Source organism: Williamsia limnetica (genome assembly GCF_003217475.1).
Lineage (GTDB): Bacteria > Actinomycetota > Actinomycetes > Mycobacteriales > Mycobacteriaceae > Williamsia > Williamsia limnetica.
The window spans coordinates 56,303-113,838 of record NZ_QJSP01000011.1 but is presented as its reverse complement, the minus strand read 5'-3'; the positions used below and the strand labels follow the sequence as shown (position 1 = coordinate 113,838).

Genomic DNA, 57,536 nt, shown 5'->3' with positions numbered 1-57,536 from the left:
GCGCGGACGCCGAGGCGATTGCTGCCGCGGGTGATCAACGCCGGGCGCTCGCCGAGACGGGTTACCTGACGCCGCACTGGCCTGCGCCGTTCGGTCTCGGTGCCGACGCCGTCCGGCAGGTGCTGATCGACGAGGAACTCGAGCGTGCAGGGGTGCGCAGACCTGACCTGGTCATCGCGGGCTGGGCCATACCGACGATCATCGAGCACGGCACCGACCGGCAGCGCGAACGATTCGTGAAGCCGACGCTCGACGGCGAGGTCATGTGGTGTCAGCTGTTCTCCGAGCCCGGGGCGGGCTCGGATCTGGCAGCGCTCCGAACCAAGGCGACACGGGTCGAAGGTGGCTGGAGCCTGCAGGGTCAGAAGGTGTGGACCTCGCACGCGCACGATGCCGATTGGGCGATCTGCCTGGCGCGGACCGACCCGGACGCGCCCAAACACAAGGGCATCACGTACTTCCTCGTCGACATGACGTCGTCGGGGATCGAGACGCGGCCGTTGCGGGAGATCACCGGCCGGGCGATGTTCAACGAGGTGTTCCTCGACGATGTGTTCGTCCCGGACGACTGCGTGGTGGGGGAGATCAACAATGGCTGGCGATTGGCTCGGACGACCCTGGCCAACGAGCGGGTCGCCATGGGTGGTTCGGCGTTGGGCAAGGAGATGGAAGCGCTGCTGGCGCAGATCGACGGTGGTGAAACGGGGACGGAGCGCGGGGAGCTCACCGGGACGCAATGCGAGAAGCTCGGTGAGTTGATCGCTCAGGCGCAACTGGGGCAGGTGCTCGATCTGCGTTCGGTACTCGGATCGATCAACGGCACCGACCCCGGTGCGGCGTCGAGTGTGCGCAAGCTTATCGGCGTGCGGCATCGACAGGCGGTGCCTGAGTTCGCACAGCAACTCCACGGCGTCGCCGGGCTGGCGCAGTCGACGGCCTCACAGGATTTCCTCTTGAACAGGTGCCTGTCGATCGCCGGTGGAACCACCCAGATCCTCGCCACCGCCGCCGCCGAACGGCTACTGGGATTGCCTCGCTGAGACCGCCCGATCTCTGATACAACTAGAACAGGTTCTAATTCGCTGAAGAGGTGTAAATAGTGGACTTCACGCGCGACTCCACAGCTGAAACTGTGAGTGATGTCATCGACTCCGTCCTACAACGGCACGAGTCGATCTGGGATGCGGGCCTCACCGACGTCGGTGGCTTCGAGACCTCGCTGTGGGCAGCGCTGGCCGAATCAGGGTTGTTGGCCCTGCCGCTGCCAGAGGCCTCGGGCGGCGACGACGTCGCGGTGGGCGGGCTGGTTCCGATCCCCACGGCACTCGGTCGTGCCGCCGCAGTCACGCCCGCGATAGGGACGCTGATCGCAGGATTGGCGCCGCTCGCACATCGCGCGCCTGACGTGGCCGCGACCCTGGGAGCCCGGGTTCAGGCCGGTGGCTGGCTGGCGACGGCGATCAGCGAGCCGGGGGCGGCCCTGACCGATACGCCGCATACAACGATCTCGAACGGCAAACTCTCCGGGACCAAGACCGGCGTTCTGCACGCCGAGGGCGCGTCCGCGATCCTCGTCTCCACCGATGCCGGGGTCGCCGTGGTCCCCGCCGACGCCCCTGGCGTCCGGATGACCAGGACCACCTCGTCATCGGGATGGGGCGAGTACACGGTTGTGCTCACCGACGTCGCAGCGGACTCCGTCATCGACGGTGATCCGGGTTGGCTGCAGCAGCATCACAGCCTTGGGATCGCCGCCTACGCTGACGGGCTCGTGGCAGGGGCCATGAAGCTGACGGCCACCCATGTCTCCGAACGCGTCCAGTTCGACAAGCCGATCGGCACGTTCCAAGCCGTTCAGCAGCAGCTCGCCGACATCTACGTCGTCGCCCGGTCGATGACGTTGGCCACCACCTCGGCAGGCTGGAGGCTCACCGAAGGACTCGATGCCGGAACAGATCTGGCGTTGTCCGGATACTGGCTGGCGCAGGAGATCCCGGCCACCATGCGGACCATGATCCACCTCCATGGAGGCGTCGGAGTGGATCTCACCTACCCGCTGCACCGTTACTTTTCCATCGCCAAGGACCTGGCCAGGCTGGTCGGGGGGCCCACCGGTCGGCTGGACGCCTTGGCGCAACAGGTTGAGGCAGGAGTGTAGAAATGTTCATCGATCTGACCGACGAGCAGCGATCCCTGAAAATGGAGCTGCGCGAGTACTTTTCGAACCTGGTATCGCCCGAAGACGCGACCACGATGCTGACCGAGCGGCACGGTCCGACCTACCGCAAGGTCATCCGTCAGATGGGCAGCGATGGCTGGCTCGGGGTCGGGTGGCCAAAGGAGTACGGCGGCCGAGGTTTCGGCCAGATCGAGCAGCAGATCTTCGTCAACGAGGCTGCCCGTGCCGACATCCCGCTTCCTGCGGTCACCTTGCAGACGGTGGGGCCGACGCTGCAGGCCTACGGCACCGACGAGCAGAAGCAGCGGTTCCTGCCTGACATCCTGGCCGGTGAGGTCCACTTCGCGATCGGCTACACCGAACCCGACGCGGGCACCGACCTCGCGTCGCTGAAGACCAGTGCGGTACTCCAGGGCGACGAGTACATCGTCAACGGCCAGAAGATCTTCACCACCGGCGGTCACGACGCCGACTACGTATGGCTGGCGGTCCGCACCGACAAGGATGTGGCCAAGCACAAGGGCATCTCGATGCTCATCGTCGACACGAAAGACCCCGGGTACAGCTGGACCCCGATCATCACCGCAGACCGCGCGCACCATGTCAACGCGACGTATTACTCGGACGTCCGCGTGCCGGCGGGCATGGTCGTCGGCGAGGTGAACGGCGGCTGGCGTCTGATCACCACGCAGCTCAACCACGAACGCGTGATGTTGGGGCCCGCCGGCCGGCTCGACGGCCTGCTCGCGCGCATCACGGACTGGGCGAATCGGCCGGGTCCGGACGGTACGGTCCCGGGCAAGCACACGGATGTGCGCCGGGCACTGGCCGAACTGCACGCCTACTACCGGATCAACGAACTGCTGAACTGGCAGGTCGCCTCCGGTGGGGACTCGATCTCGATGGCCGATGCGGCAGCGACCAAAGTATTTGCCACCGAACGACTTCAGCACGTTCACCGGTTGATCGACGAAATCCTGGGCCGTCATGGGGACTTCTCGGACCCGGCAACGGCGGAGTTGGCCGACTGGTTCGACGTCCAGGCCAAACGCAACGTCGTCATCACGTTCGGCGGCGGGGTGAACGAGGTCATGCGCGAGATGATCGCCACTGCGGGTCTCGGTCTGCCCCGGGGTAAACGATGAGCGACACCACGACCGCGATCCTGGCGGCCACCGATGAGGTCCGCGATGCGGGTACGAGTGCGCCGCTGGCGGGCCGTGACCCGGTCAACACCCCGATGATCAACAACTGGGTCGAGGCGATCGGCGACACCAATCCCATCTACGTCGACCCGGGCGCCGCTCGCGCCGCCGGGTATGACGACGTCGTCGCCCCACCGGCGATGGCGCAGGTGTGGACCATGCGTGGTCTCAACGGAGTTCGCGCCGAGGATGACCCGCTGGGCCAGGTGACCGAGATACTCGACGCGGCCGGCTACTCGTCGGTGGTCGCGACCAACTGCGACTCGACGTACCACCGGTACACCGTGCCCGGTGAGCACGTGACCATCGAGTCCGCACTCACCGATGTCGTCGGACCGAAACAGACCGCACTCGGCGAGGGCTGGTTCTTCACGACCAAGAACATCTGGAAGGTCGGTGACGAAGTCGTCGCCGAGATGGACTTTCGCATCCTCAAGTTCCGGCCTGCGGAGAAAGCGGCGATCACCGAACCCGCTGGTGGCGAGGTCATCTCGTCGCTCGGCGCAGCAACGGCTGATGTCGACCCGGCCAAGATGATGCGTCCGACCCCATCGCTGGACACCCTGTTCTTCTGGAACGGCGTGCGTGAACACGAGCTGCGGATCCAGAAAGTCGACGACGGAACCCTGCGTCATCCGCCGATCCCGGCGCTGTGGAAACCGAGAGGCGAGGACACCGACTATGTGGTGTCGTCGGGTCGCGGCACCGTCTACAGCTATGTGGTGCACCATGCTCCCAAGGTTCCGGGACGGACACTACCGTTCGTCGTCGCGCTCGTGGAACTCGACGAAGGCGTGCGGCTGCTCGGCGAACTCCGCGGGATCGAGCCGGCGCAGGTGACTGTCGGGCTACCCGTTCAGGTCGAGTTCCTCGACTTCCCCGCCGACAGTGCTGCACAGACCGAAGCGTGGACGCTGTACGCGTGGCAACCGGCAGGAGAGCTTTCATGACCGTCCCCGCAACACCGCCACAGGCAGCGGTCGGGACCGAGCTTCCGCAGCTCACCGTCACCGCGACACCGACTTTCGTGGTGTCTACTGCGCTGGCCACCAGGGACTTCCAGGATGTCCACCACGACCGCGACCTTGCCCACAGCAAGGGGTCGAAGGACATCTTCGTCAACATCCTGACCGATACCGGTCTGGTGCAGCGGTACATCACCGACTGGGCTGGGCAGCGAGCCCAGATCCGGTCGATAAAACTCCGACTCGGGGTGCCCTGGTACGCCTACGACACGTTGACCCTGTCGGGCACCGTGTCGTCGGTCGAGGGTGACCTCGTGACCGTTGACGTTATCGGCAAGGACGGTCTCGGAAATCACGTCACGTCGGTGGTGACGTTGGTGATGGATCACACCACCGCCGCGGTCTCCGGTTCCACGAGTGAAGCGGGAGTGGCACAGTGAGCGGATTGTCCGGCAAGGCGGCCATCGCCGGGATCGGCGCCACCGACTTCTCGAAGAACTCGGGGCGCAGCGAACTCCGGCTCGCGGCCGAGGCGGTCACCGCCGCCATCGCCGATGCCGGCCTCACACCTGCCGACGTCGACGGGCTGGTGTCGTTCACGATGGACACCAACACCGAGATCGCGGTCGCCAGGGCGTCGGGTATCGGTGAGCTGACCTACTTCTCGCGTATCCACTACGGGGGCGGCGCAGCGTGTTCCACCGTGCAGCAGGCTGCCATGGCAGTGGCCACAGGGGTGGCCGACGTCGTGGTCGCCTATCGCGCGTTCAACGAGCGTTCGGGGATGCGGTTCGGTCAGGTCAACACCTCTCTGGTGGCCCAGGACAACTCGTCCGGGACCGACAACGCGTTCAGCTATCCGCACGGGTTGAGCACGCCCGCCGCCTTCGTGGCCATGGTCGCCCAGCGGTACATGCACGAATACGGCGCCACCAGCGAAGACTTCGGACGCATCTCGGTCGTCGACCGCAAGCATGCGGCCGTGAACCCGGAGGCCTTCTTCTACGGCAAACCGATCACCCTCGAAGATCATCAGAACTCTCGGTACATCGCAGAGCCGCTGCATCTTCTCGACTGCTGCCAGGAGTCCGATGGCGGCGTTGCATTCGTGATCGTGTCGGCCGAGCGGGCCAAAGACCTTCCGCACACCCCCGCGATCATCGCCGGTGCCGCGTCCGGCAGCGGTGACGATCAATACATCATGACCAGCTACTACCGGGACGATCTTGCGGGGTTGCCCGAGATGGGACTCGTCGGCAGGCAACTGTGGGAGCAGTCGGATCTCGGTCCGGAAGATGTCGACCTGGCGATACTGTACGACCACTTCACGCCGTACACGCTGATGCAACTCGAGGAACTCGGATTCTGCGGCCGCGGTGAAGCGAAAGACTTCGTCCGGGAACCGGGAGCTCTCGAGGTGGGCGGACGACTGCCGCTCAACACCCATGGAGGCCAACTCGGTGAGGCGTACATCCATGGCATGAACGGCATCGCCGAGGCGGTCCGACAACTTCGCGGAAAATCGGTCAATCAGGTACCGGGGGCACGTAAGGTCGTGGTCACCGCCGGAACCGGAGTCCCCACAAGCGGTTTGGTTCTCACGGCTTAGGAGCTGCACACATGGCGTTCAATCTTGCCGACGTATTCGAAACTGTCGCGGATTCTGTTCCCGACACCATCGCCCTGACCTACGAAGGCGTCGACCACAGCTATCGGCAGCTCGAGGTCGAAGCGAATCAGGTCGCGCACATGTTGACTGCGGCCGAGGTGGCCGCGGGCGAGCATGTCGCGCTCTTCCTGAAGAACTCGGTCGAGCACGTCACCACCATCCTGGGCGTCATCAAGATCCGTGCCGTGCCGATCAACATCAACTATCGGTACACCCCGGCAGAGCTGCTGTACATCTTCGAGAACTCGGACTCGGTCGCCATCGTCGTCGAGGAGGCCGAGCACCAGGACAACCTCGCGCAGATCGTCGGTGAGATCCCCACCTTGCGCACCATTTTCGTCATCGGGGACATCACCGAAGGGCTGTCCGCGGCCGCGGCGGACGCGGGTGTGCGGGTGCGGCCGTTCGATGCGTCCGACCAGTCCGAGGCGCGCAACTTCGAGCCGCGGACCGGAGACGAGCTCTGGGTGCTGTACACCGGTGGCACCACCGGCTATCCCAAAGGCGTGATGTGGCGGCACGACGACTTCTTCCACAAGCCGCTTTCCGGGGGCAATCCGTACGACGAGAATCCGCGCAAAGATCTCGCCGAGGTCGGGGCCGCGGCAAAGGAGTTCCCGGGTCTGTCCTTCCTCATCGCTGCGCCCCTGATGCACGGTGCTGCGCTCTACTCCCTCTTCACGTTCCTCACCCTCGGCGCGCGACTCGTGCTGATGCGGGCGTTCGATCCGGAGAAGGTGGTGCGCTCGATCGAGACCGACAAGGTCAATGTGGTGCTCATCGTCGGTGACGGCATGGGGTCGCCGCTCGCCGACGCGATGGAGAAGCTGAAGGACGAGGTCGATCTCTCGACCCTCTTCTCGATCACCTCGGGCGGCGCGGTCTGGTCGGTGGGGGTGCGCGAACGAATGCTCGCGGTGAAGCCGGACCTGGTCCTGCGCGACAACTTCGGTGCGTCGGAGACCGGCAACGACGGTGCGTTCGAGGTGCGTGACGACGGCACCCTCGCGATGCCGCCGACAGCAAAGATGACCGTGCTCGACGAGAAGCTGAACGTGATCCCCGCGGGCTCGGGTGACGTCGGGATGATCGCTCGGATAGGCCGGGTACCGCTGGGCTACTACCGCGACGAGGAGAAGTCCGCGCGCACCTTCCCTCAGCTGCCGGACGGAACCAGGGTCGCAGTACTCGGCGACATGGGTCTGGTCGAAGCCGATGGGACCATCGTCTTCCTCGGCCGCGGATCGCAGTGCATCAACACCGGTGGCGAGAAGGTGTACGCCGAAGAGGTGGAGGCGTGCCTACACGCGCACCCCGCAGTGGCCGATGCGCTCGTGGTGCCATCGCCCGACGAACGGATGGGTCAGAAGGTGTCGGCGGTCGTGGCGATTCGCCCCGGCATCGCCGAACCCTCACTGGACGAGATCCAATCCCATTGCCGAACGATGCTGGCGGGCTACAAGATTCCTCGACTGCTCGTGATCGTCGACGAGATCAAGCGGACACCTGCCGGGAAGGCCGATTACAAGTGGGCCAAGCAGGCCGCACTCGACCTTGCGGGTACCACGGTCTAGCCCCGTCTCACCGGTCGCTCAGCTTCTCCGGCTCCACGTCGGAGTCCATGCGGTTCGGCGTGAAGATTGCGAGTATGACGCCGGCCGCGATACTGAGTGCACCGAGCGTGATGGACGCCGCGTTCATGGGCCCGATGAAGGCGTCTTTGGCGCCTTCTGCGATACGGGTGGCCAACTCCGGTTGCTCAGGCGCCAGACGTTCGGCCACCTGAAGCGCCTCGGCCAGCGTGTTGGTGATGTGTTCCTTGATGCCGTCTGCCGCGGCTGCGACCTCCTGCGCCCGACCGACCTGCCCTGCGGATTCGAGCTGAGAGGCGGTCTGGCGCAACTGGGCTTGGGCAGCATCCGCGGTGGCGTTGACGTCGCGGGTGTATCCGGAGGCCAGCAGGCTTCCCGCGATGGCGATCCCGATGGCTGACCCGAGTTCGCGGGACGTGTCGTTGATGGCGGATCCGACACCCTGATTGTCGGCGGGAGTGTTCACCATGATCGCAGTGGTGGATGGGGCGGTCGCGATTCCGAGACCGAGGGCGAACACCACGAGGCAGACCGCGACAGTCCAATATTCTGAGTGGGCGATGACACCGAGGAGTATCACTCCGACGCCCATCACCAACATCCCCGCCGAGAGAATGATCCGGAGATTGACCTTCACCGCGATCCAGTTGCCGATGAGCGAACACACCATGACGACGATGACCATCGGGAACAGTGCAATCGCGGATTTCAGCGGTGAATATCCGAATACCAACTGTAGGTATTGCAGCAAGACCAGGAACAGGCCGAATGCAACCATGAACTGGATCATCACGCTGAAAGACCCCGCAGCGAAAGCACTGTTGCCGAACAGTTTGACGTCGAGCAGTGGTTCGGCACGACGTGATTGCGAATACCAGAAGACCGCGGCCAGTCCGATGCCCACGACGAACGCGGTCACCGTGAGCGGGTCGAACCAGCCGCGATGCGGTGACTCGATGAACGCGAAAACCACCAGGGCAACCGCCAATGCGGAGGTCACCGAGCCCCAGACATCGAACTTGGGTGACGTCGAGTCGCGCGAGGTCGGGATCGTGCAGGAAAGGACCGCGGTGACGGCCGCTGCGATCGCGAATGTCAGGAAAATGGAGTGCCACGAAAAGAACTCCAGCAGCACGCCGGTGACGAAGAAGCCCGCGATGCCGCCGGCGCCGGCGACACCGGCCCAGATGCTGACGGCCAGGGGACGTTTCGACGCCGGAACCCCCGACGTGATCAAAGATAGTGTCGCCGGCATGACGAATGCCGCGCCGACCCCGGTGAGGCAACGGGCCGCTATGAATTGGGTGGGATCGGAAACCCAGATCGGCAGAAGTGAACCGATCGCGAAAACGATCAGGCCAGCGATGAGAACCTCTCGCCGGCCGAAGCGGTCTCCGATCGCGCCCGCCGGGAGCAGCAATGCGGCAAGCGTCAATGTGTACCCGTCGATCAGCCATGTGACCTGATTCGAATTGGCCTGCACTGCAGGCGCGATATCAGGTATCGCGGTGTTCAGCGATGCCATGGCCGCGATGACCATGCTGACCGCGACACAGGCCACGAAAATGAGCCAGACGGTCCGGAGACCAATTCTCTCGTCTGGTGACGCCCCCACCGTTGATTTCATTGATCCAACCTAGTCAGAACACCCGGCACGTATCGGAAGTTCACGTTGTGTAATCGTTATCACGTCGTACGGTGTGGCTTCGACATAACTTGTGTCTCTTGTGTCACATTGGTCACACTGGTAACTGAAATCGCCGCGTTGCTGGTAAGGCTGACCATCCGGATCAGCCGCACTCGGACGAGAGGGAATCCGATGGCCACATCTCAGGTCAACGACGTCTCTGCAGTCAAACTCCGCCTATGGCGGGTTCTCACGATGCTTGCCTCGCTGGTGGCTGTCATCGTCGGGCTCGTCGCCATATTCATGAGCGCCGCCTGAGGCCTCGCTCATCGCTAGCGCTTGGTGAGCACCACGTTGCCGAGGGCGGGGGAGTCGTCCCGCTCCACCACTGACGCGGTGATCAACAGTCGGGAGTCGTCGTCCCACACCTTGATCCGTAGGGTTTCTCCGGGAAAGACGACTCCGGCGAACTTCGCGCCGAAGCTCGCGACCCGATCGACGTCGCCGCCGAGCAGTTCATCAACCACTGTGCGCAGCACGATTCCGTAGGTGCCCAGCCCGTGCAGGATCGGCCGCGGGAATCCTGCCTTCTCCGCAAATGCGGGGTCGGAGTGCAACGGATTGCGGTCTCCGCACAAGCGGTACAGCAGGGCCTGCTGCGGAAGGGTCTTCTCTTCGATGACGTGGTCGGGTTCCCGGTCCGGGTAGTTGACCTTGTCCGACGTGCCACGTTCGCCGCCGAAACCTCCAGCGCCTTTGCAGAAGATGGATGATCGGGCGGTCCACAGTGGCTCGCCCCCATCGTCGACCGTGACGGACTCTTCGATGATGACCGCGGCGGAACCCTTGTCCTGCAACTCGACAACGGTGGTCGTGGTGGTGGCGGTGCCCATGGCTGGAATCGGTTTGTGTACCTGCACCTCCTGCGCCCCGTGCACCACCGAGCCCAGGTCTATCTCGATTCCGGGCTTGGATACCTTCGGAGGCTCGGTCTCGTGAAAGTGCGCCGCGACCGTGGCGAAGCTCGAAAGGACCTTCGGCCGTCGGTCATCGAGATACTCGAGAGCAGTGGCGTTCAGCGGGTCCGAGCCGGCGCCCACGGCAAGGTTGTAGAGCGCGACGTCGGAGGCACTCCAGCTGAACGTCTCCTTGGCCACCACGGCGCCGAGGGCGACGTCGGGATCTATCGGCATCAGCCCGCCTTCTCTTCGGTGGCCCGGCTGCTCTGCGCATTGGTCGCGATGTCCAGCGCGGCAAGGTATCCGAACACCATCGCGGGACCGATGGTGGCTCCGGGACCGGCGTACGTATGTCCCATCACGGGCGAGCTGGTGTTGCCCGCCGCATACAGCCCCTCGATCACGGAGCCGTCCGCCCGCAGCGCGCGCCCGGCGGCGTCGGTGTTGATGCCGCCCTTGGTGCCCAGATCGCCCGGCACCATCTTGACCGCATAGAACGGTCCCTTCTTCAGGGGACCCAGACTCGGGTTGGGCTTGTTGGTGATGTCGCCGTAGTAGTGGTCGTACCGGCTGACGCCGCGGCCGAAATCTTCGTCCTTGCCTGCGGCCGCGAAGGCGTTGAAGCGTTCCGCGGTCTGCGTCAGCCCTTCGGCAGGTACGCCGATCTTCTCCGCGAGGCCGGACAGGGTCTCGGACTTCGTGATCACGCCCGACTTGAACCACTTACCCGGCAACGGTTGGCGGCCGGATACCGAGGCGAACATGTACCGGTTGCGGTAGGTCTGGTCGAAGACGAGCCAGCAGGGCAGGTTCTCGCCCGGGCCCTCGCCCTGACCGAACTCCCCGCCGTACATCTGATGGACGGCTTCGACGTAGGGGAGGGATTCGTTCATGAATCTCTGGCCGCGGTCATTGATCATGAAACTGCCGGGCAAGGCCCGCTCGGACAACGCGAACCACGGACCACGTGGCAGTGGAATCGTCGGACCCCACCAGGCGTCCTCCATGTAGCTCACGCCCGCACCGATCTTCAGGCCGGCGTTGATGCCGTCCCCGGTGTTCGACTCGGCGCCCGTGGTCCACTGGGAACCGATGGGCTCCCGCTGATACTTGTGGCGCATCTCGTCGTTGTGCTCGAATCCGCCGCAGGCCAGGACCACACCTTGGCGGGCGCGCAACGTCTTGGTCTTGCCGTCGGATTCGACGACGATCCCGACAACCCGTCCACCTTCGGTGACGAGGTCGACCAGTGGGGTGTTCAATCGCAGCGGGACACCCGCCTGCCGTACGCCCAAGAGGAGTTCGGACATCAGTGCGGCGCCCATGGCGATGAGCTTCTTGCGGGTCAGCTTCGCCCAGATGAAGCGCGAGCCGACCTTCGCTGCCCGCAACGGCCCTTTCCAGTGCCGGAGCCCGGTGCTGAGCCAGCGGTAGTCGGACTGCATCACCACGACGTTCAGGGGCGCCTTGCTGTACGGGGGATGCAAGGTCTTGATGTCGTCACCGAGTTTGCGGGAATCGAACGGCTTGGGCTCACACGAGCGGCCGCCCACGCGACCGCCGGGGGCCTCCGGGTAGTAGTCGGAGTAGTTCTTCACCCACTCGAGTTCGAGAGGTGAGTTCTCGGAGAGAAACGCGAGAGCTTCGGGACCGCGGTCGATGTACGCATCGATGCGTTCGGGCGCCACGCCGTCGCCGACGATCGATCGGACATAGGTGCGCGCGGCCTCTGGGTCGTCCTTGACCCCGTCGCGCTGCAGCACCTTGTTGTTGGGAATCCATACGCCGCCGCCAGAGCGGGAGGTGGAGCCGCCCCAGTACGCCGACTTCTCGACGATGACGGTGTCGAGGCCGTGTGCGGCGGCGGTGATCGCCGTACTCATCCCTGCGCCTCCGGCACCGACCACGATCACATCGAAGGTCTCATCCACAGAGGTCGGTCCTGACCCTGTCTGGTCCGAACTGGTCATCTTTCTCGCCCCTTCACGCCGAAACTGCCCGTCAAGCCGCCCGACTTCCATCGGCAACCTAGAACACGTTATAAACTGACTCACTAGGCAGGCTATACCAGCCTGGAAGCCATTGGCGAGTGCCCGATGCATAGCAAAACAGAAACACGTTCCAGTTCCCCTGGGCCGGTAGGAGAGCGAGGCAGAACATGACGATCACCGACCAGCAACGTCACCAGATCGCCGACGAACTGGCCAGGGCGGAGGCGTCCGCGGTCGCGATCGATCCGCCGGTGGTCGCCTATCCGGACATCGATGTGACCGACGCCTACGAGATCCAGTTGATCAACATCCGTCGGCGTCTCGACGCAGGTGCCAGGGTCGCCGGCCACAAGGTCGGCCTCGCCTCGGAGGCGATGCAGAAGATGATGGGGGTGGACGAGCCCGACTACGGCCACCTGCTCGACGTGATGCAGTACCACGAGCACACCCCGATCGACGCCACGAAGTTCTGTTTCCCCAGGGTCGAGGTGGAGGTCGGTTTCATCTTGGGTGCGGACCTGCCCGGCGCGGGATGCACCAACGAGGACGTGATCGCGGCGGTCGAGTGGGTGGTGCCCTCGATCGAGTTGATCGACAGTCGGATCCGGGATTGGAAGATCTCGCTGCCGGACACCATCGCCGACAACGCATCATCGTGTGGCTGGGTCCTGGGGGAGCAGCGGGTGAAGATCTCCGACATCGACACCGGTGACATCGATGCCACACTGCACCGCAATGGTGAATTGATCGCCGAAGGCAATTCCAGTGCCGTGCTGGGGCATCCGCTTACCGCGGTGTCGTGGCTGGCGCGCAAGGTCGAGAGTTTCGGGGTGCGGTTGCGCAAGGGCGACGTGATCTTGCCCGGCACCGCCACCCGCGCCATCGACATTCGTTCGGGCGATCATTTCGTCGCCGATTTCGTCGGTCTGGGCAGCGTCACCCTGGATTTCACCTGACCCTTTCTCAGTCCGAAAAACACACGTCCGCAGAGTCTTTACGTTAGGAGCACCAGTGGCAGGCAAGGTCACCGCCGCGATCATCGGATCGGGCAACATCGGGACAGATCTGATGTACAAGTTGGCACGGTCGGAGGTCATCGAGCCGCGTTGGATGGTCGGCATCGACGCCGATTCGGAGGGCATGAAGCGAGCCGCGGACCGCGGCCTGATCACGATGTCGGGTGGGGCGGACGAGCTGCTGGCCTCGGAAGAGAAACCTGACCTCATCTTCGAGGCCACGTCGGCGTATGTGCATCGCGAGTACGCGCCGAAGTACGAGGCTGCAGGGATCACGGCGATCGATCTGACCCCGGCGGCCGTAGGCCCGGCTGTGGTGCCGCCGGCGAATCTGCGCGAGCACCTGGATGCGCCGAACACGAACATGATCACGTGTGGTGGTCAGGCGACCATCCCCATGGTGCATGCGGTGTCGTCGGTGGTGCCGGTGGCGTACGCCGAGATCGTGGCGTCGGTGTCGTCGAAGTCGGCGGGGCCGGGTACGCGTGCGAACATCGACGAGTTCACCAAGACCACCTCTCGCGGGGTCGAGACGATCGGTGGTGCCGACCGCGGCAAGGCGATCATCATCCTGAACCCAGCCGATCCGCCGATGATCATGCGCGACACCATTTTCTGTGCCATTCCAGAGGACGCCGACATCGATGCGATCGCGGAGGCGATCCACCGGCGGGAGAAGGAAATCCAACAGTACGTACCGGGCTACCGGTTGTTGCAGGATCCGCAGTTCGACCCGCCGAGCGTCGGCAATGGCGGCATGGCACGGGTGTCGATCTTCGTCGAGGTCGAGGGCGCAGGAGATTTCCTCCCGCCGTATGCCGGAAATCTGGACATCATGACCGCGGCGGCGACCAAGGTCGGCGAAGAGATCGCCAAGCAGAAGCTCGCAGCAAAGGTAGGTGTCTGACATGTTCGCCAATTCCACAGACTTGATGGCCGGTGCACGAAAGTACAGCGATGCGCTCCACATCCGGATCACCGACTCCTCGTTGCGGGACGGGAGTCATCACAAGCGGCATCAGTTCACCGAGCAGGAGGTCCGCGACATCGTTGGCGCTCTCGATGGCGCGGGGGTGCCGGTGATCGAGGTGACCCATGGCGATGGTTTGGGTGGTTCGTCGTTCAACTACGGTTTCTCGAAAACGCCGGAGCAGCAACTGATCAAGGCAGCGGTGGAGACCGCGACGACTGCGAAGATCGCTTTCCTCATGCTGCCGGGTCTGGGTGTCAAGGATGACATCCGGGCGGCGCAGGATGGCGGCGCGCAGATCTGCCGGATCGCGACGCACTGCACCGAAGCCGACGTCTCGATCCAGCATTTCGGCCTGGCCCGGGAACTCGGTCTGGAGACTGTCGGATTTCTGATGATGTCGCACAGTCAGCCGCCGGAAGTCCTGGCGAGGCAGGCCCGCATCATGGCCGACGCCGGTTGCCAGTGCGTGTACGTCGTGGATTCGGCCGGGGCCCTTGTCCTCGAACAGGTGTCGGATCGTGTTGCGGCGCTCAAAGACGAACTCGGTGACGATGCGCAGATCGGATTCCACGGCCACGAGAACCTTGATATCGCCGTGGCGAACTCGATTGCGGCGGTGCGAGCCGGGGCACAGCAGATCGATGGATCGGTGCGCCGATTCGGCGCAGGTGCAGGCAATACGCCGGTGGAGGCGTTCGTGGGGGTCTGCGACAAGCTCGGTATCAGTACGGGGGTCGATTTCATGAAGATCGCCGACGCCGCCCAGGACGTGGTGCGGCCGGTGATGCCCTCTGAGTGTCTGGTGGATCGTCCGGCGATGATGATGGGCTACGCGGGCTGCTACAGCTCCTTCCTCAAGCACGCCGAAGGTCACGCCGAGAAATACGGGGTTTCGGCTGCAGAAATCCTTCTCGAGGCCGGTGCCCGCAAACTGGTCGGTGGACAGGAAGACCAACTCATCGACATCGCTCTCGAGCTGAAGAAAAAGCAGGACGCCAACGCCGGAGTGTGACGCCGAAGCGGGTGACTCGGGTTACCATTTGTCCGAATTGACGACTCGGGTGCGGGTCGGACTCCGCGCGAGGTGATCGGTGAGGGCACATGACGTACGACCGGTCACGCGTGGATCCCGGAGATTGGCAGTCTGCGGGGGCGCCCTCCGGGCGTCGCCCACGCACCGTGCCTGCCGCCGAGAATGCCGGTCGTCGCTCGACGTCTGGCGGTGGTCTGTTCGCGGCGTCGTCAGGTGATTCGCGTTTACGCTTCGCGGGCCTGGTGCTCGCCGCGGCGGGAGTGCTCATCGTCGTCTGCAGTTTCCTCACCTGGGCGTCGGCCTCCGACGATGAGCTGAGCCTGTCGGTGACCGGGATGGGTTCGGTGTCGTTCGAGGCGTCGGAGGCGCGCGCCCAGGCGCTGGGTGGATCGGCCGACGTGGCAGCCGAACTCGACGAACGGGGCAAAGCGCCGGGAGTCTTCACAGCGTTGTTCGGTGCACTGCTGGCCGGTGCGGCGATCCTGATGGTGATCAATCGCTATCCCGGACTCGGGGCGGCAGCAGGTGCTGTGCTCGCGCTGATCGCGGTCTTCATGTCCCTGGAGTACCTGTTCGCTCCGGGTGATGCCGTACTCGACGGAACCGGCAGTACCGGAATCGGTTACGCAGGTGTCGGACTGTGGCTCGTCACCCTCGGTGCGTTTGTTGCGTTGGCCGCGTCCGGATTCGGCACGATCACCGCACTACGTGGGCGGCGCCGGCCGCTGACCGAATCTGCTGCCCCCAGGCGTAGGGCGGAGTCCGGAGCTCGACCATCGACACAGCGCAGGAGTGCTGGTGAGACCGCCCGCGATCGATCGGCAGAGCCTGTCCGTGGCGGACCCGGTCAACGCGAATTCGAGCCGCGCTATCGCGACCGGCCGGCCCCGACCGTACCGCCGTCCCCACCTCGCCCGGATTTCCGGCCGCAGCCGGGCTATCGCGCCCGCCAAGGTGGCGGAGATGGGTCGATGGGACGACGTCCACCACCCGCTACGCCCGGATATCGGCCCACCCCACCTCCGAGACCGCTGCCGAACTCGTACCCGACCGTGAATCAGCCGGTGGGAGACAGAGATCGACCTCCGCGAGCGGTACCGCCGGGTCCGGTGTCGCCCGGTCGCCGCCAGACCGGTCCGATTCCGCCCGGCGGCGACGGGCCGCCCGGACAGCAGCGTCCACCATCTCGACGTGCTCCGGCGCCGCGGCACACAGTGCAGGACGAGGACGGCCGATAACCCGATAGGACCCCCGCGTTACGATCGATTTCGATCATCGACGCCCGCTGGACGGGTGAACCACTCACAGCAGGGGGACATATGACGTACGGCCCACCACCCGGCAACTTCCCTCCGCCCGGCGGTCAGCCGGGTGGTTATCCGTCCGGCGCTCACGGTCAGCCCGCCGGCGGCCATCCGGGAGGTGGCTACCAGCCGGGTGGATATCAGCAGCCCCCACAGTCGGGATTCGGTGCAGCACCGGGTGGCAGGCGATCCCCCGCGGGCGGTTTGCTCGCACCGACGTCGTCGAACTCACTTCTGAAGTTCACCGGTATCGCGGTCGCGGTCGGCGGCTTGCTGATGATGCTGTTCAGCTTCTTCAGCTGGGCCGCCGATGACAACGAGCTCGCCAGTGTCTCGATTTCAGGAATGGGTTCGGTGTCCGTCGATGGTTCAGGTAGCGACGAGATCGCGCAGTTGCTGGAGGACAGCGGTAAATCACCGGGAATCTTCACCGTCATCTTGGGCGTGTTGATCATCGCGGCTGCAGTGCCACTGATCATCAACAAGTTCCCGGGTATCGGCGCCATTGCCGCTACGGTTCTCGGATTCATCGCGATCATCCTGGCGTTGGTCTATCTTTTCGGTCCGGCCGGTGCAGTCCTCGAGGATGCGGGCGATTCAGACATCTCCGATGCCGGTTTCGGGCTCTGGTTGGTGACCATCGGCGCACTGGCTGCGCTGATCGCCGGTGGATTGTCGGTGTTCTTCGCGCTGACCTCCCCGCCGGGGCGTCCGACGGGCAATCAGACTCCTCAGGGGTACGGCCCGCCCGCGGGTCAGGGCTTCGGTCAGCAGCCGGGCCAGGGTTACGGTCAGCAGCCGGGTCAGGGCTATGGTCAGCAGCCGGGCCAGGGCTTCGGTCAGCAGCCGGGTCAGGGCTATGGTCAGCAGCCGGGCCAGGGTTACGGTCAGCAGCAGCCCGGGTACGGCCAACCGGGTGGGTACCCGCCCCAGCAGCCCGGTCCTTACGGCCCGCAACGCTAGTCGTCCTGACCGACCCACATCCGCTCCACTTACAGAAATCCGCTCCACTTACAGAAATCCGCTCCACTTCCAGCGCACTGGAAGCGGAGCGGATTCCTGTATGTGGAGCAGATTCTCGCGGAACTCAGTAGTACCCGTCGGGGTCGACGTCGGGAGACTCTTTGGGGATGATCCCCTCGCTCACCCCGTGATCGATGCTCGCAGACATTCTCGGGCAGGTGGGAAGCATCGCGGGGTTGCCCCCTTCGGCGCGGATCGCCTTGAACTCAGGGCAATTGTCGCGGGCCGCCGAGGTCCACTGCACGCTGGTGTGGTGCGGGCTGTATTTCTTCACCATCACGCAGGCGTGACAGGCCCGGCATTCGATCTCGGTCAGACCGCCCCGGAGATAGTGCTCCTTGTCCCGGGTCGTGGCCTCCTGGACGGCGGCCTTCCGCTCCGGATCGGCGGTGAAATCCGGGGCCTTGGACCAGCTGACCGTCATCAGGTCGCCGCGGCCTTTTCCGCGTCGGCGCGTTCGGCCTTGAGCCGGATGTTCTCCTGGACCTCGAGGTTCCAGTTCTCGACGGCCTTGGTGGTGTCGATTTCGTACTCGTAGCGCTGCGTCATCTCTTCGGTGACATCAGCGACGTCCACATAGAACTGTTCGTACCAGCGGCGCAGCTGATACACCGGGCCGTCTTCCTCGACCAGCAGCGGATTGTCGATGCGGCTCTTGTGCTTCCAGATCTCGACGTCCTGGAGGAAGCCGACCTCGATTCCCGCGGTGATCTTCGTGGCCATCTTGTCTGCCTGGTCCGCGGTCAAACCCTCGGGGATCTTGGCGATGACGCCGTACATCAGCACGAACGAGTTGTTGTCGATCGGGTAGTGGCAGTTGGTCAGGATGGTCTCGATCGCGTAGCCGCCGTAGTACTGCACCATCGGGTTCAGCATGTAGGCCGGACCGTAGTAGGCGGCGATCGACTCGAGTTTGGTGTCGCCGTACGCGGTCATGATGTCGACATCCGGGCGGCCGTGCGAGTTCATGTACTGCGCCGCGGTCTCGCCTTCGAAGACGTTCTTGAAGTAGTCGGGCAGCGAATAGTGCACGTAGAAGAAGTGCGCCATGTCGACGACGTTGTCGATGATCTCGCGGCAGTTGGAACCCTCGATGACGATGGTGTTCCAGGTCCACCCCGTCCACTGATCGCTGTTCAATTCGTCGAGTTCGGGGATGACGACGTCGTCCGGCGGCGGGTTGCCCTCGGGGTCGTTGTAGACGAAGACCTGCCCGTTGCGGATCATGCCGGGCCACGGCCGCGTCTTGGCCAGCTTCGGTGCGCGCTTCGCGTACGGGACGCCGGCACACCGGCCGTTTGCCTTCCAGCGCCAGTCATGGAACGGGCAGGCGATGTTGCCGTCCTTGATCGACCCCTGCGAGAGATCGCCGCCCATGTGTCGGCAGTAGGCGTCGAGGATCTTCAGTTCTCCCTCGGCCACCCACACCACCAGCTTGGTCCCGAAGACGGTGACCGAGTGCGGCTTGCCGTCGTCGTAGTCCGACAACAGACCGAGGCAGTGCCATCCGCGGGCGAATCGGGTCGGCGGCGTGCCGGTGTCGATTTCGCGAACAGCGCCGCCATCGGCACTGTTGTCGATCCCCGCCTTTGCCTTCGTCTCCACCATGTTCTGCTCCCTATGTTCGGCGATGTCGCGATGAGCTGCGCATCTGCCGCGTTGCTGTCCGGGTCGAGCTACGCCTACGTCTCTTTAAGCGCCTCCGCTTACTAGAACATGTTACAAAATTTCGTTGATTCCCGCCAGCCAAACGGCACTTTTGCGGCAGATTGTGGGGTAAACCCCCAGTACTCGACATAAATGAGAACGTGTTCTAGTCTTGGAACGAAGAAGTGGAACGAGAGCGAGGAGTTGCTCGATGAGTGATCGCAGCCAAGCGGGCGCAGAGGTGTTGGAAAAGATCAGCGCGTTGCTACCTGAGATCGAACAGCGGGCCCAGGAATGCGAAGACCTGCGCCAGATCCCGGACGAGACGATCGCGTCGCTCGCCGACGTCGGGTTCTTTCGGCTCCTGCAGCCCGAACAGTGGGGCGGCTACCAGGTCGATCCCGTGACATTCTACGAAGCCGTGCGGCGCATCGGGTCGGCATGTGGTTCCACCGGATGGGTCTCCAGCATCATCGGCGTCCACAACTGGCACCTCGCGCTCTTCCCGCAGCAGGCACAAGAGGACGTGTGGGGTGAGGACACCTCGGTGCGTATCTCGTCCTCATACGCCCCGATGGGTATGGGCGAAGTGGTCGACGGCGGGTACAAGGTCAACGGGTCATGGGCCTGGTCGTCGGGATGCGGTCACGCGGAGTGGGTCGTCCTCGGGGGCCCGGTCATCAAGAACGGCAAGCCCGTCGACTTCGTCAGCTTCCTGATCCCACGCTCGGACTACACGATCCGCGATGTGTGGCATGTGGTCGGGCTCAAGGGCACCGGCTCGAACACCATCGACGTCAAGGACGTCTTCGTGCCCAGCCACCGGATGCTCAGTTTCCGGGCAATGAGCACGGGTACGGCGCCGGGGCTCGAGAAGAACACGGCACCGGTGTACAAGATGCCCTGGGGCTCGGTGCATCCCAGCGTCATCTCCGCACCGATCGTCGGAATGGCCTACGGAGCCTACGCGGCCCACGTCGAGCATCAGGGCAAGCGAGTGCGTGCCGCCTACGCCGGCGAGAAGGCGAAGGACGACCCGTTCGCGAAGGTGCGTATCGCCGAGGCCGCGAGCGACATCGACGCTGCCTGGACCCAGCTCTCCGGGAACCTGCAGTCCGAGTACGACCTGCTGGTCGCCGGCGAGGAGGTCCCGATGGAGTTGCGTCTCAAGGCCCGTCGTGACCAGGTCCGTGCCACCGGCCGCGCCGTGGCGTCGATCGATCGCCTCTTCGAGAACTCGGGGGCGCATGCGCTCGACAGCGATACCCCGATTCAGCGGTTCTGGCGTGATGCCCATGCAGGCCGGGTCCACGCGGCAAACGACGCCGAGCGTGCCTACGTGGCATTCGGCAACGGGGAGTTCGGTATCCCCATAGGCGACACCATGGTCTGACCCGGAATTGGTGGGTTCGGGCGAGCAAAGCCCGAGTGGAACTCACCAGAAGCCACCACTTTCGAAGGAGTAGTTCGACGATGACTGAAGCGCTGGGCCCGATTCGTTCTCTTGGCTATATGCGTATCGACGCCACCGACATGGCCGCGTGGCGGGAGTTCGGTCTCAAGGTTCTCGGTATGTCCGAGGGTTCGGGTCCCACCGACAATGCGCTCTATCTGAGGATGGACGAGTTCCCGGCTCGCTTGGTGATCGTGCCGAGCGATCGCGACCATCTCGCGAGTTCAGGCTGGGAATGCGCCAATGCTGCGGCATTGCAAGAAGTCCGGGATCGTTTGTCCGCTGCGGGAGTCATCTTCCGCGAAGGCAAGGACGAAGAACTCGAAGACCGTCAGGTCGTCGAGATGGTGGTGTTCGAGGACCCATCCGGCAATGTGCTCGAGGCCTTTCATGGGGTGGCCTTGCAGCATCGCCGGGTGGTCAGTCCATACGGCCACACGTTCGTGACCGGGGAGCAGGGGCTCGGCCACGTGGTACTGACCACGGACGACGATGCTGCGTCGCTGCGGTTCTATCGAGATGTGCTGGGCTTCCGGCTTCGGGATTCGATGCGTCTTCCCCCGGAGATGGTCGGCCGTGAAAAAGGCGACGAGCCACCATGGTTGCGCTTCTTTGGCTGCAACCCGCGGCATCACAGCCTCGCATTCCTGCCTTTCCCGAACGAGACGGGCATCGTCCACCTGATGATCGAGGTGGAGAACACCGACGATGTAGGGCTTGCGCACGATCGCGCCCTGCGGAAAAAAGTTCCGATGTCGGCCACTCTGGGCAGGCACGTCAACGACCTGATGTACTCGTTCTACATGAAGACCCCCGGCGGCTTCGACGTCGAGTTCGGTTGCGAGGGTAGGCAGGTCGACGACCATGAATGGATCGCGAGAGAAAGTACCGCGGTGAGTCTGTGGGGGCATGACTTCTCCATCGGATTCAAGAACGCCTGAGATATGGTCTCGTATCCGCTGGGCACAGACGATTTTGATGGTCGGCAGTTTCGGACCGCGATGGGCCAGTTCTGTACAGGCGTCACGGTCATCACCACGGTGGCGCCGGATGACACGCCGGTCGGGTTCGCCTGTCAGTCGTTCGCCGCGCTTTCGCTCGATCCGCCGCTTGTCCTGTTCTGTCCGATGAAGACCTCCCGGAGCTGGAAGGTCATCGAGCAGAGCAAGAAGTTCTGTGTGAATGTGCTCTCCAACAACCAGCAGAACGTGAGTGCGGCCTTCGGTGCGCCCGGTGACGACAAGTTCGCCGGAATCGATTGGGACCCCTCGCCGCTGGGTTTGCCGGTGATCAAACACTCGCTGTCGTGGGTCGACTGCACCCTCGAGCGCGTCGACGACGGCGGAGATCACTTCATCGTGATCGGAAGGGTGCAGACTTTGGGGGAAGTGCTGCAGGACAAGCCTTTGCTGTTCTACCGTGGTGGCTACCTGTCCACTGAGCACCCGCACGTCACGCCGGCTCAGGCGGAACTCGAGAATTTCCTGACCTGGACCGGTGGCGATACCTGGCTGTAGTAGTGCGTTCAGCCGTTCAACGAGGAGCGAGATGACAACCCCTGTTACCACTGAAGTCGCAGCTGCCCCCGATGTGACAGCGCCGTTCGCGGCGGCTGTGGCCGAGGCCGAGAAGCTGATCGCCTCGGCGGATTTCATACGCAACGACGACGATCTCGCAGAGGGATACGACTATCTCGCCGGCAGCATCCGGGCCAGTTTGCAGATGGCCTGGGCGTACGACAAGAGCCATCCTTTCTTCGTGACGTCGACCGGGCCTTATACCAAGATGGGCCTCGACAACCCTGACACGCTGTACTACCACGCCAATGTCGAGGCCGACGCCGAGTATGTGATCACCGGAACCCGCGGCACCACCGCAGATCTGAGTTTTCAGGTCCTCAAAGGTGACTACACGGCGACCGATGTTCCAGGCGGCGACGACGCCTTCGACGACCGCCGGCTCGACATCGAACCAGACGGATCGTTCACCCTCCGGTTCGGACCACCCAAGGATGATCCGGGCCCGAACTACTTCGTGCTGGGCGAGGGGTCGTCGATGCTTGCGGTGCGGGAGGTATACGGCGACTGGTCCGCGCAGAAAGGACAAATACGCATCGAGCGCGTCGACACTGTCGGCACCGCTCCGGAGGAAGCCGGACTGGCGCAGATCACCCGGCGCTATCACGTCGCGGGCAAGATGCTGTTGTCGCGCATCAACACCTGGTTCAACTTCCCCAAGTGGTTCTATCTGGATCTGCCGGTGAACACCCTGACAGCACCTCGGCTGACCCCGGGTGGACTCAGCACCCAGTTCTCCTCGGTGGGTCACTACGACCTCGCCGATCACGAGGCCATGGTGATCACCGTCCCCAAATCCGATGCGCCCTATCAGGGTTTTCAGCTCGGCAGCATGTGGTACATCTCGCTCGACTACGTCAACCACCAGACGAGCCTGAACACCGCGCAGGCGCAGGTGGATCCTGACGGCATGATCCGGTTGGTCGTCAGCAAACAGAATCCCGGGATCGCGAACTGGATCGAGACGACGGGAAAACAGCGGGGCATCGCACAGTTCAGGTGGCAGAGGGTCTCCCGAACGCTCACCGAGTCGGACGGGCCGTCCGTCGAGATCATCGATGTCGGCGACGTCGCGGCGCACTTGCCGTATCACGATACGAACACCATCGACGAGGCCGGCTGGCGTGAGCGGATCGCGCTGCGCCAACGTGGATTCGCACAGAGGATGCTCGGATGACCGCCGCGGTGAACCCAGCCGCGCCCGCGGGAAACTCGGGATTGCTCGCGGACAAGGTTGTGGTCGTGGGCGGTGTCGGGCCGGGGCTCGGTCGATCGATCGCCTTGCAGGCCGCCGCGGCCGGTGCCAAGGTGGTGCTGGCGGCGAGAACGGCGTCCCGACTCGAGGACATCGCGAAGGAGATACAGGCGGCCGGTGGCACCTCGCTCCAGGTACCCACCGACATCACCGACGACGCCGCGGTCCAGGCGTTGGTCGAGCGCAGCGTCGCCGAGTTCGGCCACGTCGATGTGCTGGTGAACAACGCATTCTCGTTGCCCTCGATGAAGCCTCTGGCGCGCACCGACTTCGATCACATTCGCTCGAGCCTCGACCTCACGGTGCTGGGCGGGCTCCGGATGACGAAGGCCTTCACCGATGAGCTGGAGAAGTCGTCGGGCGCCATCGTGATGATCAACTCGATGGTGGTGCGGCACTCCGAACCGCGGTACGGCAGCTACAAGTTGTCCAAGGCTGCGCTGCTCGCGATGTCGCAGACACTTGCGACAGAGCTGGGGGAGAAGGGGATTCGCATCAATACTGTTGCTCCCGGCTATATCTGGGATGACCAGTTGAAATGGTATTTCGGCGAGGTCGCCAAGAAATACGGCATCACTCCTGAGCAGGTGTACGAGCAGACGGCGTCGAAGTCTGACCTCAAACGCCTACCCGAGCCCGATGAGATCGCCCGCGCGGCAGTGTTCTTGGCATCTGATTGGGCCAGCGCGATCACGGGCCAGACGCTCGATGTCAACTGCGGCGAATACCACGTCTAGAAGGAGCGCCACATGACCACCAGAACCGATGTCGGCACGGTCGAAGACCTGCATGCCTCCGCCACCAAGGCCTGTGGCCTCGACGACTTCGGTGTCGACGACTACACCGAGGCGCTCGGCGTGCTGTTGGAGTCCTACGTGCGGGACGCGGGGATGACCGAGCTCGGCAGCAAGATGAACCGGTACTTCCTGCGCGGCGCGCTGGTGGCCCGGCTCCTGAGTGAGGCGTCGTGGAAGGCCAATCCCGAGTACGCGACTGCCCCTGTGGACAGGCCGATTTTCGTCACGGGGCTGCCGCGCACCGGCACCACTGCGTTACATCGCCTGCTGACGGCCGATCCGGGACACCAGGGCCTCGAGATGTGGCTGGCCGAGTTCCCGCAACCCCGGCCGCCGAGGGACACCTGGGAGTCGAACCCGGTTTTCCAACAGATCCAGGGTGGCCTCGAACAACACCACGTCGAGAATCCGGAGTTCATGGGGCTGCACTACATGAGCGCGTCCGACGTGGAGGAGTGCTGGCAGTTGCTCCGCCAGACCTTCAAGTCGATCTCGTATGAGTCGCTGTCGTACCTTCCGACGTACTCGCAGTGGCTGCAGCAGCAGAACTGGACCAACGCCTACACCCGGCACAAGAAGAACCTCCAGTTGATCGGGTTGAACCAGCCTGAGCGTCGCTGGATCCTCAAGAACCCGAGTCATCTGTTCGCGCTCGACGAGTTGATGGCCATCTACCCCGACGCCCTGATCATCCAGACCCACCGGCCGCCGGCCACGATCATTCCTTCGATGTGCAGCCTTGCCGAGGCGGCGGGTGAAGGGTGGTCGACCGTGTTCAACGGGGAGCTGATCGGGAAGACGCAGCTCGAACTGTGGTCGCGGGGATTGCGCGCGTTCAACACAGCTCGGGCCAAGTACGACCCCGCTCAGTTCATCGATGTCGACTTCAGGGATTTCCGAACCGATCCGATGGGGACGGTGGAGAACATCTACCGGACCTTCGGTCTGGACCTCACCGATGCCGCAGCCGCCGAGATGCGGGCACTGGACGAAGAGAGCAAGTCAGGCGATCGCAAGCCGGTGCACAAGTACTCACTGGAGGACTACGGGCTCACCGAGGCCGAGGTCAACGCCGCGTTCGAATGACGGTGGCCTCGCGCGAACGGAGCTGTGATGTTGTTCGCTATCCGGAGTGATTGCTCCGGTTGAGCTGATATGTTTCTGAGATGCGGAGCGTTGTCTCCGGTTAACACTCGGGAGTTCGCATGACATCCGCGCCCAGCCGGACGCACCACCAGATCACGTTTGCCGTGCTCACCGTCGGCGTCGCAGCCTTCGCCCTGCTGCAGTCCCTCGTGATGCCGGTCCTCCCCACCGTCGAGGTGGAATTGGGTACCAATCAGACAAACGTGACCTGGGTGCTGACCGCCTACCTGTTGTCGGCATCGATATCCACGCCGATCATGGGACGACTCGGCGACATGTACGGCAAGAAGCGCGTGTTCGTCATCGCGCTGGGCGCACTGGCTGCGGGTTCCCTGCTGGCTGCGCTGGCGTCGACTCTGCCGGTGATGATCATCGCCCGCGTCGTTCAGGGAATCGGTGGCGGCGTGCTGCCGCTGGCGTTCGGAATCATCCGCGACGAGTTCCCCAAGGCCAAGGTGCCCGGCGCGATCGGCCTCATCGCCGCCCTGATCTCCGTCGGTGCCGGTGCCGGCATCGTGTTGGCAGGCCCGATCGTCGAACTCCTCGGTTATCACTGGCTCTTCTGGATCCCGCTGATCATCACCAGCCTTGCCGGCGTTGCCGCCCTGGTCCTGATCCCCGAGTCCCCGATCCGGACCCGCGGAAGGATCAACTGGCTGACAGCATTCCTGCTGTCCGCGTGGCTCGTCGCACTCCTGCTCGCCGTCAGTCAGGCCCCCAAGTGGGGCTGGGGCTCCCCGAAGGTGATCGGCCTGCTCGTGGCTGCCCTGGTCGTGGTCGTGGCATGGATCGTCGCAGAAGCGCGGTCGTCGAATCCTCTGATCGACATGACGATGATGCGTATCCGCGGTGTATGGGCCGCGAACCTCATCGCCCTGCTGATGGGCGTCGGGATGTACGCGGGTCTGGGCTTTCTGCCGCAGTTCCTGCAGGCGCCCTCATCGGCCGGGTACGGGTTCGGTGCCACGGTCACCGAATCGGGGTTGATGCTCCTACCCAACGCGATCGCGATGTTCGCGGTGGGACTCTTCTCGGGTCGTCTCGCGTCGCGGTTCGGGTCGAAGAACCTGTTGGTCGTCGGATCGCTGATCACAGCGGGGAGCTACTTCATGTTGGCGTTCCTGCATTCGTCCGAGATCGACATCTATCTCGCGAACGCCATCTCCGGGATCGGATTCGGCTTGGTTTTCTCCGCGATGTCGAACGTGGTGGTGGCCTCGGTACCCCAGGAACAGACCGGCGTCGCAAGCGGCATGAACGCCAACATCCGCACGATCGGCGGTTCACTGGGGGCGGCTTTCATGGCCAGCGTCGTGGCCGTCGGGGCGTCGTCGTCCGGTGTTCCCGTCGAGTCGGGCTACACGAACGGGTTCGCGATGCTTGGCGCGGCCGGTGTGCTGGCCTCGGTCGCCGCCTTGTTCATCCCGACAATGAGGCGGGACAAGAAGACTCACTTGGAAGACACCGCTGACCTGCCGCACCCCGAACTCGCCATGGTCGCCGGCGGCACACTGTCGGGCGCGAAGTCGGAATGAAGTCGGCCACCACCGAAAAGGTGCTCCGCCGTGATGCCGCCGAGAACCGGCAGCGACTGCTCGATGCCGCTGCCGCGGTGTTCAGCGAGCGCGGTCTGGAGGTCGGCGTGGACGAGATCGCCCGGCGCGCCGGGGTCGGGACGGGCACGCTCTATCGACGTTTCCCCACCAAAGAAGCACTCATCAGCGAACTGGTGCGGCAGGTGTTCAGCGATTTCGTGGCAGCGGCCCATGCCGCGCAGACCGCTCCCCGCGGTGAAGGACTCGAGCAGCTGATGTACGGAGTCGGCACCGTTCAGGCCACGAACAGGGGTTGCTTGTCCCGGGTGTGGAACGACGACGAGACCGCCGCCCACAAACGCGAGTTCCGGACGATTCTCGGCGAGCTGCTGGACAAGGCGAAGTCGCATGGCCGGATCAGAAGTGATGTGGGTCTGACCGACATCGACGTGGTCTTCTGGGCGATGCGCGGCGTCGTCGAAACCACGCGGGGGATCACCGAATCCGGTTGGCGCAGGGCATTGGCCATCATGATCGCCGGCCTGCGCCCAGGCGCCGAGCATCTCGACGCGACGCCGGTGACGGAGGACGAGTTCGATCAGGTGGTCGCCCGCTTCCAGCCACCAGCGAGAAACGATCCTGACTCACAATCCGGCGGCGTGAGCTAGCCTTTCAAGCGATTCGCGCGGCTGACCGAAAAGCTGGGCACTTCCGTGTGCGCGTTTGAAGAACAGCTGGGCGTCGTGCTCCCAGGTGATACCGATTCCGCCATGCAACTGGATGGTCTCGCCTGCGATGTGCGAGAACGCCTCCGAGCAGTAGATGCGTGCGCTGTCCGCCAGCTGCACTGCGTCGGGTGCCTTGTTGACGAGCGCATCGACTGCGGCGTACGAGATCGAATGTGCGGTCTCGGTCAGTGCGTACATATCGGCCATGCGGTGTTTGAGCGCTTGGAACGACCCGATGACGCGGCCGAACTGTTTGCGGGACTTGGTGTATTCGACGGTCAGGTCCAGTGCCGCGCGCGATGCGCCGACCTGCTCCGCGCTGAGCGCGACAAAGGCGATGGCGCGGAGGTTGTCCTCGATGCCGGATGGCGTCGGGATGGTGACGGCATCGACGTCGTCGAAGGTGATGGTCGTGAGGGATCGCGTGGGATCCATCGTCGGATTGGGGACCCGGGTCACGCCGTCGGCGTTCGCGTCCACCTGGTGCAGGGTGACGAGCCCACCCGACTTGGCCAAGACCAGCAGGACGTCGGCGGATTCACCGTCCAGTACGTAATGAGCGGTGCCGGAAAGGATTCCGCCGCCTGCGTGAACTCCGGTCTCGCGCCATCCCGCTGCATCTGCCCAGCACAACGCCGCGATCTTCTCGCCGGACGCGAGGGCTGGAAGCGTTGCGGTACAGGCCTCGTCGTCGCCGCTCAGCAGTAGGGCCGAGGTGGCCAGCACCGCAGAGCCGAGCATCGGCACCGGCGCGAGGTGCCTGCCGAGTTCTTCGAGGACGATGTGCGCTTCGGTCAGACTTGCGCCGACCCCGTCGAATTGTTCGGGAACGATCAGCGCCGCGACGCCGATCTGTTCGCACAGGGTGGACCAGAGGTCACGGTCGTAGCGTTCCGGAGCCATCGTCGCTGCCCGTACGGCGGCTGAATCAGCTTTTCGATTCAGCAGTGATGCAACGGAATCCCGGAGGGCGGCCTGTTCTTCGCTGTCGATGCCCGGTGAATACAGACTCATGCGGTGATCAACTCCAGTACGCGGGCGCGGTGCGCTGCGGGGGTGCCCCATGCGGTGAGCAGGGCGCGGGTTTTGGTGAGGTACAGCGAGAGGTCGTGTTCCTGCGTGTACCCGATCGCCCCGAGTACCTGCAGCCCCACCCGGGAGGCGAGGTAGGCGGCCTGCCCGGCAGCGACCTTTGCCGCGGAGACGTCACGTGAGGCCCACTGGGGCTCGGGTACCCGGCCGTCGAGGGCCAGCGCGGCGCCGTGGATCAGGGGGCGTGCCATCTCGACGGCGACGGCGACGTCGGCGAGGTGGTGTTTGACCGCTTGGAACGACCCGATCTCGCGGCCGAACTGCATGCGGGTCTTGGCGTATTCACCGCTCAGCGTCAGCATCGTCTGCGCGAGACCGATGAGCTGAGCAGCCGTAGCGAGTGCGCCGTGGTCGAAGGCGCGGGCCGGGTCGACGTCAGCGACCCGATCGCCGGCCTCCACGACTGACAACGTTCTGGACAGATCGACCGAGGGACGGGAGTCGGTGACGATCGCGGTGCTCAGGACCCGTTCTTGAACCAGATACGAGTGCGCGGCGAAATCGCTGTCCACCGCGTACGGAACGTGCGGCGGCAGTGCGAGGGTGACCACCTCGCCTTCGGCCATGGCACCCAGCTGTTCGGTGAGGTCGGCGTCGCGCAGCAGGATGGGCGCGGCAGCGATGGTCTCGGCGACCGGGCCTGGCACCGCGTGGCGGCCGAGTTGTTCGACGGCCACCACCATCTCGACCGCGCCGGCGCCGATCCCGCCGTCGTCCTCCGTGACGAGCAGGGCGTTGACGCCGGTCTCTGCCAGCTTGGCCCACACCTTGCGTCCGGGTTCGATGTCCCCGTCGTTCCAGGCCCTGATCACGGCGGGGAGATCGGACTTGGCCAGCATCGAGTCGATCGATGCCGCCAAGTCGTGGTGTTCTTCTTCGAGAAGAAATCTCATGTCAGCGGTCCCCTCGCGGCAGCCCGAGTAATCGTTCTGCGATCACATTGCGCTGGATTTCATTGGTACCGGCATAGATGGGTCCCGACAGCGAGAACAGATAGCCGTCCATCCAGGGTCCCGACGGGTGCGGCGTCGCGAGCTCGGCGTCGGTCCCGAGCAGGTCCAGTGCGGTCTCGTGGGTTGCGATGTCCCACTGCGACCAGAAGACCTTGTTGATCGACGATTCCATGCCGAGCTGGCCCCCTTCGGCGAGTCGGCTGACCGTTGCGTACGTGGACAGTTCGTAGGCGCGCGCCCCGATCCAGGCGTCCGCGACCTGCGCGCCTGCGCCTGCGCGGGTCGTCGGATCGGAATCGTTCCAGAGGGCGAGCAACCGGTCGGTGGTCGCCAGGAAACGGCCCGGCGAACGCAGCGACAGTCCGCGCTCGTTCGCCGCGGTGCTCATCGCGACCTTCCAGCCGTTGTCGACCGCACCGATGACACCGGAGTCACCGGGCGCCGCGGGATCGTCGGGGACGAAGACGTTCTCCAGGAACAGTTCTGCGAAACCGGGCTCACCGTCGAGCTGGTTGATGGGGCGGACGGTGACACCGTCGGCGCGCAGATCGAACATGAAGTAGGTGATGCCCCGGTGCCGAGTGGAGTCGGGGTCGGAACGGAAGAGTCCGAAGCCCCAGTCGGCAAAGCTGGACCGAGAACTCCAGGTCTTCTGGCCGTTGAGCAGCCATCCGCCGTCGGTCCGGGTCGCGGTTGACCGTAGGGATGCCAGGTCGCTACCGGCTTCGGGTTCGCTCCACGCCTGACCCCAGATGTCATCGGACCGGGCCATGCGCGGCATGATCCGGGCGAGCTGCTCCGGATGGGCGTGTTCGAAGAGGGTGGGAGCGAGCAGGAATATCCCGTTCTGGCTGACTCGGCCGGGCGCGCCGCTGCGGTAGTACTCCTCTTCGAAGATAAGCCAGTGCAGCAGAGGGACGTCGCGACCACCGAATTCCTCCGGCCAACTGACCACCGACATGCGGGCGTCGGCCATGGTGCGTTCCCATTGCCGGTGTTCCTCGAAGCCTTCGGGACTGTCCATCGAGCGCAACGCGGTGGTGGGCACATTGTCATCGAGCCAGCCGCGGATCTCCGCGCGGAACTCGTCGGCGGCCTCGTCGAACAACAGATCCATCTATGAGCCCTGCTTGTCTGCGCCGGCCTTCATGGATTTCGCGTCCATTCCGCCGAGTGGGTCGCCCTCGGGCGCTTCGGCATTCGCGCTGTGGGAGAAGTGGTGCCAGCCGAAGACCGAGTCCATGGCGTTCCGAAGACCCATCTGATCCTCGGAGATGTTGACGGCTTTCTTGGTCAGCGCCAGGCCCAGTTGCGGCATCTGCGCGATCCGGCCGGCGATCTCGTCGACTTTCGCCGCCAATTCGTCGCGCGGCACAACGTGATTCACCATGCCCCACTCGAGTGCCTTGTCGGCACCGAACCGCTCCCCGGTGTACAGGATCTCTTTGGCCCGTCGGGGACCGAGAACGAATGCGTGGGCGAAGTATTCGACGCCGGGTATGCCCATCTTCACCACGGGGTCGGAGAAGAAAGCGTCGTCGGAGGCGACGATGAAGTCGCAGATCCAGGCGAGCATCAGACCACCCGCGATGCATGCGCCGTGAACCTGGGCGATGACCGGCTTGGGCATTTCCCGCCACCGTCGGCACATGCCCATGTACACCTCGGTCTCGCGGGCCAGTCGCTGGTCACCGCCTGCCCGGTCGGTGTGGTCCCAGTAGAGCGACGCAGTGTTCGGATACTTGACGTGGAAATCGCGCTCGGGCGTCCCGATGTCGTGGCCTGCCGAGAAGTGCTTGCCGGCGGCGCGCAAGACGATCACCTTCACCGCGGAGTCGTCGACCGCACGCACGAACGCGGCGTCGAGCGAGTACGTCATCACCGAGTTCTGCGCATTGCGGAACTCGGGGCGGTTGAGGGTGATGTACGCGATGGCGTCGGCCGTTTCGTACGCCACGGGCGAGGTGTCGGGACCTAGCTCGGCGGCACTGAGGGGGCTCGGGATCGTCACACGGACCACCATACCTAGCAAGTGCTTGGTTGGTAAACCCAGCATATGGTCACGGCATGTTTTGCCCGCACCACACCCGGCGGTGTCAGCGCCCGAACGCTTCGGCGACCCGATCGGCCGCCGCGACCACCACCTTGCCCATCTGCTCGAGCTCGGTGGCGAGCATCTCGCGATTCGGACACGCGACGATGGATGCCACCACTACTCCGCTGGGGTCGATGATCGGCGCTCCGACGGTCACCACCGCGACGTGACCATGTGACTCTTCCGGGAGATAGTCGATCGTGGTGAGCTCGGTGAGCAAACCCGCGACCCTGGATCGCAAGGTGTCGGACACGGGTGAATCCTTCAGGGACGCAAGCGCGCCGATCATCTCCGCGTGGTCGGCGGTCAGCCTCTCCACCGCGTAGCCGCGATCGCAGATGACTTCGAGAACCTCGCGCAGACGATCGCGAGCGCCGTCCGGGGCGGAGCCGACCCAGTCTTCGATGTCTTCTTCGGGTGACCACGCGATGAACTCCCGGCACACCGGTGGGCGGAGGGGGATGTGCCGTCCGGGGCGGATCCAATCCATCGCCGGGATCCCGACCAGCTCGGTCACCGTGATCCGGGTGCCCTGACGTTCGGCGAGGAACACGGGCATGTCGAGGTCCGCTGCGAGCTCATGTACGAGGGGGGCGGCCAGTCGACGCAGGGGGTAGCCACGCTCGGCGTGCCGGGCCAGTGCCACGAAACCGGCACCGATCGTGAAGTGCCCGTCTTCGCGGGTGACCCAACCACTCCTGGTCAGCTGGGCCAGCACCGCGTGCGCGGTGGCTCGCGAGAAGCCGGTCCGACGCACGATCTCGGCCAGGGTGATGGCGGCGCCGGGGTCGTCGGCCAGCAGCTCGATCACCCGCACCACGCGCTGCGTGGGCGGCGAGGGTTGACCTTCCGACTCTGCGTCACTTACCGTGAGTGTCATATTTTCAAACCTTAGTGTCGAATATTCGACAGGTCAAGTTTCGGTTGACCGACGGAAGGATTGTTCACGGTGCTGAAAACGGGGTACGAACTCTCACACCTTGCCGCGCTCGAAGCGGAGTCGGTGTACATCTTCAGGGAGGTGGCGGCGACAGCTCGACGACCGGTACTGCTGTTCTCCGGCGGTAAGGACTCCGTCGTGATGTTCCACGTGGCGCGCAAGGCCTTCTGGCCCGCGCCCGTGCCCTTTCCGTTGATGCATGTGGACACCGGACACAATTTCGACGAGGTGATCGACTACCGCGACCGGGTGGTGGAGAAAACCGGTGTACGACTGATCGTTTCGAGTGTCCAAGACGACATCGACGCGGGTCGGGTGGTGGAGCAGACCGGGCCGGGAGCGAGCCGCAACCGCTTGCAGACCACCGCTCTGCTGCGCGGGATCCGCGAGAACAGCTTCGACGCGGTGTTCGGTGGCGCCCGCCGAGACGAAGAGAAGGCCAGGGCCAAGGAGCGGGTGTTCAGCTTCCGCGACGAGTTCGGTGCCTGGGATCCCCGTGCGCAACGGCCGGAGCTGTGGAACCTCTACAACGGCCGGCACCACAAGGGTGAGCACATCCGGGTGTTCCCACTGAGCAACTGGACCGAACTCGACATCTGGCAGTACATCGCCGCCGAGGAGATCGAACTACCCACCATCTACTACTCGCATCGGCGCGAAGTCGTTCCGCGGGACGGGATGCTGCTGGCGAAAACCCAATTCGTCGAACTGGCGGACGGCGAGACGGTGCACACCGAGCAGGTCAGGTTCCGGACCGTCGGCGACGCGACCTGCACCGGCTGCGTACTCAGCGACGCGGCCACCGTGCACGAGGTCATCGACGAGGTCGCCGCAACGCGCCTCACCGAACGCGGTGCCACCCGGGCAGACGACCGAATCTCCGAATCCGGCATGGAAGATCGCAAGAAAGAGGGTTACTTCTGATGACTGTTGAACAAGAGGTCCTCGCCGGCGACAAGCTCGGGCGCGATCGAAAAGCGCTGCTGCGACTGGCCACCGCCGGCAGCGTCGACGACGGCAAGTCGACCCTGATCGGCCGGTTGCTGTACGACTCCAAGAGCATATTCACCGATCAGATGGAATCGATCGAACGCACCAGCGCCGAACGCGGTGATGAATACGCCAACCTTGCGCTGCTCACCGACGGCTTGCGGGCGGAGCGGGAGCAGGGCATCACCATCGATGTGGCATATCGCTACTTCGCCACTCCCAGGCGGAAATTCATCATCGCCGACACACCCGGGCATGTGCAGTACACGCGTAACATGGTGACCGGTGCGTCCACCGCCGACGTGGCACTCATCCTGATCGATGCCCGCAAGGGCGTACTCGAGCAGACCCGGAGGCACGCCTTCCTGTCGTCGCTGCTCGGGATCGCGCATCTGGTGTTGTGTGTGAACAAGATGGACCTCGTCGATTGGTCGGAGGAGCGGTTCGCCGAAATCCGCGAGGAGTTCAGCGCTTTCGCCAGCAAGCTCAACGTCTCCGACCTCAGCTTCATCCCTGTCTCGGCGCTGCTCGGTGACAATGTGGTCGACCCGTCCACGAATATGCCCTGGTATCAGGGCACGTCGCTGCTCGGGCACCTCGAAGACGTGCACATCTCGTCCGACAAGAATTTCATCGACGCCCGCATGCCGGTGCAGTACGTGATCCGGCCGCAGGTCAGCGACGGGTCCGACCACCGCAGCTATGCGGGGACCATCGCGAGCGGAACCTTCAAGCCCGGCGACGAGGTCGTGGTCCTGCCGAGTGGTTTCACCACCACGGTCGCCGAGATCTGGGGTCCGGGCGGCGCCAAGGTCACCGAGGCGTTCACGTCCATGGCGGTGTCCATCTCGTTGACCGACGAGATCGACATCACCCGTGGCGAGATGCTGGCGCGGCCGAACAACCGGCCGTACGTCGGTCGCGACATCGACGCGATGGTCTGTTGGTTCTCCGAGGACACCGAGTTGACCCCTGGAAACCGCTACATCATCCAGAGCTCCACCCGCGAATCGAAGGCTGTCATCGGAGACCTCACCTACCGCCTGGACGTGAACTCCCTGCATCGGGAGGAGGGGCCACAGGAACTGCGGCTCAACGAGATCGGCCGGGTGACACTGCGTACCCAGCAACCGATGATGTTCGACTCCTATCGTCAACACCGTGACACCGGTAGCTTCATCCTCATGGACGAGGCCACCAACAAGACTGTTGGGGCCGGGATGATCAACGGGCCCGTGAGCAAGGATTCCCACGTGGTCTGGCACAGCTCATCCGTGACCAGGGAGCAGCGGGCTCATCAGGGTGCCACGATCTGGCTGACCGGGTTGTCGGGATCGGGCAAATCGTCGATCGCAGTGGAGTTGGAGCGGTCGATGGTCGCCGAGGGCAGGCCCGCCTACCTCATGGACGGTGACAACCTGCGTCATGGATTGAACTCCGATCTCGGCTTCGACGACGACGATCGGCGCGAGAACATCCGCCGGACTGCAGAGGTTGCTGCGCTGTTCGCCGATTCGGGGTCGGTGGCGATCGTGTCACTGATCAGTCCTTTTGCGGCAGAAAGGGAGCGGGCCAAAGAAATTCACGCCGAGCGGGGGATCCCGTTCTTCGAGATCTTCGTCGACACCCCACTGGAGGTGTGTGAAGAGCGTGATCCGAAGGGGTTGTACGCCAAGGCAAGGCGCGGTGAGGTCGCCCATTTCACGGGAATCAGTTCACCCTATGAACGGCCTGCCGGTGCTGATGTCGTCATCACGCCCGGTGACGGGGCGCCGGTGGATGTCGCCGAGTCGATTCGCCGTAATCTGGGCGTGTGACTGTGACATCTGACGATGCGGAGCTGGCCGGTGCCCTGGCCACTGCCGCGGGCGAACTCCTGCTGAAGCTTCGGGCCGACTCCTCTCTGACCGGTAAGGAGTTGGGCAACGCCGGTGATCTGCAGTCCAACGAGTTCCTGCTCGCGGAACTCGCGAGACTGCGCCCCGGAGATGCGGTGCTGTCCGAGGAGTCCGCCGACGACCTGGTTCGACTGGACGCCGACCGCGTCTGGATCATCGACCCCGTCGACGGGACCAAGGAGTACGGCATCTCGGATCACACCGACTGGGCCGTGCACGTCGCCTTGTGGGAACGCGAACGAGATGGGACGTCGGGCGGATTGACCGCAGGCGCGGTGGCGTTGCCGGCGTTGGCGGTCACCTACACAACCGACGGCGTTCCGATCGCGCCGGCGAACGGCCTGGCCTCTGTCCCGCGCGGCGACGCACCGAGGGTGGTGGTCAGCGGATCGCGTCCCCCGGCGTTCTCCGACGCAGTGGCCGCCGCCATCGGCGGCGAGGTCCTGGCGATGGGGTCGGCGGGAGCGAAGGCGATGGCGGTTGTCCGCGGCGAGGCGGACGCGTACGTCCACGCGGGCGGTCAGTACGAGTGGGATTCTGCCGCGCCCGTCGCCGTTGCGAAGTCGCAGGGCCTGTGGTGCAGCCGCACCGACGGGTTGGCGCTGGAATACAACCAGCGCGACGTCTACCTGCCTGACCTGGTCATCTGCAGGCCCGAACTCGCCGAAGCCATCTTGGAGATCACCCGCCGGGGTTGAGGTGTGGCTGTTTCGACTGCAGACCCGAGAGCACCGAGGTGAGAGCGGCCTGGATATCGGCGACCTCGATCCGCATCAGCGCATCGTCGTCGAGTGCAGTGAGGTCGACCGCGCCGCTGGTGAGGCGGTGCTCGCGCTCCTCTTCGGCGCTTTCGACGATGTTCCGGACGAAGCGCCCGTTGCCCGCAGAATCGATGGCGCGTCGTTGGTGTCCGCCGCGGTCGACGTGGACTTGGTGGTACAGCGGGCCACAGGCGAACTCGAGTTCGCTGAGCGCCTCGGGGGACAGCAGGGAATCGCGCTTGCGGGCGAGTAGTTCGGCGATACTCGCCAACTCCGGCGGGGTGTACGAATCGAATCGGATCCGCTTGGAGAAGCGCGATGACATGCCCTCGTTGGCTGCGAGCAGCCGGTCGATCTCCGCGTCGTAGCCGGCAATGATCACGACCAGCCGGTCGCGGTTGTCCTCCATGCGCGCCAGGAGGGTGTCGACGGCTTCGCGTCCGAAGGCGTCGCCGCCCGACAGCCCGCTCTGGATCAGGGTGTACGCCTCGTCGATGAACAACACCCCGTCCATCGCCCGGTCGATCACCGCGGACGTCTTGATGGCGGTGCTACCGAGATGTTCGCCCACCAGGTCCCGGCGCGAGACCTGCACGAGGTTGTCGGTCTTGATCAGGCCGAGACCGCAATAGATCTTCGCAACGATCCTGGCGATCGTCGTCTTACCGGTGCCCGGCGGACCGGTGAACGCCAGATGCAGACTGCGGGGACCTGTCGCCAAACCCTTTTCGGCGCGGATCTTCGCCAGCGTGGCAGCTGACTTCAGTTTAACGACTTGCGATTTGACCGATTCCAAGCCGATCTGCTCGTCGAGTTCGGCTTGCGCGGCCCCGAGCAGCACGCTGTCACCGGCTTCCTCTGTCGCGGCCACGCCCGTGACCGCAGTGGCGGCGTCCCACTTGTCGGTGCGTGATTCGATGGTGTCAGCTGTCGTGACCACCAGCCGAAAGCGTGGGTCGGCCAAGGCCTGCGTATTCGGCGCGAAAGACGGATCGCGGGAGTAGACAGCCTCGAACTGCTCGCGCGCCGCCTCCTCCGACCCCATCTCGCGCAGCGCCAGACCATGGGTGAACATCGCTGCTGTCGCTGCAGCCGGTATCGGGCCCGACCGCGCCGCCTCCAGCCTGCGGATGCCCTCGCCGAACAGCCCCATCTGTACGCAGGCCGAACCGGCCATCAGATCGGCACCGGCATTCATGAAATCGTCCGTCCAGCGCTCGGAGTCGCTGAGTGCGGTCAAGACGTCGGGCCATCGTTGGGTCTTGAAATGCAGGCTGGCCCTGAGGTAATCAACGATCGGTACCCGCCCGGAGATCGTTGCGGCGGCTTCGTCGAGTGCGTCTTCGGCGCCTTGGTGATCGGCGCCCGCGATCAGGGTCGCGGCATAGGCGGCGATGGCCTCGGTCCGGTCTGCGAGGGGGTAGTCGATGTACAGCCCGGTGGAGAACCGCCCCGAGAGCGTTCGCGGCGGCAGGCCCAGGCGTCGTTGCTCTGCCCCGAGGGTGGCCCGACTGCGGTAGAGCTGAAGAAGCACTGCCGGGGATGTGTCGCCGCAGACCAACCGGCCCAGCCATGCGTCGGCCAGCGCCGGATCCCATTCGGTGGCGCGGGTGAAGGCGAGGGTCGCCTTGTCGCGATCGGGAGGATACTGCTGACCGTCGACCGCGATGCCCGATGACAGGATCGCGAAGTCGAAGAGTTGACGTGCTTTACCTGTGCGTGAAGCCAGCGCTGATCGCCCGTCGTCCATGGATGCGCCCCCGCCGATCGTCCGCCCCGCCACGCCGCCCCCGACGCGCGAAGCAGATACTACCCCGGTCGAGCCGCAGGAGTGCCTGGCGACCGCGACGACGGCACCCGCGAGAACCGCCTAGACTGTTCTCGTGAGTGCAGACGTAGATACCGTTTCCGTCGCCGCCGATACCCCCGATCAGACGCAGCCCTTCCGGGAGCTGGGTCTGAAGGATGACGAGTATCAGCGGATCAAAGAGATCCTGGGCCGCCGCCCGACCGCAGCCGAGTTGGCGATGTACTCGGTGATGTGGTCCGAGCACTGCTCGTACAAATCGTCGAAGGTGCATCTGCGCTACTTCGGCGAGACCACCACCGACGAGATGCGGTCGTCGATGCTCGCCGGTATCGGTGAGAACGCGGGTGTCGTCGACATCGGCGACGGCTGGGCGGTCACCTTCAAGGTGGAGTCGCACAATCATCCGTCCTACGTCGAGCCCTACCAGGGTGCGGCCACCGGTGTCGGCGGCATCGTCCGCGACATCATGGCCATGGGCGCCCGTCCGATCGCGGTTATGGATCAGCTGCGCTTCGGTGCCGCTGACGCGCCGGACACCCGCCGAGTGGTCGACGGTGTGGTTCGCGGAGTCGGCGGATACGGCAACTCGCTGGGCCTGCCGAACATCGGCGGCGAAACCGTGTTCGACGAGTCGTACGCAGGTAACCCCTTGGTCAACGCCCTGTGTGCCGGCGTGATGCGGGTCGAGGATCTGCATCTGGCGTTCGCGTCCGGCGCCGGCAACCGGATCATCCTGTTCGGCGCCCGCACCGGGCTCGACGGCATCGGTGGGGTGTCGGTGCTCGCGTCGGAGACCTTCGACGACAGTGCCGGCGGCCGTCCGAAGAAGCTGCCTGCGGTGCAGGTTGGCGATCCGTTCACCGAGAAGGTCCTCATCGAGTGCTGCCTCGACCTCTACAAGGCCGGCATCGTCATCGGGATCCAGGATCTCGGTGGCGCCGGATTGTCCTGTGCCACCTCGGAACTCGCGGCTGCCGGCGACGGCGGCATGCGCATCGAGCTGGAGAAGGTCCCGATGCGCGCCACCGGGATGACCCCGGCAGAGGTGCTCTCGAGCGAGTCGCAGGAACGCATGTGTGCGGTGGTGGCACCCGAGAACGTCGAGGCGTTCATGGAGGTCTGCCGTAAGTGGGACGTGCTGGCCACCGACATCGGTGAGGTCACGTCCGGCGAGCATCTTGAGATCACCTGGCATGGCGAGACCGTCGTCGACGTTCCGCCGCGGACCGTGGCGCACGAAGGTCCGGTCTACGAGCGCCCCGTCGCACGTCCCGACTGGCATGACGGTCTGATCGCCTCCACCACGAAGGATCTCAAGCGGCCGGTCTCCGGTGACGAGCTGCGGGAGACGCTGTTCGAGATGATCTCGTCGCCCGCCCTGTGCAGTCGCCGTTTCATCACCGAGCAGTACGACCGTTACGTCCGTGGCAACACCGTGCTCGCCGAGCACGCCGACTCCGGGATGATCCGGATCGATGAGGCCTCCGGTCGCGGCATCGCCTTGGCCACCGACGCATCGGGTCGGTACACCTATCTCGACCCGTACCGCGGTGCCCAGCTGGCACTGGCCGAGGCGTACCGCAACGTGATCGTCAGCGGTGCGAGCCCGAAGGCCGTCACCAACTGCTTGAACTTCGGGTCGCCCGAGGATCCGGCCGTGATGTGGCAGTTCCAGCAGGCTGTTCGCGGATTGGCCGACGGCTGCGCGCAATTGGGCATCCCGGTCACCGGCGGCAATGTGAGCTTCTACAACCAGACCGGCGCGACGGCGATCCTGCCGACACCGGTGGTCGGTGTCCTGGGCGTCATCGACGATGTCCGGCGCCGCATCCCGACCGGTTTCGGCACGGAGATCGGCGAGACACTGATCCTCCTCGGTGACACCCACGATGAGTTCGACGGGTCGATCTGGTCGCAGGTCGCCCACGATCACCTCGGTGGCACACCGCCTGCGGTCGACCTCGAGCGTGAACGTCTGCTCGGCGAGATCCTCACCGCGGCCTCGCGTGACGGACTGGTCTCGGCCGCGCACGATCTCTCCGAAGGTGGGCTGGCGCAGACCGTCGTCGAGGCCGCGCTTGCCGGGGAGACCGGCTGCCGGATCGTCTTGCCCGAGGGCGCAGATCCGTTCGTCTGGCTGTTCTCCGAGTCGTCCGGCCGTGTGCTGGTCGCGGTTCCGCGGTCGGAAGAGGTGCGGTTCACCGGCATGCTCGACGCCCGGCAGATGCCGTGGACCAGGATCGGTGTCGTCGATCAGGGCAGCGACTCTGTCGAGGTCCAGGATGCCTTCACGGTGCCCCTGGCAGAGCTGCGTGAAGCCTTCGAAGGAACTCTTCCCAAACTCTTCGGCTAGTCCGATCTTGGTGGGTTCTGGCGACCGCGACCTGCGGTTTTAGTCGCCAGAACCCACCAAAATCGGGTTGTGGGGGACGTGCGGGTTGATAGTTCGAGGTCCTAAGTATTACCATTGCTAACTATGTCCGAGATCGACCTGACCGAGCTCGCCGACGCGATCCGCCCGACACTGGCGAGGGTGTATCTGACCATCCGCAGACGGTCGCCGTTCGGTGAGTACACCGCCGCCCAGGGGTCCACGTTGGCCACATTGGCCGACCACGGTCCGATGCGGATGGGGGAGTTGGCCCGCCGCGAAGCAGTGCGGATGCCGACCGTCACCGCGGCGGTCGATGTACTCGTCGGTCACGGACTACTGCGACGCGACCCCGATCCTGACGATCGCCGCGCCGTGCAGGTGAGTATCACCGAGGCCGGACGTCACGAACTCGAGCAGCTCCAAGCAGCGCGCAACGAGGTGCTGGCGCGAGCGATGTCGGGTTTGGGTGACGAGCACCTCCGGGCGCTGAAGGCGGCGCTGCCGGCTCTACGCGCACTTCGTACACAACTCGAGGACGTCGACGAGACAAGCGCCCTCACACTATCTCCCGAGGAGTGAAAATGACGGCAACGCAAGCTGATTCGCGGCCTTCCGCCGAGCATCCGGGATTCTTGGATGCCGTTCGGGGTCAGCCCGTCGCGGTGTGGGCCACGGCATTTGCCGCGGTCATCGCGTTCATGGGCATCGGCCTCGTCGATCCGATCTTGCCGGAGATCGCCAAGCAACTCGATGCCGGCGCCGACAAGGTGACGCTGCTGTTCGCGGTCTACATGGGTGTTCAGGTGCTTGCGATGCTGATCACGGGCTTCTGCTCGTACCGATTCGGGCCGAAGCGAACGCTGATCGCCGGACTGGTGTTCATCGTGGTCGCGGCCGGGGTTTCGGCTACCGCCAACGGAATCGGCGAGCTGATCGCATTGCGCGTGGCCTGGGGGCTGGGCAATGCGCTGTTCATGGCCACCGCACTGGCCTTCATCATCGGCTCGGCCCGCGGCGGCCAACATGGCGCGATCCTGCTGTACGAGGCGGCGCTGGGGCTGGGACTGGCTGTCGGACCACTGATCGGTGCCATCCTCGGTGAATGGACCTGGCGCGCACCTTTCGGTGGAACCGCAATCCTGATGGCCATCGGAGCGATCCTGTGTGCGACAAAACTGACCAAAGACGGGCCGTCGTCGGAACGACCCAAGGTAGGAATCACCGACCCGCTGCGCGCACTGAAAAACCGCAAGTTGCTGGTCACCGGGATCGGCTCGGCGTTCTACACCGCCGGCTTCTTCACGGTGATCGCCTGGGCGCCCATCGTCTTGGATATGCGACCCATCTATCTCGGCCTCGTCTTCGTCGGCTGGGGACTGTGTGTCGCACTCAGTGGTGTCACGTTGGCGCCCAAGGTCGTCGAGGCGCTCGGTGAAAAGCTGGGGGTCATCGCGGCGGTCGGCGTCTTCGCGGTCGTGATGATCGCTGCCGCCATCGGTACCGCCGGCGACAACAAAACACTCGTGATGGCCGCGATCATTTTCTCCGGCATCCCATCTGGTGTCTTGAACACGGCACTCACCGGCATGGCGATGGCAGCAGGCAGCGGGCCGCGGTCGGTCTCTAGCGCGGGCTACAACTTCCTGCGCTGGATGGGGGCAGCAGTCTCGGCTCTGCTCGTCGCGCACCTCGCCGAGTGGTTCGGTTCGAATGCCGCACCATATTGGTTTGCTGCCGGGTATTGTGCCGTCGCGGTGCTGGCCATCTCGATGGTCGGTGGTGCCCCGAAGCCGGCGCCGACTGCCGAGACCGAACGTCGCCTCGGAGAAGCAGCACTGGTGGGAGCCGAGGAGCTATAACCCGGGGTACCCCGGAAATGGGTCGTTCTGGCGAACGAAAGCCCAGGTGGGCTCCGCCAAAACGACCCATTTTCGGAGGTCGGGGAACTAGAGTGAAACGTGTTCTAGTTTCTAGCCTGGAGGTCTGAAGTGGCGTTGCGCGTAGTTGTCTGGTCCACCGGAACCATCGGAAAGCTGTCGATCGCGGGTGTGCTCGCCCGACCGGAGCTGGAGTTGGTCGGCGTGTGGGTGTCGAACCCCGACAAGGTCGGCAAAGACGTCGGCGAACTGGCCGGTCTCGGTCGCGAACTGGGCTTGAAGGCCAGCGGCAGCAAGGAAGAGCTGCTTGCTCTCCGGCCGGACTGCATCGTCCACGGCGCGATGACAGACGATCGGATCATGGAGGCCATCGAAGATCTGATCAGCTTCCTCGAGGCAGGGGTCAACGTGGTCGCGTCCGGCCCGGTGGCGCTGGTATATCCCGACGGCGTGTTCCCGGACGAGCTGAACGAACGCATCCGCAGCGCGGCACGAGCAGGCAATGCCAGTCTGCATGTCAACGGCATCGACCCTGGATTCGCGAACGACGTGCTGCCGCTGGCAATGACATCGCTGTCCAAGCGAATCGACGAACTGCGCGTCGCAGAGATCGCCGACTACTCGACCTACTACCAGCCGATGACGATGACCGAACTGTTCGGCTTCGGTAAGCCGATGGAGACAGAATCGATGCTGTGGATGCCGGGCGTCCTGTCGTTGGCCTGGGGTCCGGTCGTGCGACAGCTCGCAGCCGGTCTCGACCTCACCCTGGATGAGCCGCTCGTGGAGAAGATCGACCGTCGTCCGGCGGAGGAGGACTACGACATCGCGTCGTGCCACATCGCGAAGGGAACCATGGCTGCCGTTCGATTCGAGGTCATCGGCACCGTGAACGGCACTCCGCGAATCGTCCTCGAGCACGTCACCCGGACCAAGGCCGACGCCCAGCCCGAATGGCCGATCCCCAGTCACGGCGACGGCTGCTATCGCATCGAGATCACCGGCGACCCCGTGATGACCGTCGACTTCGTCCACCATGGCGAGAACGGTGACCACAACGACTCTGGGATGCTGGTCACGGCAATGCGTCTGGTGAACGCGGTGCAGGCCGTCGTCGAGGCCCAGCCGGGACTGCTGACGGTGCTCGATCTGCCGCAGATCACCGGGCGCGGGTTGGTGACGAAGGACTGACCGCGTCGGTCGAATTCGCCCCGCCCACCGGCAATCGTCGGTAGGTGGGGCAAATTCGGTTGAGTGACTGCGTCAGGCCAGGGCGTCCGCCGGCTGACGGACAGTCGTGGCGACCCCTCGTCGCTGCAACTGACCGGCGCCGACCAGGAACTCGACGTAGTCGCGCATCGTCTCGGTCGTCGGTCGGGGCGCGAATCCGAGGTCACGGCGTGCCTTCGTCCCGTCGACGACCGGTTGTGCCTCGAGCGCACCGAGCGCAGCCTTGGAGACCAGATCGGATTTGAAGAGTTTGCAGATTGGTTCTGCCACAGGCAATATCGCCTGAACCCAGCGCATCGGGAAGGCCACCACCGGACCCCGTCGGCCGGCCTCGCGTGCCACCATCTTGAATGCCTCGAACATCTCGGTCATCTCACCGGTCAGCAGGTAGTTCTCGCCGGTCTTGCCGTGCTCGGCGGCGAGGATGAGCCCCGCCGCGACATCGCGCACGTCGATCAGGTCGAAGCCTCCGGTGATCAGCGCGGGAACCCGCCCACGGGCTGAGTCGCGGAGCATGCCGTTGATGCGTGAATAGGGTGCATGGTCGACGGGGCCGTAGACCGCGGTCGGGTTGCAGATGACGGCGTCGAGGCCGCGTGCGATCACGCGCTGCAATTCCTGCTCGCCTGCCCACTTCGAGCGGTCGTAGACGGGCAGAGCCAGGCTGACCGAACGCCCGGACAACTCGTCGATGCTGCCCCCGCACTCGTATTGGTCAAAGGAATGGATGGAACTGCAGTGCACCATTCGGCGAACACCGGCCGCGAGCGCAGCCTCGGCGACGTTGCGGACACCTTCGGTGTTGATGCGCCAGGCATTCTCATCCGTGTGCCGCAAGGTGATGACCGCAACCAGGTGATACACCACGTCGACGCCATCGAACGCAGACTCCAGGGCTGCCGGATCAAGGATGTCGGCAGCAACCCAGGACACCGAGTCCGTGTTCGAGGCCGATGGTTTCTGGCGATCGATGGCTACCACGGTGTCACCGCGTGCGACCAGCTGGTCGACGAGATTACGGCCGACGAACCCGGCGGCTCCGGTCACGGCTACCTTCATCTGCGGTCACTTTCGTTCAGGGGCCTCGACAAGGCGCGGGCCGGGCTATATTAGAACATGTTCTAGTTTTGCGATCAGCACAAGTTCTACCTGCGATGAAGGCGGTACGCAACCATGCAGACGTTCAGCCGGGATGAGATGCTCTCCGTTGTCGAACGATCGCCGACGGCTGCTGGTGCCCACGATCGGGACGCATGGGTGGGATTGTTCACCGCGGATGGGATCGTGAACGACCCCGTGGGGTCGCGACCGCACGCCGGACGTGGCGAGATCGAACGGTTCTACGACACCTTCATCGGACCGCGAAACGTCACCTTCCACCGCAACGTAGACGTCGTGTGTGGTCACACGGTGGTCCGCGACGTCGAGCTGGAAGTCGAGATGTCGGCGAAGGTGACGATGCGGGTGCCTGTGCACATCCGCTACGACCTGCGGGAGGTCGGCAAGCAGCTTCGTATCGAACGGCTGGCTGCCTACTGGGAGCTGCCGGGGATGATTGCGCAGTTCATGCAGAGCGGAATCGCGGCCGCGCCGGTGTCGCTGCACTTGTCTCGGGCACTGGTGAAGAATCAGGGCCTACTTGGCGCCCTGGGTTTCGCTGGGGGCTTTCGCCGCGTCGGGGCCGGGGCCAAGGCGACCGTGGCCAACTTTATGGATGCCGTGGCGACAGGTGATGCGGCGGGCGCGGGGCGATACCTCGATCGGGAGGCCGCAGTGACGATCTCGGGTGACGACGCCGGCGGGCAGGTCTGGGCAACAGCACTTCGCGGGCTGCGAGCGCACAAGTATCTGGCAGCGGGACACACGGTCGCGGTCGGGTTGGAGCACGATGACTGGAAGGGCTTCGGTCTCTTCGAGTTCGACAGCAGTCGCGGCCCGATCAAGTCGGTCGACGTACTCATCGACCCCGACGCGTAGGCGACGGCGGCCGGCGCGGTGGTTCATTACGACCAGGTGAACTCGCGCTGCCGCATCTCCCGCGGGAATCTATCGTCGAAACATGACTCTTCCGCTTCATGAACCCGGTGTCTTCGGTCCCGACGACCTCGAGGGGCTGATCTGGTTCTACGACATGCACGGCTATGCGACCTTGCGTGGGGTGCTGAATGCCGCTGACGTCGACCTTATTGAGGCGGAATGCGTTGCGGCGCAGCGTGGAGTGATAGCAGGGGAGTTGGACTCCCGTTATGGATCGACGGTGTTTCTGGACGAGGCCGCCAAGGCCGAGAAGTTCGCGAACTACGTCGAGTTCATCAGCGAGTTGTCGCCTGCCGTCGACGCCGCGATCACCCATGCCGTCGTGAGGGAACTCATGTCGCGAATCCTTGGCCCCGACTGCTGGCTGCGGGCTCATGAACAGAACGGAGTGGTCTACCAGGACGCCCGGCCCGGTAAAGAGTCCGGATACACCCGCATCGGCTGGCACTCCGACTGGCAGGCGAGTCCCAGCCTGAATGTCTGGCCTGGAACGGCGTTCACAGTGCACGTCGACGGCACAAGCCCTGCAAACGGTTTCTTACGAGTGGTACCCGGCAGTCATCTCTGGTCCACGCCGGCGCCTTATCGAAATGCCAACGGTGTCAAAGTCCCTGACACCGCACAGGCCTCGGGAGGGCGCACCTCGCGAAAGCCACCCTTCGAGATGCCGTTGGGATTCGAGAAGATCCGCGGCGAGGTCGCCGTGTACGCCGAGCGCGGCGACATCCTCTTCCATGACGCCTACCTCTGGCACTCGGCAGCGCGGGCTACCGACGACAACACCCTGCGTAGGCATGTCAGAGGCGGGTACTTCGGCGGTACCAAACCTGCTGCGGGAGTTGAAGAATTCATCAAGAACGCTGCTCGGTGACCGTTTGCGCAGGTCGGCTCGCATACCGGCCTGGTCGGGCAGGCGTGTCGTTGATCTGGGGTCTCACCTGCGATGTCGAAGGGGCTGCTGGGTCCTCGGTTGTCGCTGCGATCCGGTATGAACTGTCCATGACTACCTCGGAGCTTGACTACGATGCTCGCACCAACGTGTGCGCCGTGATTGCCCTTCTGACTGCTCTGCTCGGGTTCTTTCTGCCGGGTCTGGTGTTCGGAGTCATCGGCATGATTCAGTGCGGCCGCCGGGGTGAAGACGGCTGGGGTATGGCGTTCGCGGGCGCGTTGATCAGCGCGATTGTGTTCCTGATCCTTCTCCTCTGGCTGGGTGTCGTCATCGCGTCGACGTAGTTTCTTCGAGGTCCGCTTGGTCGACCCAGCGGGCGAATAGACTGAGCGCCGCGAGTTGTTCGAGCGCGGTTTGTTCGTCGAGTTCGATTTCGTCGTTGGGTAGGTGGCCGAGGGGGTTTCGGATCGCTCCGAAGCAGCCGCAGCCGAAGAATCGGACGCCGCGCAGCATTGAGTCGGGGGTCTCGTCTTGGACTATTTCAGAAAAGCGCAAGCGGGATTTGCCGGGCTCTGGCGGCTTGTCGCTGAAGACTTGTTTGACGAGTTTTAGGTCCGAGAGGTCGCGCCGATTGGCTTTGACCTGAATCTGTGAATTGACTTCTTTGGCGGCTGCCAGTACGGCTTCGTGGCGTTGGCCGAGTGACCATTGCGGCTACGCGGCCCTCCAGATGAGGTGGTGGAGGGATACGGCAGTGAGGCGGGGTGACATGTCGCCGCCGCCGAGACGTGCAGTCACAGTTTCATTCGATTTGAGGCGCGCAAGTAGTTTGTTCGCGGCGTCTCGTTCGGCCTGAAATTCAAAGATCCTGATGGGCTGATTTTCGGATCGCCATTGGGGGTAGAGGCGCGTGAAAATTGGCACCACGGTCTCGGTGAGTTCGATCGCCCTTGGTCGCACGCAGTTTGGCGTTCTGCGGGCGGTGAAGACATTTGGCCCTGACTTGTCTACGGGCCGAGTCTCGGTGATGTATTCGTTTAACCGCTCTTCTACCCAAGCGACGTCGACACCTCCAAGGTTCACAATTAAATCCTTGTCGTCTAAATCCTAGTCGTCCGCGAACAGTGACCGAACCATGCCACAGGGCCAGACCTGTCCGCACTCAGCGCACGGCTCTCCGCGTGTCTCAGAGGCTGGAACGTGCTCTGCCAAGACGCGCTCGTGCAGGTTGTACATCGGCCGATAGGGGTCGCTCGGTCCTCCCTTGAACTTACTGATTTCGAGCAGCCTCTCGTTGCGCTGGTGTGCTACCTCACGAACGAGAGCGTATGGACCGTCTGGGATTGCTGGAATGAACTCATTCATACTCTTCGGCGCGGACAACTCCCGTGGTCACCGACCGCGACCAAACCGGGCGTGGTGCCTCCGCGAACCAGCTGTGAGGCCGGCCGGGTCGCCTCTCGCTTGGACCTCAAACTGCTCGAGGATGGCGCCGAGGTGCTCCTCGGTGTATCGGATGTGGCGCCCGAACTTTTGGTGTGGGATCCGGTATTCGCGGCGAGCTTTGGCAATCCAGGTCACGGGACAGTAAGTCGTTCTGCCGCTTCGGCTTCGGTGTAGACGCGAGTTTCGGATTCCATGCCGAGCACGGTAGCGCGGCCGCAGTGCGTCCGCAGCACCGCGCAAACTTGGCCAACATGGAGAATGTCGAGAATGCGTTTGACCTGGGCATAATCTATGCGCCGAACGTCAGTCGATCTCGCAAACCGCCTGCGCCGAGTTCATCAAGAACGCTGCGCGTCAAGGGCGTTCGAAGCCCACGGCAAGTGTTCGAACATATGTTTGCCAGATGCGCGAAACCCTGGTACTGTCGGTTGTAGAGAAACTCTTTTGACGACGAATCCTTTCTGGTTGTTGTTGTCCGCGTGTGTTTCTGGGGCTGGGGGGCCTGCATGTCTGATGGTGTCGTCATCGATTCGCCGGTGGTGGGTGCGGTCTCGGAGCTGGATGCTGCGATCGCGCGTCTGTCGACGTTGGATCTGACTGCTCTGTCTGACGTGGAGTGTGTGCGTGTGGTGGAACGTCTGGAGGTCGCGTCGCGGCGGTTGTCGGCGGCGGGATTGCCGGTGTTGCGGGAAGTTGCTGTGCGGCGGGCATATTCGAAGGCCGGGTGTTCCTCGCCTGCGGCGGTGTTGACGTCGGTGGCACGGCTGCGTCCGGGGGCCGCGAAGGCGCGAGTAGAGGCGATGGATGCATTGACGCCGTCGGTGACCCCGAGTGGGGAGGTGATCGGGCCTCGGCTCCCGGAGACCGCTGCGTTACTGGCTCAAGGTGTGATCGATCTCGATCATGTCGGTGCGGTGGTGAAGGTGATGGGGAAGATTCCGCACAAGATCGACCCGGAGCAGCGGGCGAATACTGAGGTGGCGCTGGCTGATCTGTGCCGCAAATACAACCCTGCTGCGGTCGAGACGATCGGCGAGCGGATCGTCGACTACTTGGATCCCGACGGCAGGCTCGCTGATGATGTCGATCGGGCGAAGAAGCGCGGTGTCAGCGTGGGCGATCAAGCGGTGGACATGATGGCGAAGGTGGCGGGCCATCTGGATCCGACGACCACAGCACTGATGAAAGTGATGCTGGGGGTGTGGGCGGCACAGGGGATGAACAACCCCGACGACGAGCTGTCCCCGTCAGGGGCTGCGGACGACCCGGCACTGGACCCAGGGGTCCTGCAGGCCGCGGCCGACAACGACCTTCGTACTCAGTCGCAGCGCAATCATGATGCGCTCAAAGCAATGCTCATGTATCTGCTCGAGTCGGGGCAGTTGGGTAAGACTCATCGTGGGTTGCCGGTGCAGTTGATCATCACCATGACCAAAGACCAACTCGACGAGGCTCTGCGCAAGCAGCAAGCAGACTCCAGCCCCGAGCCAAAACCCGAGCCAGAGCCGCAGCCCGAGTCCGAGCCGCAGCCCGAGCCGAGGCCTGAGCCTGAGCGTGCGTATCCCGACCCGGGCACGCATTGGGAGGATCCGGAGTGGTTGCCGACGTTGGCTGGTGGCTCCGCACGTCGGTACGGCCACGATCTGGTCTATACCGCGACCGGGACGGTGTTGCCGATCAGCGATGCGATCAAGCTGGCTGCGCGTAGCGATAAGGCGTTGGCGGTGTTCGCCAACCACAGCAGCGAACTGCTGTACCTGGGCCGGGCGAAACGGTTGGCCAGCGAAGCGCAACGCATCGCGATGTTCGCCGCACACCGCGGTTGTTCGTTCGGTGGGTGCACGAACCCGGCGATGTGGGCCGAAGCCCACCACACCGTCGAGTGGGCGCTCGGTGGGCTGACCGATATTTCGCACCTGGCTCCGGCGTGCCCGCAGCACCACAAGCTGGTCGGGCCGGGGGAGCATCAGTGGCAGACCATCATGATCACCGACGGCCCCGACGCCGGCCGCTGTGCCTGGATACCCCCGGTATTCTTGGACCCCGACCGCACACCCCGGATCAACCGTGCCCACCACCCGGACGAGGCCTTGCTCGAAGCACGGCAGGCCATGCTCGCACGCCGCAAAGCCCAACTCGAACAACGCACACGAGAACTAAGCGGCCAAAATCCAGATCCACCAGCGGAGTCGTCGCCGGACGAGCCATCACCGGCAGCCCCTGAATCAGGCTGAATTACAGCATAAACAGTGACAGCTGCGGTTCACGCATCCCACGTGTGAACCGCGGCTCCGTCGTGCATTCGGTCGATGTATTCACGCAGCATCCCGGCCAGTGCCACGTCGCGGCTGTCGCCTGCTTTTTCACGGGCCACCAAGGACTCTCGCTGCCACACCGAACCGGTCTGGCGGGCCAGGGCTCGGCCTTCGATGACGGACAGGTAGCGATCGCGCGCGTCGGCGCCGACCCCGAAACTCTGCAGGCCTTCGTCGGCGAGTGGAAGCAATCGACGCAATACCAATTCGTCAGGCCGCACCCAGCCCATTGTCGGCCAATACAATTGGCTGTCCATGCCATCACGGGCGGCGGAGTGAAGGTTCTCCGACGCAGCATCGAACGACATTTGAGACCAGATCGGACGGTCGGAATCGACCAGCGCTCGCAGTACGCCGTAGTAGAACGCGGCGTTGGCCATGATGTCGAGAACGGTGGGTCCCGCCGGAAGGACCCGGTTTTCCACTCGCAGGTGTGCGTGTCCGTCGATCACGTCGTAGACAGGCCGATTCCAGCGGTACACGGTTCCGTTGTGCATGCGGAGTTCGGTCAGTTCTGGAGTCTCGCCGGCATCCAGTTGTGCGAGCGGATCGTCGTCGGATACCACCGGGAGCAATGACGGAAAGTACCGGGTGTTCTCCTCGAAAAGGTCGAAGATCGTCGTGATCCAGCGTTCTCCGAACCAGACTCGGGGACGGACACCCTGATTGATCAGCTCCTGGGGTCGCGTATCGGTGGCCTGCTCGAACACCGGAATCCGGCTTTCGTGCCAGAGCGCGGAGCCCGCCAGGAACGGAGAATTGCCGGCGAGCGCCACCTGGACACCCGAGATGGCCTGCGCAGCATTCCAGTGGTGGGCGAAATCTTCGGGGGCGACCCTCAGATGCAGCTGCAACGACGTGCAGGCGGCCTCGGGCAAGATGGAATCGATCGACGTCTTGAGCTTTTCGGCATCTCCACCGAGTGTCAGTGGCACACCGGTGATATCAAGCTCGATATCTTCACCGCGCGCGGCAAAGATCTGCTGGTTCAACAGGTCATACCGGGGATTTGCCGAGATCCACTGGTGAGCGAAGTGCTCCTGCCGCAGTGTCGGCAACATACCGATCATCACCAGGTGGTTGTCGGTTTCGGCGGCCTTGGCCTCGGCGCGATTCAACGAGTCGCGCAGCGCGTCCTCGAGAGAGACCGTGTCGCCGCCGGTGAACGGTTGCGGCGCGACGTTGATCTCGATGTTGAACTGCCCGAGCTCGGTCTGATAGTCCGGATCTGCGATGGCCTCGAGCACCGTCGCGTTCGACATCGCCGGGTTCATGGCGCGGTCAACAAGATTGAGTTCGACCTCCATGCCCAGCAGCGGCTCAGGAGGGTTGCCCTGATCGGTGAAGAGGCCGTCCGACAACATGCGCGCGACGGCTTCGGTGCAGCGCCCCACCTGCTCGCGGAACCGGCGCCGGTCTTCTCGGCTGAACTCGCGGGTGCTCACATCCGTGCCCATCAAACCATCGTGTCATGGACTGCGGTGAGTCAGCAGAACATCTACTCAGACCAGGGTCTCGGACAGGGTCCCTGCATCGAGCACCCACCGGCGGGTGGCACGGACGGTCGATAGCATGCGCCGATCGTGCGTGACCAGCAAAACAGTGCCGTCGAATGATTCGACGGCCTGCTCTAGCTGTTCGATGGCAGGCAGGTCCAGGTGGTTTGTCGGCTCGTCGAGGACCAGCAGATTGACGCCGCGGGCCTGCAGCAGCGCGAGCGCAGCCCGAGTGCGTTCACCCGGGGAGAGCGAGTCGGCCGAGCGGGTCACGTGATGTCCACGCAACCCGAACTTGGCCAGGAGGGTGCGCACGTCGGCGTCGGTCTGATCAGGGACCTGCGCCGCGAATGCATCGACGAGCCGGGCATCGCCGGTGAACAGTCCGCGGGCCTGGTCGACCTCGCCGATCATCACGCCCGACCCCAGTGACGCAGAGCCGGAGTCTGGTGCCTGTGTGCCGAGCAGCAGAGACAGCAGCGTTGACTTTCCCGACCCGTTGGCACCGGTGATGACGATGCGATCGCCGGCGTCGACCTGCGTGCTGATCGGACCCAGGGTGAAATCGCCGCGGCTGATCGCTGCGTCGTTGAGCGTGGCAACCACGGTCCCCGAACGGGGGGCTGCCGCGATCTCCATCCGCAGTCTCCATTCCTTGCGTGGTTCTGCAACCTCGTCGAGTCTTTCGATGCGGCGTTGGGTCTGCCGTGCTTTCGACGCCTGCTTCTCGGTCGACTCGAGGCGAAGGCCCTTGCCGACCTTGTCGTTGTCCTTGGACTTGCGGCGGGCGTTGCGTACCCCGTGTTCCATCCAATTACGTTGCATCTGTGCGCGTTCCGTCAGCGCCTCTTTGGTGCCCGCGTACTGCTCGTAGGCTTCGCGAGCGTGCCGGCGTGCGACCTCGCGTTCGACCAGGAAGGCTTCGTAGCCGCCTGAGTACACGGACACCTGCTGTTGGGCCAGATCGAGTTCGACGATGCCGGTGACGGTGCGGGCGAGGAACTCGCGGTCGTGACTGACCACGACCATGGGTGTGCGCGAAGCCGCCACGAACTCTTCGAGTTGCTGGAGGCCGTCGAGATCGAGGTCGTTCGTGGGCTCGTCCAGCAGCAAGATGTCGTAGCGGGAGAGCAGCAGGGCCGCCAGGCCGGCGCGTGCCACCTGCCCTCCGGACAACGCTTGCATCGGAAGGTCCAAGTCAACCGTGAGCCCCAGGTTGGCCGCGACCTGATCGGCGCGCTCGTCGAAATCGGCGCCACCGAGATGAAGCCATCGTTCGAGTGCGGGGGAGTAGAGGTCCTCACCACCGTCGCCCAGCGCTTCCGCCGCCGCGTCCATCGTGGACTGGGCCTGCGCGACCCCGGTGCGTCGGGACAGGAACCCACGAACAGTCTCGCCGGCGTTGGGGGCTGCCTCCTGAGCCAGATAACCGACCTCCGCATCCGGCGGGCTCAGTGTGATCGTGCCGTCCTGATCAGCCGTTCCGACCCCTGCGAGCAGCGTCAACAGGGTCGATTTGCCTGCACCGTTCGCGCCGACGAGCCCAAAGACATCCCCGTCCGAGACAGTGAGGTCGAGATCGGAGAAGAGTGTGCGTTCGCCATGTCCGGCGGAGAGGCCGGAGGCGTGCAGGGTGGCGCTGATGGCGGTGACGCTCCTTACGAAGTACAGGTTCTCCGAGAAGCGTAGTCGGGGTCATTCCACTACTCGTTTGCCGATGCCGGTGGTGCGGATGTTTTCGAGGTTGATGGGGTTGTAGTTCCGTGGGTCGAGGTCGACGATGTAGTGGAAGACCTGGATGCCGTTTTTGGTGCTGGCGTTCATGTCGAGGATGAGGCCGGTGGGTCCGATTCCCGTGCCAAGGCTCCACTTTTCCTTTTTGTCGCCGGCATCCATGGCGATGCTGGCCCAGGTATCGACGTTTTCGGGGAGTATTCCCCACCGTGGGTTAGCTTGTGCGAGTTCTTGTTGGGCTCCTTCGGGGGTGTCGAAGGAGCGCCAGAAAATGATTTCGGTGAACCTGCCTTGGTCGAGGTGGGTGAACCAGATGGTTTGGGCGCTGATGGTCACTTCGCCGGTGGGTCCGACGAGGGTGAGGTCGATGTCGGGGTCGCCGGGGTTGCCGATGATGACATCGCTCGTAAACTCGGGTGGTACGCCCGCTTCCTCGTTCGTGAGCGTGAGGTCGCGCAGATCGAAGCGTGCGCGGCGGTTGTCTTGGATCTGTTGCACGCCCTCATGGGTGAGGTAGGAATATTGATCCTGGCGGAGCAGGCCAGCGGTTGATGACGTTGTTGGTTTCGTTCGGTTGGGGACCGCGATTGCGACAAGCAGCGTGACGGAGAATGTCAGTACAACCGCACACGCCAATCTCACCCGGGGTTTATCGAATGCGGTTCCTGGCCCGGTCGCGATGTGTTGTCTCTTCGCTGCTGGACCCAGAGGCGGGGATGGCTGGTTCAATCGCTGAGGGCACCTCACGGCCAAGAATTCTTATGCTGGCGGGCAGAGGCGCTTCGGGCAGGTGGTTTCAATTGACTACTCGCCTACCGATCCCGGTTGAGCGGATATTTGCGATGTTTTCCTCGTTGTAGTTTCGGGGGTCCAGGTCAACAATGTAGTGAAAGACTTGGGTTCCTCTTTTGATGCTCGCATTCATTCCTACGATGAGTCCGGTGGCGCCGACTCCAGTCCCTAGGCTTCGCTTCACCTTGTCGTCCTGAGCCTTTTCTGAGACGCTCGACCACATTTCTATGTTCTCCTGCAGAATTCCCCATTGTGTGACTGACTCGTTGAGTTCCTGTTTCGCTATTTCGATTGTTTCGAAAGCGCGAAAGAAGATGATCTCCGTAAAGCTGTCCTCGTCCAAATGTGTAAACCAGATGGTTTGAGTCGATATGGTGACTTCGCCTTCGGGGCCGACGAGGGTCAACTGAATGTCAGGATCACCGGGGTTCCCGATGATTATTTCTTGTCTGGACTCGGGAGCCACCCCAGCTTCGGCATTTGTGAGGACACGGTCTCGTAGGTCGAAGCGTGCTCTACCACTGTCCTTTATTTGCTGCACTCCTTCGTCGGTGAGAAGTGAGAATTCTGGCTGTGTGTTGGGACTTGGAATAGATTCCACGAAGCTGCCTTCACTTCCACTCGTTGTTGAGACGCATGCCGCCGTAGACAGGGCAATTAGTGCCGATATCGTCAGTGCTTGCAACGACTTCACCACTGATGTTTCACCTTCCAGTCGCTAATCATGCGATCGATGACTTGTCCGGACCGGTTTGAAATACGCTGATCTTCGATACGGGAGTCGAAGTCTGATCCGATGATCTGCCTGGCCTCTTCCGGGTTACTGGCCAACAGTTCCTGGTAAGCGGGTAGCGTGTCCTCCGTGATCAGCTTCCAGCGGTCATGTCGGTCAGCGATGTTTCCGTCCGGAAATGGCGTTTCGACTGTCGTCTCACCGGGGGCATATCTTGAGTTGTCGACCGAAATCTCGGTTGGGAACACCTCGGGATAGGCCTGAGCTCCGGGTATAGATGGCGTACCCACCGTGGTCAATATCCAGGTCATGGCTTCGCCAGTCACTGGATGGCTGCGCATTTCGTTGTAGTCGTCGTCGATAATCTCAAGTTGCTCACGTTGCAGAAGTTGCTTGTTTCCCTCCGCAACGAGTTGAGGGCTGTGCTGTTCAGCTCCGCTCTCTATTTGATGCCAGGCCACCTGGGTCTTGTCGTCGATCAGAACGGCCCGCTGCATGCGATCGATCTCTGCGATTCCACCGTGCAGGTACGCCTCATGCATCGGGGCCTGATCTTCGAAGATCTCCTTCTGCATGCTCAGAAACTTCTGCTCGTAGTACGCGAGTTCCTCGTCGCTCATACCAGCGATGGCGCGGGTCATACCTTCGATCTGGTCGGGAAGCATGACGCCGGCGGGGCCTTTGATGGCCTTCGCGATATCGCGCATAGCTGCGAGGTCGTAGAAGCCTCCGGCGAAGGATGGCCCGATCATGTTAGCCATTCCGGCCCATTGCATTTCGGGATGGTCCAGGAACAGCTGTCCGTAGTACTCGTACACTTTGGTGATCGTCTCGCTGTTGAACTCGGTACCCTTGGATGGATCCCATTTTGAAGCGTCGATCCCGGCGTCCTCCAGCGACTCTCGAAGCCAGTAGCTCTGCAGGAATGTTCCGTAAAAGTCCTTCGGGACCGTTCCCGCATCAAAAGCCGCATCCAACAACGGCTTTGCTGCATCAGGATGGTTCTTCACCCACTCCTGGAACCGCGGGTCGTCGACGACAAGTTTGGCTTGTTCCGGCGTCAGGCCGACCAGCGAAGGTGGGACGTAGTCGCGGCCGGCAGCGACATCGCCCTTGGTTGCGGACAGTTCGTCGTTCGCGCTGTCGAGCGCGAAGGCGACTGCCTCGTCTTCGTCGGTCAGTTGTTGCACCGCATCGTCGATGGCTTCTTGGTGAGCGTTGCGTGCTGACTCTTGCGCGGCGACTTCGTCCTTTGTGAAGGGACCGGCAATTGAGTAGCGGCCCACCTTCCAGTTGTCACCGACCTCGAACTGACTCCAGATCGCGGAGTCGACCTTGGAAATCGCGTTGTCCCGGACGGACTGCAGCCGGGCAGAGCCGCTCCGCAGCGTCTCGATCACCGCGTCTGTGGCGTCGGCAACGCGAACGCCCAGGCGATGGTCTTTTTCGGCTTTGTTCCACGCCGCGTCTGCGGTCGTGCCCTGCGAGCTGTCGTGCAGTGTCTGCGCGACAGCGCGGGCCGCGTTCAGCTTGGCCTCGAAGTCGCTGTTCGCAGTCGCGAGATCGGTCGCCGCAACGCCGAGCTCCGACGGTCGCCACCCCCTGACGCCGCCGACTGTGTACCCCACCTCAGAGCCACAGCCCGGAGAACGCACGCGACGCCAGATCCTCGACGCCGTCAAAAGCCTCACGACTCTTGTCTGTGCTGTCCGCATAGCTGCTGAGCCGGATCGCGACCGCGGACAACGCGGTATCGACTGCTTCTCCACTGCGCGCTGCGACCACGGCGGTTTTCGACCCCGCCAGTGCACCCGCGACCTGGCTGGTCGCCGCAGTGGCGTCCAGCCCTTCGATCTCCGCCCCAAATGCGCGATACTTTGCCGCGCTCGTTGTCATGCTCGCAGCGTCTGCGCGAAAAACTGACATCGGATGGCCCCCCTCCCAATGACGATGACAATAGCGCTCGAATCCGACAGCGGGCACCGAAGCCCGAGCGGGTTGTGGATAACTGACACCATGGGGATGTGGCCACCCATAAAACAGTCGCGCCGGCCGCGATGCGCGCCGCCGTCGACGCCGTTGCGGAGTGGCTGCGCGACCCCGCCGCCGCCGAGCCGACGCGCTCGCAACTCGCGGACGCTGTCCGCACCACCGCGCGCACCCTCGCGCAGGTCGCGCCCGGCGGCTCGGTGGAGGTCCGCGTGCCGCCGTTCGTCGCGGTGCAATGCATCGAAGGTCTCCGCCACACCCGCGGGACCCCACCCAACGTCGTCGAGACCGACGCCAGGACGTGGTTGCTGCTGGCGACAGGCCGACTCGACCTCGCCGGCGCCCTCGACTCCGGACGCGCGTCTGCGTCGGGAAGCCGCGCCGGTGACATCGTGCACTGGTTGCCGC

51 protein-coding genes and 1 pseudogene (2 of these 52 running past the window's edge) are annotated in these 57,536 nt (G+C 64.0%); 33 read left to right on the top strand and 19 right to left on the bottom strand.

Annotated features, from left to right (window positions below):
* The 7 genes in view from DFR67_RS18890 to DFR67_RS18860 are tightly spaced (at most 59 nt apart) and all read left to right on the top strand, a layout consistent with a single transcriptional unit that may run on beyond the window.
* A protein-coding gene (locus tag DFR67_RS18890) for an acyl-CoA dehydrogenase family protein (RefSeq protein WP_110471048.1) crosses the window boundary here: on the top strand, positions 1–1,040 show its 3' end. 1,219 nt of this gene lie to the left of the window's left edge; only the last 1,040 of its 2,259 coding nucleotides appear in the window; its start codon lies beyond the left edge, outside the window; it ends in the stop codon at positions 1,038–1,040.
* A gap of 59 nt (positions 1,041–1,099) precedes the next feature.
* A complete protein-coding gene (locus tag DFR67_RS18885) occupies positions 1,100–2,158 on the top strand; it encodes an acyl-CoA dehydrogenase family protein (RefSeq protein ID WP_110471047.1) in 1,059 nt (352 codons plus the stop codon).
* Positions 2,159–2,160: 2 nt separating this feature from the next.
* The gene (locus tag DFR67_RS18880) at positions 2,161–3,324 is read left to right on the top strand and encodes an acyl-CoA dehydrogenase family protein (RefSeq protein WP_110471046.1); all 1,164 of its coding nucleotides are present in this window, start codon (positions 2,161–2,163) and stop codon (positions 3,322–3,324) included.
* The gene (locus DFR67_RS18875) at positions 3,321–4,334 is read left to right on the top strand and encodes a bifunctional MaoC family dehydratase N-terminal/OB-fold nucleic acid binding domain-containing protein (protein ID WP_110471045.1); all 1,014 of its coding nucleotides are present in this window, start codon (positions 3,321–3,323) and stop codon (positions 4,332–4,334) included. Before DFR67_RS18880 ends, DFR67_RS18875 begins: the two co-directional genes overlap by 4 nt.
* Positions 4,331–4,789, top strand: coding sequence for a MaoC family dehydratase (locus DFR67_RS18870; RefSeq protein ID WP_110471044.1), 459 nt, complete (start codon positions 4,331–4,333; stop codon positions 4,787–4,789). Before DFR67_RS18875 ends, DFR67_RS18870 begins: the two co-directional genes overlap by 4 nt.
* Positions 4,786–5,958, top strand: coding sequence for a lipid-transfer protein (locus DFR67_RS18865; RefSeq protein WP_110471043.1), 1,173 nt, complete (start codon positions 4,786–4,788; stop codon positions 5,956–5,958). Before DFR67_RS18870 ends, DFR67_RS18865 begins: the two co-directional genes overlap by 4 nt.
* Positions 5,959–5,969: 11 nt before the next feature.
* On the top strand, positions 5,970–7,592 hold the full coding sequence (locus DFR67_RS18860) for an AMP-binding protein (RefSeq protein ID WP_110471042.1): 1,623 nt from the start codon (positions 5,970–5,972) through the stop codon (positions 7,590–7,592).
* A 7-nt stretch (positions 7,593–7,599) separates the two neighbouring features.
* Here DFR67_RS18860 and DFR67_RS18855 read toward each other — a convergent pair whose 3' ends face one another.
* A complete protein-coding gene (locus DFR67_RS18855) occupies positions 7,600–9,237 on the bottom strand; it encodes an MFS transporter (protein ID WP_110471041.1) in 1,638 nt (545 codons plus the stop codon).
* A 192-nt stretch (positions 9,238–9,429) separates the two neighbouring features.
* Between DFR67_RS18855 and DFR67_RS31395 the strand changes: the two genes are divergently transcribed.
* The gene (locus tag DFR67_RS31395) at positions 9,430–9,555 is read left to right on the top strand and encodes a hypothetical protein (RefSeq protein ID WP_281268349.1); all 126 of its coding nucleotides are present in this window, start codon (positions 9,430–9,432) and stop codon (positions 9,553–9,555) included.
* A 14-nt stretch (positions 9,556–9,569) separates the two neighbouring features.
* On the opposite strand, the gene DFR67_RS18845 is transcribed toward DFR67_RS31395, so the two are convergent.
* On the bottom strand, positions 9,570–10,430 hold the full coding sequence (locus DFR67_RS18845; protein ID WP_110471039.1) for a MaoC/PaaZ C-terminal domain-containing protein: 861 nt from the start codon (positions 10,428–10,430) through the stop codon (positions 9,570–9,572).
* Entirely contained in the window at positions 10,430–12,166 is a 1,737-nt protein-coding gene (kstD, locus tag DFR67_RS18840) for a 3-oxosteroid 1-dehydrogenase (protein WP_110471038.1), read from the bottom strand. The genes DFR67_RS18845 and kstD overlap by 1 nt, the downstream gene beginning before the upstream one ends.
* Before the next feature lie 188 nt (positions 12,167–12,354).
* On the opposite strand from kstD, the gene DFR67_RS18835 reads away from it, so the two are divergent.
* From DFR67_RS18835 to DFR67_RS30945, 5 genes are all read left to right on the top strand, one after another.
* On the top strand, positions 12,355–13,143 hold the full coding sequence (locus tag DFR67_RS18835) for a 2-keto-4-pentenoate hydratase (RefSeq protein WP_110471037.1): 789 nt from the start codon (positions 12,355–12,357) through the stop codon (positions 13,141–13,143).
* Positions 13,144–13,198: 55 nt separating this feature from the next.
* The gene (locus DFR67_RS18830; protein WP_110471036.1) at positions 13,199–14,110 is read left to right on the top strand and encodes an acetaldehyde dehydrogenase (acetylating); all 912 of its coding nucleotides are present in this window, start codon (positions 13,199–13,201) and stop codon (positions 14,108–14,110) included.
* A 1-nt stretch (position 14,111) separates the two neighbouring features.
* Positions 14,112–15,188 carry a 4-hydroxy-2-oxovalerate aldolase gene (dmpG, locus tag DFR67_RS18825; protein ID WP_110471035.1) on the top strand — a complete coding sequence of 359 codons (1,077 nt, stop codon included), beginning with the start codon at positions 14,112–14,114 and terminating at the stop codon, positions 15,186–15,188.
* An 89-nt stretch (positions 15,189–15,277) separates the two neighbouring features.
* Positions 15,278–16,447, top strand: a complete 1,170-nt coding sequence (locus tag DFR67_RS18820; RefSeq protein WP_146240478.1) for a chromosomal replication initiator protein DnaA — start codon at positions 15,278–15,280, stop codon at positions 16,445–16,447.
* An 81-nt stretch (positions 16,448–16,528) separates the two neighbouring features.
* Positions 16,529–17,476, top strand: a complete 948-nt coding sequence (locus DFR67_RS30945; RefSeq protein WP_211325110.1) for a hypothetical protein — start codon at positions 16,529–16,531, stop codon at positions 17,474–17,476.
* A gap of 124 nt (positions 17,477–17,600) precedes the next feature.
* Here the strand turns inward: DFR67_RS30945 and DFR67_RS18810 are convergent, their stop codons facing one another.
* Both DFR67_RS18810 and DFR67_RS18805 read right to left on the bottom strand, forming a co-directional pair.
* Complete coding sequence (locus DFR67_RS18810) at positions 17,601–17,960, bottom strand: hypothetical protein (RefSeq protein ID WP_110471033.1); 360 nt, start codon at positions 17,958–17,960, stop codon at positions 17,601–17,603.
* The gene (locus tag DFR67_RS18805; RefSeq protein ID WP_110471032.1) at positions 17,960–19,144 is read right to left on the bottom strand and encodes a 3-ketosteroid-9-alpha-monooxygenase, oxygenase component; all 1,185 of its coding nucleotides are present in this window, start codon (positions 19,142–19,144) and stop codon (positions 17,960–17,962) included. Before DFR67_RS18805 ends, DFR67_RS18810 begins: the two co-directional genes overlap by 1 nt.
* Before the next feature lie 250 nt (positions 19,145–19,394).
* Between DFR67_RS18805 and hsaA the strand changes: the two genes are divergently transcribed.
* The 8 genes from hsaA (at position 19,395) to DFR67_RS18765 (ending at position 27,614) form a co-directional block, all read left to right on the top strand.
* Entirely contained in the window at positions 19,395–20,576 is a 1,182-nt protein-coding gene (gene hsaA / locus DFR67_RS18800) for a 3-hydroxy-9,10-secoandrosta-1,3,5(10)-triene-9,17-dione monooxygenase oxygenase subunit (RefSeq protein ID WP_110471031.1), read from the top strand.
* An 80-nt stretch (positions 20,577–20,656) separates the two neighbouring features.
* Positions 20,657–21,577 (top strand): iron-dependent extradiol dioxygenase HsaC, encoded by a 921-nt coding sequence (gene hsaC / locus DFR67_RS18795; protein WP_110471030.1) that lies wholly within the window; start codon positions 20,657–20,659, stop codon positions 21,575–21,577.
* A gap of 3 nt (positions 21,578–21,580) precedes the next feature.
* On the top strand, positions 21,581–22,153 hold the full coding sequence (gene hsaB / locus DFR67_RS18790) for a 3-hydroxy-9,10-secoandrosta-1,3,5(10)-triene-9,17-dione monooxygenase reductase subunit (protein ID WP_110471029.1): 573 nt from the start codon (positions 21,581–21,583) through the stop codon (positions 22,151–22,153).
* Between the two features lie 31 nt (positions 22,154–22,184).
* Positions 22,185–23,390 carry a hypothetical protein gene (locus tag DFR67_RS18785; RefSeq protein WP_110471028.1) on the top strand — a complete coding sequence of 402 codons (1,206 nt, stop codon included), beginning with the start codon at positions 22,185–22,187 and terminating at the stop codon, positions 23,388–23,390.
* Positions 23,387–24,205 carry an SDR family oxidoreductase gene (locus DFR67_RS18780; RefSeq protein ID WP_110471027.1) on the top strand — a complete coding sequence of 273 codons (819 nt, stop codon included), beginning with the start codon at positions 23,387–23,389 and terminating at the stop codon, positions 24,203–24,205. Before DFR67_RS18785 ends, DFR67_RS18780 begins: the two co-directional genes overlap by 4 nt.
* A 12-nt stretch (positions 24,206–24,217) precedes the next feature.
* Positions 24,218–25,351: a sulfotransferase family protein gene (locus DFR67_RS18775; RefSeq protein WP_110471026.1), complete on the top strand. Its 1,134-nt coding sequence runs from the start codon at positions 24,218–24,220 to the stop codon at positions 25,349–25,351.
* Between the two features lie 119 nt (positions 25,352–25,470).
* Positions 25,471–26,946 (top strand): MFS transporter, encoded by a 1,476-nt coding sequence (locus tag DFR67_RS18770; protein ID WP_110471025.1) that lies wholly within the window; start codon positions 25,471–25,473, stop codon positions 26,944–26,946.
* The gene (locus tag DFR67_RS18765) at positions 26,943–27,614 is read left to right on the top strand and encodes a TetR/AcrR family transcriptional regulator (protein WP_110471024.1); all 672 of its coding nucleotides are present in this window, start codon (positions 26,943–26,945) and stop codon (positions 27,612–27,614) included. Before DFR67_RS18770 ends, DFR67_RS18765 begins: the two co-directional genes overlap by 4 nt.
* Here DFR67_RS18765 and DFR67_RS18760 read toward each other — a convergent pair.
* The 5 genes from DFR67_RS18760 to DFR67_RS18740 all read right to left on the bottom strand — a co-directional run bounded on the left by DFR67_RS18760 (position 27,591) and on the right by DFR67_RS18740 (position 32,694).
* A complete protein-coding gene (locus DFR67_RS18760) occupies positions 27,591–28,688 on the bottom strand; it encodes an acyl-CoA dehydrogenase family protein (protein WP_110471023.1) in 1,098 nt (365 codons plus the stop codon). The two genes, DFR67_RS18765 and DFR67_RS18760, sit on opposite strands and share 24 nt — an antisense overlap.
* Complete coding sequence (locus tag DFR67_RS18755; RefSeq protein ID WP_110471022.1) at positions 28,685–29,659, bottom strand: acyl-CoA dehydrogenase family protein; 975 nt, start codon at positions 29,657–29,659, stop codon at positions 28,685–28,687. Before DFR67_RS18755 ends, DFR67_RS18760 begins: the two co-directional genes overlap by 4 nt.
* A gap of 1 nt (position 29,660) precedes the next feature.
* On the bottom strand, positions 29,661–30,836 hold the full coding sequence (locus DFR67_RS18750; RefSeq protein WP_110471021.1) for an acyl-CoA dehydrogenase family protein: 1,176 nt from the start codon (positions 30,834–30,836) through the stop codon (positions 29,661–29,663).
* On the bottom strand, positions 30,837–31,742 hold the full coding sequence (locus tag DFR67_RS18745; protein ID WP_110471020.1) for an enoyl-CoA hydratase: 906 nt from the start codon (positions 31,740–31,742) through the stop codon (positions 30,837–30,839).
* Positions 31,743–31,815: 73 nt separating this feature from the next.
* Positions 31,816–32,694 (bottom strand): IclR family transcriptional regulator, encoded by an 879-nt coding sequence (locus DFR67_RS18740; protein WP_110471019.1) that lies wholly within the window; start codon positions 32,692–32,694, stop codon positions 31,816–31,818.
* A 69-nt stretch (positions 32,695–32,763) separates the two neighbouring features.
* On the opposite strand from DFR67_RS18740, the gene cysD reads away from it, so the two are divergent.
* The 3 genes from cysD to DFR67_RS18725 are packed head-to-tail and all read left to right on the top strand — an operon-like array spanning position 32,764 to position 36,340.
* Positions 32,764–33,678: a sulfate adenylyltransferase subunit CysD gene (gene cysD / locus DFR67_RS18735; protein WP_110471176.1), complete on the top strand. Its 915-nt coding sequence runs from the start codon at positions 32,764–32,766 to the stop codon at positions 33,676–33,678.
* Entirely contained in the window at positions 33,678–35,561 is a 1,884-nt protein-coding gene (gene cysC / locus DFR67_RS18730) for an adenylyl-sulfate kinase (protein WP_110471018.1), read from the top strand. The genes cysD and cysC overlap by 1 nt, the downstream gene beginning before the upstream one ends.
* Positions 35,558–36,340, top strand: a complete 783-nt coding sequence (locus DFR67_RS18725) for a 3'(2'),5'-bisphosphate nucleotidase CysQ (protein ID WP_110471017.1) — start codon at positions 35,558–35,560, stop codon at positions 36,338–36,340. The genes cysC and DFR67_RS18725 overlap by 4 nt, the downstream gene beginning before the upstream one ends.
* Here DFR67_RS18725 and eccA read toward each other — a convergent pair.
* The gene (gene eccA / locus DFR67_RS18720; RefSeq protein WP_110471016.1) at positions 36,324–38,153 is read right to left on the bottom strand and encodes a type VII secretion AAA-ATPase EccA; all 1,830 of its coding nucleotides are present in this window, start codon (positions 38,151–38,153) and stop codon (positions 36,324–36,326) included. The two genes, DFR67_RS18725 and eccA, sit on opposite strands and share 17 nt — an antisense overlap.
* Before the next feature lie 133 nt (positions 38,154–38,286).
* Here eccA and purL point away from each other — a divergent pair, with 133 nt between their 5' ends.
* The 4 genes from purL to DFR67_RS18700 all read left to right on the top strand — a co-directional run bounded on the left by purL (position 38,287) and on the right by DFR67_RS18700 (position 43,655).
* A complete protein-coding gene (gene purL / locus DFR67_RS18715; protein WP_110471015.1) occupies positions 38,287–40,566 on the top strand; it encodes a phosphoribosylformylglycinamidine synthase subunit PurL in 2,280 nt (759 codons plus the stop codon).
* A 123-nt stretch (positions 40,567–40,689) separates the two neighbouring features.
* Complete coding sequence (locus DFR67_RS18710; RefSeq protein WP_110471014.1) at positions 40,690–41,166, top strand: MarR family winged helix-turn-helix transcriptional regulator; 477 nt, start codon at positions 40,690–40,692, stop codon at positions 41,164–41,166.
* A 2-nt stretch (positions 41,167–41,168) separates the two neighbouring features.
* Complete coding sequence (locus DFR67_RS18705) at positions 41,169–42,446, top strand: MFS transporter (protein WP_110471175.1); 1,278 nt, start codon at positions 41,169–41,171, stop codon at positions 42,444–42,446.
* A 129-nt stretch (positions 42,447–42,575) separates the two neighbouring features.
* Positions 42,576–43,655, top strand: a complete 1,080-nt coding sequence (locus DFR67_RS18700; RefSeq protein ID WP_110471013.1) for an NAD(P)H-dependent amine dehydrogenase family protein — start codon at positions 42,576–42,578, stop codon at positions 43,653–43,655.
* Between the two features lie 72 nt (positions 43,656–43,727).
* On the opposite strand, the gene DFR67_RS18695 is transcribed toward DFR67_RS18700, so the two are convergent.
* On the bottom strand, positions 43,728–44,753 hold the full coding sequence (locus DFR67_RS18695; RefSeq protein WP_110471012.1) for an NAD-dependent epimerase/dehydratase family protein: 1,026 nt from the start codon (positions 44,751–44,753) through the stop codon (positions 43,728–43,730).
* 114 nt (positions 44,754–44,867) lie between these two features.
* On the opposite strand from DFR67_RS18695, the gene DFR67_RS18690 reads away from it, so the two are divergent.
* The 3 genes from DFR67_RS18690 to DFR67_RS18680 all read left to right on the top strand — a co-directional run bounded on the left by DFR67_RS18690 (position 44,868) and on the right by DFR67_RS18680 (position 46,967).
* Entirely contained in the window at positions 44,868–45,671 is an 804-nt protein-coding gene (locus DFR67_RS18690; protein WP_110471011.1) for a nuclear transport factor 2 family protein, read from the top strand.
* Positions 45,672–45,753: 82 nt separating this feature from the next.
* Complete coding sequence (locus tag DFR67_RS18685) at positions 45,754–46,602, top strand: phytanoyl-CoA dioxygenase family protein (RefSeq protein ID WP_110471010.1); 849 nt, start codon at positions 45,754–45,756, stop codon at positions 46,600–46,602.
* Positions 46,603–46,730: 128 nt separating this feature from the next.
* Entirely contained in the window at positions 46,731–46,967 is a 237-nt protein-coding gene (locus tag DFR67_RS18680; protein ID WP_110471174.1) for a hypothetical protein, read from the top strand.
* On the opposite strand, the pseudogene DFR67_RS31605 reads toward DFR67_RS18680, so the two are convergent.
* Positions 46,951–47,322, bottom strand: a pseudogene (locus DFR67_RS31605) (TIGR02391 family protein); the annotation flags it as partial. The gene DFR67_RS18680 and the pseudogene DFR67_RS31605 overlap by 17 nt on opposite strands.
* Positions 47,323–48,575: 1,253 nt before the next feature.
* Between DFR67_RS31605 and DFR67_RS18655 the strand changes: the two are divergent.
* Positions 48,576–50,303 carry an HNH endonuclease signature motif containing protein gene (locus tag DFR67_RS18655; protein WP_110471005.1) on the top strand — a complete coding sequence of 576 codons (1,728 nt, stop codon included), beginning with the start codon at positions 48,576–48,578 and terminating at the stop codon, positions 50,301–50,303.
* A 29-nt stretch (positions 50,304–50,332) separates the two neighbouring features.
* Here the strand turns inward: DFR67_RS18655 and DFR67_RS18650 are convergent, their stop codons facing one another.
* The 6 genes from DFR67_RS18650 to DFR67_RS18625 form a co-directional block, all read right to left on the bottom strand.
* Positions 50,333–51,841 (bottom strand): glutamate-cysteine ligase family protein, encoded by a 1,509-nt coding sequence (locus DFR67_RS18650; RefSeq protein ID WP_110471004.1) that lies wholly within the window; start codon positions 51,839–51,841, stop codon positions 50,333–50,335.
* Positions 51,842–51,886: 45 nt separating this feature from the next.
* On the bottom strand, positions 51,887–53,524 hold the full coding sequence (locus DFR67_RS18645; protein WP_110471003.1) for an ABC-F family ATP-binding cassette domain-containing protein: 1,638 nt from the start codon (positions 53,522–53,524) through the stop codon (positions 51,887–51,889).
* Positions 53,525–53,575: 51 nt separating this feature from the next.
* Positions 53,576–54,112 carry a hypothetical protein gene (locus DFR67_RS18640; RefSeq protein ID WP_110471002.1) on the bottom strand — a complete coding sequence of 179 codons (537 nt, stop codon included), beginning with the start codon at positions 54,110–54,112 and terminating at the stop codon, positions 53,576–53,578.
* Between the two features lie 298 nt (positions 54,113–54,410).
* Positions 54,411–55,103 carry a hypothetical protein gene (locus DFR67_RS18635; protein ID WP_146240476.1) on the bottom strand — a complete coding sequence of 231 codons (693 nt, stop codon included), beginning with the start codon at positions 55,101–55,103 and terminating at the stop codon, positions 54,411–54,413.
* Entirely contained in the window at positions 55,097–56,539 is a 1,443-nt protein-coding gene (locus tag DFR67_RS18630) for a WXG100 family type VII secretion target (RefSeq protein WP_146240475.1), read from the bottom strand. The genes DFR67_RS18635 and DFR67_RS18630 overlap by 7 nt, the downstream gene beginning before the upstream one ends.
* A gap of 229 nt (positions 56,540–56,768) precedes the next feature.
* Positions 56,769–57,035 carry a hypothetical protein gene (locus DFR67_RS18625; RefSeq protein WP_110470999.1) on the bottom strand — a complete coding sequence of 89 codons (267 nt, stop codon included), beginning with the start codon at positions 57,033–57,035 and terminating at the stop codon, positions 56,769–56,771.
* Between the two features lie 128 nt (positions 57,036–57,163).
* Between DFR67_RS18625 and DFR67_RS18620 the strand changes: the two genes are divergently transcribed.
* A protein-coding gene (locus tag DFR67_RS18620) for a sterol carrier family protein (RefSeq protein ID WP_110470998.1) crosses the window boundary here: on the top strand, positions 57,164–57,536 show its 5' portion. 14 nt of this gene lie beyond the right edge of the window; 373 of the gene's 387 nt are visible here — the first part of the coding sequence; the start codon lies at positions 57,164–57,166; its stop codon lies off the right edge, out of view.

Bases quoted from the DNA above. Each gene is read 5' to 3' on its own strand.
- DFR67_RS18745 (WP_110471020.1), bottom strand. From the start codon at position 31,742: ATGGTGGTCCGTGTGACGATCCCGAGCCCCCTCAGTGCCGCCGAGCTA.
- DFR67_RS18880 (WP_110471046.1), top strand. From the start codon at position 2,161: ATGTTCATCGATCTGACCGACGAGCAGCGATCCCTGAAAATGGAGCTG.
- DFR67_RS18655 (WP_110471005.1), top strand. From the start codon at position 48,576: ATGTCTGATGGTGTCGTCATCGATTCGCCGGTGGTGGGTGCGGTCTCG.
- DFR67_RS18760 (WP_110471023.1), bottom strand. From the start codon at position 28,688: ATGAGTCTGTATTCACCGGGCATCGACAGCGAAGAACAGGCCGCCCTC.
- DFR67_RS18740 (WP_110471019.1), bottom strand. From the start codon at position 32,694: ATGACACTCACGGTAAGTGACGCAGAGTCGGAAGGTCAACCCTCGCCG.
- DFR67_RS18705 (WP_110471175.1), top strand. From the start codon at position 41,169: ATGACGGCAACGCAAGCTGATTCGCGGCCTTCCGCCGAGCATCCGGGA.
- DFR67_RS18685 (WP_110471010.1), top strand. From the start codon at position 45,754: ATGACTCTTCCGCTTCATGAACCCGGTGTCTTCGGTCCCGACGACCTC.
- hsaC (WP_110471030.1), top strand. From the start codon at position 20,657: ATGACTGAAGCGCTGGGCCCGATTCGTTCTCTTGGCTATATGCGTATC.
- DFR67_RS18750 (WP_110471021.1), bottom strand. From the start codon at position 30,836: ATGGATCTGTTGTTCGACGAGGCCGCCGACGAGTTCCGCGCGGAGATC.
- DFR67_RS18770 (WP_110471025.1), top strand. From the start codon at position 25,471: ATGACATCCGCGCCCAGCCGGACGCACCACCAGATCACGTTTGCCGTG.
- DFR67_RS18780 (WP_110471027.1), top strand. From the start codon at position 23,387: ATGACCGCCGCGGTGAACCCAGCCGCGCCCGCGGGAAACTCGGGATTG.
- DFR67_RS18650 (WP_110471004.1), bottom strand. From the start codon at position 51,841: ATGGGCACGGATGTGAGCACCCGCGAGTTCAGCCGAGAAGACCGGCGC.
- DFR67_RS18855 (WP_110471041.1), bottom strand. From the start codon at position 9,237: ATGAAATCAACGGTGGGGGCGTCACCAGACGAGAGAATTGGTCTCCGG.
- DFR67_RS18805 (WP_110471032.1), bottom strand. From the start codon at position 19,144: ATGGTGGAGACGAAGGCAAAGGCGGGGATCGACAACAGTGCCGATGGC.
- DFR67_RS31395 (WP_281268349.1), top strand. From the start codon at position 9,430: ATGGCCACATCTCAGGTCAACGACGTCTCTGCAGTCAAACTCCGCCTA.
- DFR67_RS18765 (WP_110471024.1), top strand. From the start codon at position 26,943: ATGAAGTCGGCCACCACCGAAAAGGTGCTCCGCCGTGATGCCGCCGAG.
- DFR67_RS18810 (WP_110471033.1), bottom strand. From the start codon at position 17,960: ATGACGGTCAGCTGGTCCAAGGCCCCGGATTTCACCGCCGATCCGGAG.
- hsaA (WP_110471031.1), top strand. From the start codon at position 19,395: ATGAGTGATCGCAGCCAAGCGGGCGCAGAGGTGTTGGAAAAGATCAGC.
- DFR67_RS18710 (WP_110471014.1), top strand. From the start codon at position 40,690: ATGTCCGAGATCGACCTGACCGAGCTCGCCGACGCGATCCGCCCGACA.
- hsaB (WP_110471029.1), top strand. From the start codon at position 21,581: ATGGTCTCGTATCCGCTGGGCACAGACGATTTTGATGGTCGGCAGTTT.
- DFR67_RS18860 (WP_110471042.1), top strand. From the start codon at position 5,970: ATGGCGTTCAATCTTGCCGACGTATTCGAAACTGTCGCGGATTCTGTT.
- DFR67_RS30945 (WP_211325110.1), top strand. From the start codon at position 16,529: ATGACGTACGGCCCACCACCCGGCAACTTCCCTCCGCCCGGCGGTCAG.
- cysC (WP_110471018.1), top strand. From the start codon at position 33,678: ATGACTGTTGAACAAGAGGTCCTCGCCGGCGACAAGCTCGGGCGCGAT.
- eccA (WP_110471016.1), bottom strand. From the start codon at position 38,153: ATGGACGACGGGCGATCAGCGCTGGCTTCACGCACAGGTAAAGCACGT.
- kstD (WP_110471038.1), bottom strand. From the start codon at position 12,166: ATGACCAGTTCGGACCAGACAGGGTCAGGACCGACCTCTGTGGATGAG.
- DFR67_RS18625 (WP_110470999.1), bottom strand. From the start codon at position 57,035: ATGACAACGAGCGCGGCAAAGTATCGCGCATTTGGGGCGGAGATCGAA.
- DFR67_RS18820 (WP_146240478.1), top strand. From the start codon at position 15,278: ATGACGTACGACCGGTCACGCGTGGATCCCGGAGATTGGCAGTCTGCG.
- DFR67_RS18785 (WP_110471028.1), top strand. From the start codon at position 22,185: ATGACAACCCCTGTTACCACTGAAGTCGCAGCTGCCCCCGATGTGACA.
- DFR67_RS18755 (WP_110471022.1), bottom strand. From the start codon at position 29,659: ATGAGATTTCTTCTCGAAGAAGAACACCACGACTTGGCGGCATCGATC.
- dmpG (WP_110471035.1), top strand. From the start codon at position 14,112: ATGTTCGCCAATTCCACAGACTTGATGGCCGGTGCACGAAAGTACAGC.
- DFR67_RS18695 (WP_110471012.1), bottom strand. From the start codon at position 44,753: ATGAAGGTAGCCGTGACCGGAGCCGCCGGGTTCGTCGGCCGTAATCTC.
- DFR67_RS18870 (WP_110471044.1), top strand. From the start codon at position 4,331: ATGACCGTCCCCGCAACACCGCCACAGGCAGCGGTCGGGACCGAGCTT.
- DFR67_RS18690 (WP_110471011.1), top strand. From the start codon at position 44,868: ATGCAGACGTTCAGCCGGGATGAGATGCTCTCCGTTGTCGAACGATCG.
- DFR67_RS18875 (WP_110471045.1), top strand. From the start codon at position 3,321: ATGAGCGACACCACGACCGCGATCCTGGCGGCCACCGATGAGGTCCGC.
- DFR67_RS18845 (WP_110471039.1), bottom strand. From the start codon at position 10,430: ATGCCGATAGATCCCGACGTCGCCCTCGGCGCCGTGGTGGCCAAGGAG.
- DFR67_RS18680 (WP_110471174.1), top strand. From the start codon at position 46,731: ATGACTACCTCGGAGCTTGACTACGATGCTCGCACCAACGTGTGCGCC.
- DFR67_RS18775 (WP_110471026.1), top strand. From the start codon at position 24,218: ATGACCACCAGAACCGATGTCGGCACGGTCGAAGACCTGCATGCCTCC.
- DFR67_RS18835 (WP_110471037.1), top strand. From the start codon at position 12,355: ATGACGATCACCGACCAGCAACGTCACCAGATCGCCGACGAACTGGCC.